58 protein-coding genes (2 of these 58 running past the window's edge) are annotated in these 56724 nt (G+C 46.1%); 42 read left to right on the top strand and 16 right to left on the bottom strand.

What is annotated here, in order from left to right; all coding sequences use genetic code 11:
• Positions 1-679: the 3' portion of an aspartate aminotransferase family protein gene (locus HRQ85_RS01595; protein WP_172378489.1), read on the top strand. The gene continues 638 nt to the left of window position 1, outside the view; the window shows 679 of its 1317 coding nt (coding positions 639-1317); its start codon lies beyond the left edge, outside the window; the stop codon is at positions 677-679.
• 168 nt (positions 680-847) lie between these two features.
• Here HRQ85_RS01595 and pdxR read toward each other — a convergent pair whose 3' ends face one another.
• A complete protein-coding gene (gene pdxR, locus HRQ85_RS01590) occupies positions 848-2362 on the bottom strand; it encodes a MocR-like pyridoxine biosynthesis transcription factor PdxR (protein ID WP_081229168.1) in 1515 nt (504 codons plus the stop codon).
• A gap of 263 nt (positions 2363-2625) precedes the next feature.
• Here pdxR and HRQ85_RS01585 point away from each other — a divergent pair, with 263 nt between their 5' ends.
• The 4 genes from HRQ85_RS01585 (at position 2626) to HRQ85_RS01570 (ending at position 5890) form a co-directional block, all read left to right on the top strand.
• The gene (locus HRQ85_RS01585; RefSeq protein WP_216655498.1) at positions 2626-3492 is read left to right on the top strand and encodes a transporter substrate-binding domain-containing protein; all 867 of its coding nucleotides are present in this window, start codon (positions 2626-2628) and stop codon (positions 3490-3492) included.
• A gap of 131 nt (positions 3493-3623) precedes the next feature.
• Positions 3624-4265: an amino acid ABC transporter permease gene (locus HRQ85_RS01580; protein WP_172378488.1), complete on the top strand. Its 642-nt coding sequence runs from the start codon at positions 3624-3626 to the stop codon at positions 4263-4265.
• Positions 4266-4377: 112 nt separating this feature from the next.
• Positions 4378-5043, top strand: coding sequence for an amino acid ABC transporter permease (locus tag HRQ85_RS01575; RefSeq protein ID WP_050653103.1), 666 nt, complete (start codon positions 4378-4380; stop codon positions 5041-5043).
• Positions 5036-5890 (top strand): amino acid ABC transporter ATP-binding protein, encoded by an 855-nt coding sequence (locus HRQ85_RS01570; RefSeq protein ID WP_301540140.1) that lies wholly within the window; start codon positions 5036-5038, stop codon positions 5888-5890. Before HRQ85_RS01575 ends, HRQ85_RS01570 begins: the two co-directional genes overlap by 8 nt.
• A gap of 108 nt (positions 5891-5998) precedes the next feature.
• On the opposite strand, the gene HRQ85_RS01565 is transcribed toward HRQ85_RS01570, so the two are convergent.
• A complete protein-coding gene (locus HRQ85_RS01565; RefSeq protein ID WP_172378487.1) occupies positions 5999-6727 on the bottom strand; it encodes a UTRA domain-containing protein in 729 nt (242 codons plus the stop codon).
• A 211-nt stretch (positions 6728-6938) separates the two neighbouring features.
• Here HRQ85_RS01565 and HRQ85_RS01560 point away from each other — a divergent pair, with 211 nt between their 5' ends.
• The 10 genes from HRQ85_RS01560 to maiA all read left to right on the top strand — a co-directional run bounded on the left by HRQ85_RS01560 (position 6939) and on the right by maiA (position 16683).
• Positions 6939-8042 (top strand): ABC transporter substrate-binding protein, encoded by a 1104-nt coding sequence (locus HRQ85_RS01560; RefSeq protein ID WP_050653106.1) that lies wholly within the window; start codon positions 6939-6941, stop codon positions 8040-8042.
• Positions 8043-8103: 61 nt separating this feature from the next.
• Positions 8104-8967, top strand: a complete 864-nt coding sequence (locus HRQ85_RS01555) for an alkaline phosphatase family protein (RefSeq protein WP_172378486.1) — start codon at positions 8104-8106, stop codon at positions 8965-8967.
• Positions 8964-9857 carry an ABC transporter permease gene (locus HRQ85_RS01550; RefSeq protein ID WP_017091956.1) on the top strand — a complete coding sequence of 298 codons (894 nt, stop codon included), beginning with the start codon at positions 8964-8966 and terminating at the stop codon, positions 9855-9857. Before HRQ85_RS01555 ends, HRQ85_RS01550 begins: the two co-directional genes overlap by 4 nt.
• On the top strand, positions 9857-10642 hold the full coding sequence (locus HRQ85_RS01545; RefSeq protein ID WP_004732591.1) for an ABC transporter permease: 786 nt from the start codon (positions 9857-9859) through the stop codon (positions 10640-10642). Before HRQ85_RS01550 ends, HRQ85_RS01545 begins: the two co-directional genes overlap by 1 nt.
• On the top strand, positions 10642-11661 hold the full coding sequence (locus HRQ85_RS01540) for an ABC transporter ATP-binding protein (protein WP_172378485.1): 1020 nt from the start codon (positions 10642-10644) through the stop codon (positions 11659-11661). The genes HRQ85_RS01545 and HRQ85_RS01540 overlap by 1 nt, the downstream gene beginning before the upstream one ends.
• Before the next feature lies 1 nt (position 11662).
• Positions 11663-12322, top strand: a complete 660-nt coding sequence (locus tag HRQ85_RS01535) for an HAD family hydrolase (RefSeq protein ID WP_017091954.1) — start codon at positions 11663-11665, stop codon at positions 12320-12322.
• Between the two features lie 359 nt (positions 12323-12681).
• Positions 12682-13755: a 4-hydroxyphenylpyruvate dioxygenase gene (gene hppD, locus HRQ85_RS01530; RefSeq protein ID WP_048610145.1), complete on the top strand. Its 1074-nt coding sequence runs from the start codon at positions 12682-12684 to the stop codon at positions 13753-13755.
• Positions 13748-14908: a homogentisate 1,2-dioxygenase gene (locus HRQ85_RS01525; protein ID WP_172378484.1), complete on the top strand. Its 1161-nt coding sequence runs from the start codon at positions 13748-13750 to the stop codon at positions 14906-14908. The genes hppD and HRQ85_RS01525 overlap by 8 nt, the downstream gene beginning before the upstream one ends.
• 9 nt (positions 14909-14917) lie before the next feature.
• The gene (locus HRQ85_RS01520; protein WP_172378483.1) at positions 14918-15955 is read left to right on the top strand and encodes a fumarylacetoacetate hydrolase family protein; all 1038 of its coding nucleotides are present in this window, start codon (positions 14918-14920) and stop codon (positions 15953-15955) included.
• 38 nt (positions 15956-15993) lie between these two features.
• Positions 15994-16683: a maleylacetoacetate isomerase gene (gene maiA / locus HRQ85_RS01515; protein ID WP_172378482.1), complete on the top strand. Its 690-nt coding sequence runs from the start codon at positions 15994-15996 to the stop codon at positions 16681-16683.
• A gap of 210 nt (positions 16684-16893) precedes the next feature.
• Here maiA and HRQ85_RS01510 read toward each other — a convergent pair whose 3' ends face one another.
• A complete protein-coding gene (locus HRQ85_RS01510; protein WP_050620231.1) occupies positions 16894-17823 on the bottom strand; it encodes a carbamate kinase in 930 nt (309 codons plus the stop codon).
• A 523-nt stretch (positions 17824-18346) separates the two neighbouring features.
• The gene (locus HRQ85_RS01505) at positions 18347-20368 is read right to left on the bottom strand and encodes an acetoacetate--CoA ligase (protein ID WP_172378481.1); all 2022 of its coding nucleotides are present in this window, start codon (positions 20366-20368) and stop codon (positions 18347-18349) included.
• A 199-nt stretch (positions 20369-20567) separates the two neighbouring features.
• Here HRQ85_RS01505 and phhA point away from each other — a divergent pair, with 199 nt between their 5' ends.
• Both phhA and HRQ85_RS01495 read left to right on the top strand, forming a co-directional pair.
• A complete protein-coding gene (phhA, locus tag HRQ85_RS01500; RefSeq protein ID WP_050632625.1) occupies positions 20568-21362 on the top strand; it encodes a phenylalanine 4-monooxygenase in 795 nt (264 codons plus the stop codon).
• Positions 21352-21690 carry a 4a-hydroxytetrahydrobiopterin dehydratase gene (locus tag HRQ85_RS01495; RefSeq protein ID WP_172378480.1) on the top strand — a complete coding sequence of 113 codons (339 nt, stop codon included), beginning with the start codon at positions 21352-21354 and terminating at the stop codon, positions 21688-21690. The genes phhA and HRQ85_RS01495 overlap by 11 nt, the downstream gene beginning before the upstream one ends.
• Positions 21691-21733: 43 nt before the next feature.
• Here HRQ85_RS01495 and HRQ85_RS01490 read toward each other — a convergent pair whose 3' ends face one another.
• Positions 21734-22444, bottom strand: coding sequence for a hypothetical protein (locus HRQ85_RS01490; RefSeq protein WP_172378479.1), 711 nt, complete (start codon positions 22442-22444; stop codon positions 21734-21736).
• A gap of 276 nt (positions 22445-22720) precedes the next feature.
• Between HRQ85_RS01490 and HRQ85_RS01485 the strand changes: the two genes are divergently transcribed.
• Together HRQ85_RS01485 and HRQ85_RS01480 are read left to right on the top strand one after the other, a co-directional pair.
• On the top strand, positions 22721-22930 hold the full coding sequence (locus tag HRQ85_RS01485) for a DUF3283 family protein (protein ID WP_004732615.1): 210 nt from the start codon (positions 22721-22723) through the stop codon (positions 22928-22930).
• 96 nt (positions 22931-23026) lie between these two features.
• Positions 23027-23743 carry a YebC/PmpR family DNA-binding transcriptional regulator gene (locus HRQ85_RS01480; RefSeq protein ID WP_017057670.1) on the top strand — a complete coding sequence of 239 codons (717 nt, stop codon included), beginning with the start codon at positions 23027-23029 and terminating at the stop codon, positions 23741-23743.
• Between the two features lie 152 nt (positions 23744-23895).
• Here HRQ85_RS01480 and HRQ85_RS01475 read toward each other — a convergent pair whose 3' ends face one another.
• The gene (locus tag HRQ85_RS01475; protein ID WP_172378478.1) at positions 23896-24147 is read right to left on the bottom strand and encodes a DUF2798 domain-containing protein; all 252 of its coding nucleotides are present in this window, start codon (positions 24145-24147) and stop codon (positions 23896-23898) included.
• Between the two features lie 85 nt (positions 24148-24232).
• On the opposite strand from HRQ85_RS01475, the gene HRQ85_RS01470 reads away from it, so the two are divergent.
• The 5 genes from HRQ85_RS01470 (at position 24233) to sodC (ending at position 28996) form a co-directional block, all read left to right on the top strand.
• A complete protein-coding gene (locus tag HRQ85_RS01470) occupies positions 24233-25135 on the top strand; it encodes a LysR family transcriptional regulator (RefSeq protein ID WP_050052651.1) in 903 nt (300 codons plus the stop codon).
• Between the two features lie 12 nt (positions 25136-25147).
• Entirely contained in the window at positions 25148-26023 is an 876-nt protein-coding gene (locus HRQ85_RS01465) for an NAD(P)-dependent oxidoreductase (RefSeq protein ID WP_172378477.1), read from the top strand.
• Positions 26024-26347: 324 nt separating this feature from the next.
• A complete protein-coding gene (locus HRQ85_RS01460; protein WP_172378476.1) occupies positions 26348-27868 on the top strand; it encodes a catalase in 1521 nt (506 codons plus the stop codon).
• Between the two features lie 113 nt (positions 27869-27981).
• Positions 27982-28446: an ankyrin repeat domain-containing protein gene (locus tag HRQ85_RS01455; protein WP_172378475.1), complete on the top strand. Its 465-nt coding sequence runs from the start codon at positions 27982-27984 to the stop codon at positions 28444-28446.
• A 37-nt stretch (positions 28447-28483) separates the two neighbouring features.
• The gene (sodC, locus tag HRQ85_RS01450; protein ID WP_172378474.1) at positions 28484-28996 is read left to right on the top strand and encodes a superoxide dismutase family protein; all 513 of its coding nucleotides are present in this window, start codon (positions 28484-28486) and stop codon (positions 28994-28996) included.
• A 176-nt stretch (positions 28997-29172) separates the two neighbouring features.
• Here sodC and HRQ85_RS01445 read toward each other — a convergent pair whose 3' ends face one another.
• Together HRQ85_RS01445 and HRQ85_RS01440 are read right to left on the bottom strand one after the other, a co-directional pair.
• Positions 29173-29529, bottom strand: coding sequence for a nuclear transport factor 2 family protein (locus HRQ85_RS01445; protein WP_172378473.1), 357 nt, complete (start codon positions 29527-29529; stop codon positions 29173-29175).
• A gap of 45 nt (positions 29530-29574) precedes the next feature.
• Entirely contained in the window at positions 29575-30486 is a 912-nt protein-coding gene (locus tag HRQ85_RS01440) for a DMT family transporter (RefSeq protein ID WP_172378472.1), read from the bottom strand.
• A gap of 104 nt (positions 30487-30590) precedes the next feature.
• Here HRQ85_RS01440 and HRQ85_RS01435 point away from each other — a divergent pair, with 104 nt between their 5' ends.
• The 13 genes from HRQ85_RS01435 to rlmJ all read left to right on the top strand — a co-directional run bounded on the left by HRQ85_RS01435 (position 30591) and on the right by rlmJ (position 46204).
• Positions 30591-31484, top strand: coding sequence for a LysR family transcriptional regulator (locus tag HRQ85_RS01435; protein WP_172378471.1), 894 nt, complete (start codon positions 30591-30593; stop codon positions 31482-31484).
• A gap of 203 nt (positions 31485-31687) precedes the next feature.
• Positions 31688-32362, top strand: a complete 675-nt coding sequence (locus HRQ85_RS01430; protein ID WP_172378470.1) for a hypothetical protein — start codon at positions 31688-31690, stop codon at positions 32360-32362.
• Positions 32363-32448: 86 nt separating this feature from the next.
• Positions 32449-33147, top strand: a complete 699-nt coding sequence (locus HRQ85_RS01425; RefSeq protein ID WP_172378469.1) for an ABC transporter ATP-binding protein — start codon at positions 32449-32451, stop codon at positions 33145-33147.
• Positions 33135-34433, top strand: coding sequence for an ABC transporter permease (locus HRQ85_RS01420; protein WP_172378468.1), 1299 nt, complete (start codon positions 33135-33137; stop codon positions 34431-34433). The genes HRQ85_RS01425 and HRQ85_RS01420 overlap by 13 nt, the downstream gene beginning before the upstream one ends.
• Positions 34426-35208, top strand: coding sequence for an outer membrane lipoprotein-sorting protein (locus tag HRQ85_RS01415; protein ID WP_172378467.1), 783 nt, complete (start codon positions 34426-34428; stop codon positions 35206-35208). Before HRQ85_RS01420 ends, HRQ85_RS01415 begins: the two co-directional genes overlap by 8 nt.
• Positions 35209-35217: 9 nt before the next feature.
• The gene (locus tag HRQ85_RS01410) at positions 35218-36510 is read left to right on the top strand and encodes a hypothetical protein (protein ID WP_172378466.1); all 1293 of its coding nucleotides are present in this window, start codon (positions 35218-35220) and stop codon (positions 36508-36510) included.
• Positions 36510-37544: a sensor histidine kinase gene (locus HRQ85_RS01405; protein WP_172378465.1), complete on the top strand. Its 1035-nt coding sequence runs from the start codon at positions 36510-36512 to the stop codon at positions 37542-37544. Before HRQ85_RS01410 ends, HRQ85_RS01405 begins: the two co-directional genes overlap by 1 nt.
• Before the next feature lie 72 nt (positions 37545-37616).
• Positions 37617-38447: a LytR/AlgR family response regulator transcription factor gene (locus HRQ85_RS01400; protein ID WP_122081423.1), complete on the top strand. Its 831-nt coding sequence runs from the start codon at positions 37617-37619 to the stop codon at positions 38445-38447.
• Positions 38448-38662: 215 nt separating this feature from the next.
• Positions 38663-41437, top strand: coding sequence for a M16 family metallopeptidase (locus tag HRQ85_RS01395; RefSeq protein ID WP_172378464.1), 2775 nt, complete (start codon positions 38663-38665; stop codon positions 41435-41437).
• A gap of 320 nt (positions 41438-41757) precedes the next feature.
• Positions 41758-42222: a hypothetical protein gene (locus HRQ85_RS01390; protein WP_172379330.1), complete on the top strand. Its 465-nt coding sequence runs from the start codon at positions 41758-41760 to the stop codon at positions 42220-42222.
• A gap of 173 nt (positions 42223-42395) precedes the next feature.
• Entirely contained in the window at positions 42396-44195 is a 1800-nt protein-coding gene (gene secD / locus HRQ85_RS01385) for a protein translocase subunit SecD (RefSeq protein WP_017065097.1), read from the top strand.
• 2 nt (positions 44196-44197) lie between these two features.
• The gene (gene secF / locus HRQ85_RS01380; protein ID WP_102558972.1) at positions 44198-45136 is read left to right on the top strand and encodes a protein translocase subunit SecF; all 939 of its coding nucleotides are present in this window, start codon (positions 44198-44200) and stop codon (positions 45134-45136) included.
• Between the two features lie 201 nt (positions 45137-45337).
• Positions 45338-46204: a 23S rRNA (adenine(2030)-N(6))-methyltransferase RlmJ gene (gene rlmJ, locus HRQ85_RS01375; RefSeq protein ID WP_172378463.1), complete on the top strand. Its 867-nt coding sequence runs from the start codon at positions 45338-45340 to the stop codon at positions 46202-46204.
• A gap of 258 nt (positions 46205-46462) precedes the next feature.
• Here the strand turns inward: rlmJ and HRQ85_RS01370 are convergent, their stop codons facing one another.
• The 4 genes from HRQ85_RS01370 to HRQ85_RS01355 form a co-directional block, all read right to left on the bottom strand.
• Positions 46463-47284, bottom strand: coding sequence for an HNH endonuclease (locus HRQ85_RS01370; protein WP_172378462.1), 822 nt, complete (start codon positions 47282-47284; stop codon positions 46463-46465).
• A gap of 208 nt (positions 47285-47492) precedes the next feature.
• Positions 47493-48581, bottom strand: coding sequence for an alkene reductase (locus HRQ85_RS01365; RefSeq protein WP_172378461.1), 1089 nt, complete (start codon positions 48579-48581; stop codon positions 47493-47495).
• Between the two features lie 84 nt (positions 48582-48665).
• Positions 48666-49889, bottom strand: a complete 1224-nt coding sequence (locus tag HRQ85_RS01360; RefSeq protein ID WP_172378460.1) for an MFS transporter — start codon at positions 49887-49889, stop codon at positions 48666-48668.
• Between the two features lie 98 nt (positions 49890-49987).
• Positions 49988-50671, bottom strand: a complete 684-nt coding sequence (locus tag HRQ85_RS01355) for an SDR family oxidoreductase (RefSeq protein ID WP_172378459.1) — start codon at positions 50669-50671, stop codon at positions 49988-49990.
• A 173-nt stretch (positions 50672-50844) separates the two neighbouring features.
• Here HRQ85_RS01355 and HRQ85_RS01350 point away from each other — a divergent pair, with 173 nt between their 5' ends.
• The 5 genes from HRQ85_RS01350 to HRQ85_RS01330 all read left to right on the top strand — a co-directional run bounded on the left by HRQ85_RS01350 (position 50845) and on the right by HRQ85_RS01330 (position 54653).
• Positions 50845-51774: a LysR family transcriptional regulator gene (locus HRQ85_RS01350; RefSeq protein ID WP_054541984.1), complete on the top strand. Its 930-nt coding sequence runs from the start codon at positions 50845-50847 to the stop codon at positions 51772-51774.
• A 113-nt stretch (positions 51775-51887) separates the two neighbouring features.
• Positions 51888-52280 carry a GFA family protein gene (locus HRQ85_RS01345; protein WP_172378458.1) on the top strand — a complete coding sequence of 131 codons (393 nt, stop codon included), beginning with the start codon at positions 51888-51890 and terminating at the stop codon, positions 52278-52280.
• Between the two features lie 29 nt (positions 52281-52309).
• Entirely contained in the window at positions 52310-52777 is a 468-nt protein-coding gene (locus tag HRQ85_RS01340) for an OsmC family protein (RefSeq protein ID WP_172378457.1), read from the top strand.
• A 122-nt stretch (positions 52778-52899) separates the two neighbouring features.
• Positions 52900-54132: a MalY/PatB family protein gene (locus tag HRQ85_RS01335; RefSeq protein WP_172378456.1), complete on the top strand. Its 1233-nt coding sequence runs from the start codon at positions 52900-52902 to the stop codon at positions 54130-54132.
• Between the two features lie 176 nt (positions 54133-54308).
• Positions 54309-54653 (top strand): ribosome recycling factor family protein, encoded by a 345-nt coding sequence (locus HRQ85_RS01330; protein WP_048614122.1) that lies wholly within the window; start codon positions 54309-54311, stop codon positions 54651-54653.
• 144 nt (positions 54654-54797) lie between these two features.
• Here HRQ85_RS01330 and HRQ85_RS01325 read toward each other — a convergent pair whose 3' ends face one another.
• The 4 genes from HRQ85_RS01325 to HRQ85_RS01310 form a co-directional block, all read right to left on the bottom strand.
• The gene (locus tag HRQ85_RS01325) at positions 54798-55037 is read right to left on the bottom strand and encodes an RNA recognition motif domain-containing protein (protein ID WP_017061273.1); all 240 of its coding nucleotides are present in this window, start codon (positions 55035-55037) and stop codon (positions 54798-54800) included.
• Positions 55038-55168: 131 nt separating this feature from the next.
• Complete coding sequence (locus HRQ85_RS01320; RefSeq protein ID WP_172378455.1) at positions 55169-55843, bottom strand: SDR family NAD(P)-dependent oxidoreductase; 675 nt, start codon at positions 55841-55843, stop codon at positions 55169-55171.
• A gap of 267 nt (positions 55844-56110) precedes the next feature.
• A complete protein-coding gene (locus HRQ85_RS01315) occupies positions 56111-56374 on the bottom strand; it encodes a hypothetical protein (protein ID WP_017061275.1) in 264 nt (87 codons plus the stop codon).
• A gap of 252 nt (positions 56375-56626) precedes the next feature.
• A protein-coding gene (locus tag HRQ85_RS01310) for a DUF3833 domain-containing protein (RefSeq protein WP_172378454.1) crosses the window boundary here: on the bottom strand, positions 56627-56724 show its 3' end. 445 nt of this gene lie beyond the right edge of the window; only the last 98 of its 543 coding nucleotides appear in the window; the start codon falls outside the window, past its right edge — the gene reads right to left on this strand; its stop codon occupies positions 56627-56629.

The following is a 56724-nucleotide window of genomic DNA, read 5'->3' as shown; positions in this document are numbered from 1 at the left end:
TATTCTAGAGACCATTCCGGGAACGGCTGGCTTTCTCATTCCGCCCAAAGACTACCTTGTTGGTGTGCGTGAGCTGGCAACCAAACATGGCATTCAACTGATCTTTGATGAGGTGATGGTCGGCTTTGGCCGCACGGGTAAGTGGTTTGCGTTTGAGCACTTTAATGTAGTGCCAGATCTGATTACTTTCGCGAAAGGGGTGAACTCGGGTTATGTGCCGGCTGGTGGTGTGGTGGTCAGCGAACCGATCGTTGAGCACTTTAAGTCAAACTTCTTTATGGGCGGCTTAACGTATTCTGGTCACCCTTTGGCGATGGCTTCTATCGTTGCAACACTCGATGTGATGGAGCAAGAGGGCATTGTCACACACGCTGATAACGTGGGTAACAGTGTTCTAGGGCCGCTTCTACTGAGCCTTCAAGAGTTACACCCTATGATTGGTGATGTGCGCGGTAAAGGGATGTTCTGGGCTGTAGAGCTGGTGGAAGATCGTGAAAGCAAGGCGCCTTTAAGCAATGAAAAAATGGGGCAATTGAAAGCGCAATTGACCAAGCGAGGCCTGTTGACCTTCATTGTGAATAACCGCATTCACGTTGCGCCACCTTTGGTTATTCAGCCAAGCGAGATTAAGAAAGGCGTTAAGATCATTGATGAAGTGTTGTTTGAACTCGCTTCTTAATTCTTTAATAAGATAGCTAACACAGCAACCAAGGCACTTTGGCAAAGGATTCCCCGTTCTTTCCAGCGTGCCAACCCTAACCTTCAGAAACGACAAAAGAGCATCGATTGAAGCTCTTTTTTACGTTCATTCACTTAATCACTCTGCTCAAACCGCTCTTAAGTGATGCTAGATCTTCATCGCCTCTGACAGCTCTTTGATGCCGGGTGCGATCAGATCTTTGTCGATGGCGTGAAAGCCCAATCGAAAATAGGAGTTGGGGTCATATTCTGACAATGCTTCACAGCCCGATTCCGTCTCGCTATTACTCATGAAGTGTGAATAGCCTGTCTCAATCAATATGCCCTTTTGGGCAGCTCGTGAAGCTAAACGCTGGCTATTGATGTGGCTAGGCGTTTGTAGCCACAGAGAGTTGGCCTGCTCGCTTTGAGCCAGTCGTTTACAATCCGGTAGGTATTTCAAGACGGCATCGTTGATCAGCTTCCAGCGCTGGCGCGTGTTTTCTCTAAAGCGTCTTACAAAGCTGTCGTAGTAGCCTTGTTCAATAAAGTGCGCCACTTCCATCTGAACACGGCTTGGCGCATGTCGGTACATCAAGCGACGCAGTATTCTAAGGTCGTAGATCAACTCTTCAGGTGCCACGATGTAGCCTAACCTCAAGCCGGGTGCTAATAGCTTAGAGAAGCTGCTGACGTAGATGACACGCCCTTCCTTGTCACTGGCTTTTAGCGCGGGTTTAGGGTTCCACTCCACGTTGCACTCGGCGTCATAGTCATCTTCGATAATCACCGCATCGTTGGCTTTGGCCATTTCCAGTAACTGAGTTCGACGTTCGTCACTCATGGTGACGCCCGTTGGAGCTTGATGGCTGGGCGTGACATAGAAGTGATCACACAGTGAAGAGTGCTCATTGAATCTCAATCCTTGTTCATCCACTTGATGCGGGTGTAACTGCGCGCCTGCGAGATTAAAGATGTGATTCGCTTCCTTGTAGCCGGGGTTCTCGACTCCGACTCGGCTCTGATGGTTCATGAGCAAGGTCGAAATCAAATACAGCGCATTTTGCGAGCCTAAGGTTATGAGGATCTCATCACTTTGGGCATGAATACCGCGCTGAGGAAGCACCCTTGTGCGTATCTGTTCGACCAGCATGTCGACGTCTTTATCGACCTTGTCACACAGCCAGCGATGGTCATTTGGATCTGAGGTGACCTTTCTTGTGGCTTCTCGCCATTGCGCTAATGGAAAGTCATTGATAGAGGGTTGGCCAAAAATAAAGGGGTACTGATAGCAGCTCCAGTGCGAGGGTTTGACAATGCGAGGGTATTGGCTCAATTGCAGTTTAACTCGCTTGCTCCAATCCGGTGCATTGTCGTTGTCTGTTGATTCAAAATGATCCAACTTCGCATCGATTTCTTCGCTTGGATTTTGATACTTTTCTGACAGGTAATAACCACTGCGAGGCTTGCTGATGAGATAACCATCATCGAGCAAACTGTCGTACACCAACGAGACCGTATTGCGTGAAACACCTAATTGGCTAGAGAGCTTGCGACAAGACGGGAGCGCTTGTTCCGCAGGAAAAATACCATTCAATATCGCCGTCACCAAATAGCTACGTACTTGTTCTTGTAGGCTTCTTTTGGAATCAAACTCGATGAAACAATTGTGATTTATCGCCATGAGATACAGTCCTTATTCTCAGTAAACCTCGGTCCTATTTGTATAAAAGAGCAAGAAATGAGCCAGAGTTCATATGGATGTTTTAAGGACTGGCTTTTGAACGGTATCTAATGTGAAAGATGCCCTGTCCCAAACCCGAAAGTTACTTTGTCCCAAACTAGAAAATTGCTCTGTCCCAACCTGAAAATTAAATTGGCTCTACGTCTTCGAGGCATTCCGTTCATAAAGTAAAGGCAGGCAAATAATCTCGATAAGGAAAGCGTATGAAACAGGGAATGACGATGAAGGCATGGGTTTCAACAGCGGCAGCAACAGTCGTACTGGGTTGTTTTGGTATCGCACAAGCATCCGAGCTTGCAGCCATCGAAAAGCAAGGTTTTATGAAAGTGGCGACAGAAGATAACTATTCGCCATTCAACTACATCGATCGTGGTAATCCGGCTGGGATTAATAAAGATCTGCTTGATGAACTGCGTGAATATTCGAAGTTCGATATTGAACAAGAGATCTTACCTTGGACAGGGTTACTCGCGTCAGTATCCGCAGGCCAATACGATGTGGCGTTAACCGGAGCAATCATTACCGACGCCCGTTTAAAGGCCTTCGACTTTACTCCACCGATTGCTTCAGCGCAGCACTACTTCTTAACCCGAGCAGGTGATGACGACATTAATACTGTCGCGGATCTAGACGGTAAAACTGTTGGCTTACAAGCGGGTAGTGCTTTGTTAGAGCGACTTCCTGAGCTGGAAGAGATGCTAGAAGCACAAGGCAAGTCTTTGGGCAAAGTCGTTCAGTATCAATCTTATCCAGAAGCGTATTCCGACTTGGCGATCGGCCGTATCGACTATGTGATCAACAGTGTCGTTTCTGTTAACGAGGTGGTGAAGTCGAAGTCAAAGGTATTCAAAAAGGGCGAAGCAGTCTCTGGCCCAGGTTTCGTGAGCTGGCCAGTTCCTAAAGAGAACCCTGAGCTGTTGGCTTACCTAACGGAGTTTTTCCTGCACCTAGAACAAACAGGAAAAATGGCGGAGTTGCAGAAGAAGTGGTTCGGTGAGTCGTTCGACCAACTGCCTTCAGAAGCCATTACTTCGGTTGAGCAGTATCACAAGCTAACAGCAGTTCAATAGATGGATAAGCATGCGCTGACACAAACAGTTAACGGCTGTTTGTGTCCATGCCAATGGGTTCAAAGCGGTTTAACCCATGAATCATTTGCGCAAAACCTATCGAAAGAAGTCGCTTATCAAAGAGGTCGTTTATGGATTATTACGCTTGGGAACAGTTGCTACAGGGCGCGTGGGCTACGGCATGGATATCGGCAGTCTCGATTGTATTAGGTGTGGTCATTGGGCTAGTCATTGCCTTGATTCGAATGATGAAAATCCCGTTTGTGGATCAAATGCTGGGTATCTATGTCAGTTGGGCACGAGCAACACCTTTGGTGACACTGGCTCTGTTTATCTTTCTTTCGTTCCCGTCATTTGGCATCAATTTAGACAAACACGTTTCTGCCATTTTAGCGCTCACACTCAACACATCGGCATTCAATGCGGAAATTTGGCGCAATGCTTTTCTTAACTTTTCAAAAGGGCAAATGGAAGCGGCCGAAGCGATTGGCATGCGACGCCTGACTTACTTCCGCCGAATCATGTTCCCGCAAATGGTGATCATGAGCTTACCTGCGCTCGTCAATGAGATGTCGTTTTTAATCAAAGGCAGCCCTGCGATTGCAGTGATCGGTATCGTTGATCTAACCCGTGTCACCAACCGAATTGCAGCGGTTACCTATGAGCCACTCGGGCCAATCTTATGTGCGGGTGCCATCTACATATTGATTATTGGCGTGTTGGTGAAGTTGCAAGCTGTGGCTGAAAACCGAGCCACTTATCTGCAGCAATAAGTGCATACAGCTGTTATCAGTAGCAACAGTTTGGCCGTCATAACTACTTGGTCAGCAACACCATTTACCTGCTTGTGAAGCGTCATTGAGTGGGTAAAATTAAGGAGTAAATATGGAAGAATGGAATATTATCTGGCAACAAAAAGAGCTGTTTGCTTCTGGTTTTGTGACCACGTTTTATCTTTTTGTTTCGTCTTCAATCTTGAGTTTCATCATTGGCATCAGTTTGTTGTATTGTCTCGAAAACTCAAAACTTGGTGTGAAGTACACCATCAATAGTTTGATAGGCATGATGCGCACCTTGCCGTTTCTTATCTTAGCGTACCTGCTCTATTACGGGTTGCCGCAGGTTGGTATTCGACTTGATGCCATTACAGCGGGAATCATCGCGCTAAGTCTCTATCACGGTACCTATTTTTGTGAGATTTTCCGAGGTGTTCGTAAAGGGTTAGAGCCAGGTTACATCGAAGCGGCGCACGCCTATGGCTTTTCTAAACTCAAAACCTTCACTCGAGTCATCACCCCCAACGTGTTATTTAAGTCGGTTCCTCTGATCACTAACCAACTTATCATCTGCTTAAAAGACACTGCGTTTCTCAGCATCATTACCGTCGCAGAAATTACCGCGGCAGCCAACAGTATTCAATCGACCTACTTCATCCCATTGAATGCGTTCATCATTGCGATTGCGCTCTACTGGGCGGTGAGTATTGCACTTGAAACCATTACCAAACGAATCCAAACCAAAGTTGAACTTAGAGGGCTTAGCCATGCTTAAACAATCAGAGATTATTGAAACAGAAGCACCGATTAACCCCTCTTTGGGAGTGAGTTTGGAAGTGATTGAGTGCGAGCCACTGTTGGACGAGCGTGAGACGATTATCAAGGTTGAAAACCTGTCGAAACAGTTTGATGGCATCGAAGTATTACGAGACATCAACCTCACTATCAACAAAGGCGATGTGGTCAGTATTCTCGGTTCGTCTGGGTCGGGTAAATCGACGTTATTGCGCTGCATGAACTGGTTAGAGCAACCAGAACGCGGCACGATCTTCATGGGTGAGGAGCGTATTGGTATCAACTCTGAAACGGGTAAGCCGCTCAAATACAAAGAGTTGGCGAAACTTCGAGAGCGCCTTGGTATGGTCTTTCAAAGCTTCAACTTATGGCCACATCTCACCGTGTTGCAGAACGTCATGGAAGCGCTGGTACACGTGAAAAAGATAACAAAATCTGACGCAGAGGAGATGGCTCGTAAGCAACTCGACAAGGTGGGCATGTCTCACAAGCTAGAGAGCTACCCAAGTATGTTATCGGGTGGACAAAAGCAACGCGTCGCGATTGCCAGAGCACTCGCGATGGAGCCGGATGTATTGTTGTTTGATGAGCCAACTTCGGCGCTCGACCCTGAGTTGGTCGAAGAGGTGTTACTGGTGATGAAGAAGCTATCTCAAGAGGGTTACACCATGGTGGTAGTGACTCATGAGATGGAGTTCGCGCGTCAAGTATCGGATCAGGTGGTATTCCTTGAGAAGGGGATATTGATTGAGAAATCCAACCCAGAGAAGTTCTTCACTAACCCAGAGTCACCAAGGGTAAGGCAGTTCCTTAAGCTTGATTCATGAGCTAGATGATTCACATCACCTTAATGTTTGATTGCTAAATCCAAAACTCCGACCTAATCAGTCGGAGTTTTTGTATGTGTGTGGTTCTTCTCTCAAGCAGACACAGCATTACCCAATGCTATCAATGTGGATCACTACAGAATCGGGTCGCCAGTATTCCAACTCGCAGTCCATTAGCTCACCGTCTTGTTTGTAGTTCACTCGGCAGATCTTCAAAACAGGCTGGCCTTCTGCCAAATTCAACGCCTTGGCGACATGGGCAGGTGCAGAAGTGGGAATCACATCAAAGCGCGAGCGTTGGGTCTCGTAGCCGTATTTTTCTCGGTAGATGTCTGTTAGTGACATGGTGAGGTTTTCCGATAAGACACCATCAAACAAGGGCGCTTTCAGTACATTTTCAACAAACAGCACTGCTCTGCCATCAATAAAACGCAGGCGCTCAATCACGTGTATTGGCGTTATCTGCTCTATCTCTAATGCTTTGGCGTAATCGCCAGCCGCCATCTCTGTGCGGGTGCTGAGCAGTCTGGTTTCTGCTATGCGGTGTTGTTCACGAATCATTTGATGAAAGTGAGAACGTGACAATGGGTTATAGCGAACACGTTCGGGTGACACATACCAACCTCGACGCTCTTCTCGATATATCAAACCTTCGGTTTCTAATGATACCAACGCATCTTTGAGCGTAATTCGTGTGGTTGAAAACAGCTCGCTGAGCTCTCTTTCGGATGGCAGTTTTTGCCCCTCGGTGAAGATGCCAGATTGAAGCTGTTCTCTAATGCTCGCCTTAATTCTACCTAGCTGTGTCCCTGATTGCCTTGTGGCCAATGTTCTCATTGCTGATCTAGTCCATAAGTTCGTGTGCCCAATAAGGTAAACCACGGAGTTAACAGGAATGTGACAGTAAACAAAGGCTTGTTGTCATATGAGTGAAATATAACTGCCACAGAAATGCATCCTAACTGTCAAATAACTTGCGCGAAAGCGTCACACTCCGGCGATAGCATACAAAATGAACTTACTGACCTAGTCCAGAGGGATAGAGACAATGAAAACTTTGCTTAGCCGTTCAACTGTATCGCCAGCCAAACTTATGGGTTCATCCACAAAGCTAATCGGCGCAACGTTAATAACGGCAACACTTTCAATGCCAGCGATGGCGAAGGATGCTGATCTTGAGTCATTGATTGAAGCCGCTCAAAAAGAGGGTGCGGTTTACAGTGTGGGTATGCCAGACAGTTGGGCAAACTGGAAAGGCACATGGGCTGACCTGAAAGCAAACTACGGTTTGAAGCATCAGGATACAGACATGAGCTCGGCTCAAGAGATCTCGAAATTTGAAGCAGAGAAAAGAAACGCAACTGCAGATATCGGTGATGTTGGTTTCGCCTTTGCACGTGTCGCTGTGCAGAAAGACGTAACGCAGCCATACAAGCCAACGACTTGGGATGACATTCCAGATTGGGCGAAAGACAAAGATGGTCACTGGGCTCTGGCTTACACAGGTACTATCTCGTTCATTTCAAACAATAACCTTGTTGAAGATGCCCCAAAATCTTGGAGCGACCTACTAGAAGGCGACTACAAAGTCACAGTCGGTGATGTAGGCGTAGCAGCACAAGCAAACAACGCAATTCTAGCGGCAGCATTTGCTAACGGTGGTGACGAGTCGAACCTAAAGCCAGCGATTAAATTCTTTGGTGAGCTAGCGAAGCAAGGCCGCCTGTCTTACACAGATCCAAGTATCGCTAACCTTGAAAAAGGCGAAGTGGAAGTGGCAATCATGTGGGATTTCAACGCACTGAACTACCGCGACAAGATCGACCGTGAGCGCTTTACAGTAAGCATTCCACAAGATGGTTCAGTGATATCTGGTTACACCACCATCATCAACAAATACGCGAAAAACCCGAACGCGGCGAAGTTGGCTCGTGAATACATCTTCAGCGACCAAGGCCAAATCAACCTAGCAGAAGGTTACGCGCGCCCAATCCGTAGCAGCGTTACGCTACCTCAATCAGTACAAGACAAGCTGATCTCGAACGATGAATACAGCAACGTGCACCCAGTATCTGACTTCTCAGCATGGGAAAAATCAGCACGTCGTCTGCCACGTCAATGGCAAGAAAGCGTATTGATTCACCAGCAATAACCCCGCTTAACACGCCACCTATAACGGGTGGCTTATAGAAACAAGCAATAGAGAATAGACCATGAGCAATAAGGTTATCCTTGTTGTTCTAGATGGACTGAACTATCAGGTAGCCCGTGATTGCATGGGCTACCTGAACGGCCTTCTAGAACTAAGCAATTTGCAGACAAAACAGGGCACTTCGCAAATCATGAGCGCGCAAAAAAACAAGCTGCGCGCCACGCTTTACCCTGTGCAATGTGAGCTGCCATCTATGTCACGCCCACTGTATGAGTGCATTTTAACGGGAGTTCGCCCTGTCGAGAGTGGTATCGTTAACAATCAAATCGTGCGTTTATCGAATCACGAGTCGATCTTTAGCTTGGCTAAATCGCAGGGCAAAGTGACGGCTGCAGCGGCATATCATTGGGTGAGTGAGCTGTATAACCGAGCGCCATTTGATGCTGTACGCGACCGTTTCACTAACGATGAGACCATGAACATTCAACATGGTTGTTTCTATCACTGGGACCACTATCCAGATGAAGCCTTGTTCTTGGATGCCGAGCACCTGCGCGTGACTCATCAGCCTGATTTTTTGCTGATTCATCCAATGAACATTGACGATATTGGACACAAGCATGGGTTGGATTCTCGCCAGTACCGCAATAGTGCACGTGGCGCGGATATTTACCTGTCGAACTACCTTGAGAAGTGGATAGATGATGGTTATCAAGTGATCATCACCAGTGACCATGGCATGAACAATGACTTGTCTCATGGTGGCATTCTGCCTGAAGAGCGTGAAGTGCCTTTCTTTGTGATTGGCGATAAGTTTACACACCAAGAATGTTCAGTGAAACAGACCGACATCTGTGGCAGTGTGTGTCAGCTACTGAACCTTGAACACGATAAATCTTACACTCAGGAATTGTTGGCCCTATGAGCAGTTCTGTAATCACGCAGACCGATGGCTCTGCGCTTAAACCCAAAACCAAATCTTTGTTTCAACGTTTCAAGCCCGCTTTGTGGCTTGCGCCTTTCGCGCTGTTTTTCTACTTGTTCCAACTGGCACCTATGGTTTGGGTGCTGATCAACAGCTTCTTCTACGACGATGAGCTCTCTCTCGAAAACTATTCTGAAATATTCGATTCTGCCTTCATGATGCAGGCCTTCGGTAACAGTTTATGGTTGTCGATTTGGTCGAGCATTGTTGGCTTAGCGATCGCGACTCTGCTCGTTTCTTCATTGCGCCGCGTTGATTCTAAAATCCGCGATGCGGTGATTGCCTTCACCAACATGAGCAGCAACTTCTCAGGTGTGCCTCTGTCGTTCGCATTCATCATCATCTTGGGCACCAACGGTGCTATCACCTTATTGCTCAAGCAGTATGGATTGCTGGGTGATTTTGACTTGTACGGCAAGTGGGGTTTGCTAGCGATTTACATCTACTTCCAGATCCCATTAGCGGTGTTGTTGCTGTATCCAGCGTTCGATGCCCTTAGCGACGACTGGCAAGCAGCTTCGGCATTGCTTGGCGCAAAAACCTGGCAGTACTGGACCAAAATCGCGCTGCCTGTGTTATCTCCTGCCTTGTTCGGCACCTTCATCATCTTGATTGCCAACGCGATAGGCGCCTATGCGAGTGTGTATGCGTTGACCTCGGGCAACTACAACGTGATTACGATTCGTATCGCGAGCTTGGTATCGGGCGACTTGTTCTTAGAGCCAAACCTAGCCGCTGCAATTTCTGTGATTCTGATGGCGATGCTGGCCTTCATCACCGTGATTAACCAATGGCTGATCAGCAAAAGCTACGCAGGGAAGAGAAAGTAATGAACACCGTCAATACTCGCTTTCATAAAACGGTTGTCTATTCGATTGTCGGCATCATGATGATCCCGATCTTAGCGACCTTTATCTACTCGATCTCTTCTCGATGGGGCGCAACGATCCTGCCGGATGGCTTCACGTTGGATTGGTACATCAACCTGCTGACCGATCCTCGCTTCTTACAAGCCTTTGGTCGTTCACTGTTTATCTGTGTGGCGGCGCTGTCATTGAGTGTGGTGTTGGTTCTGCCTGCGATTTTCGTGGTGTTTTACTATTTCCCGAAACTCGACAAGGTGATGAATATCCTGATCTTATTGCCGTTCGCTGTTCCACCTGTGGTGTCGTCGGTGGGCTTGCTTCAGCTGTATGCCGATAGCGAAATCTCACTGATTGGTACACCGTGGATCTTGATTGGTACTTACTTCACCATCGCGTTGCCATTCATGTATCGCGCGATTGCCAACAGCTTTGAAGCGATCAACCTGCACGACTTGATGGACGCTGCTCACCTGCTTGGCGCAAGCACCACCAAGGCGTTCTTATTGATTATTCTGCCAAACCTTAAGAAAGGCTTAATGGCGTCGCTGTTCTTGTCGTTCTCGTTCCTATTAGGCGAGTTCGTGTTCGCCAACATCTTGGTGGGTACACGTTACGAGACACTGCAAATCTACCTATACAACATGCGTCAAACCAGCGGCCACTTCACGTCAGCCCTAGTGATGACGTACTTCCTGTTTATTTTCTTACTGACTTGGTTGGCAAGTCGTTTCAGCCAGGGAACAAAATAATGAGCTATGTAAATGCAAAAAACCTCACCAAGCGCTTTGGTGACAACACGGTGTTTGAAGATATTGAATTTTCCATCGAGAAGGGCGAGTTCATTACTCTGCTTGGCCCAAGTGGCTGTGGTAAATCGACTCTACTGCGCAGCTTGGCAGGCCTGAATCCTGTTGATGGTGGCGAGATCTGGGTCAACGGTGAAGAGATTACTCACCAAGTGCCACAACAGCGTGGCATCGGCATGGTGTTTCAATCTTATGCGCTGTTCCCGAACATGACGGTTGAAGGCAACATTGCGTTTGGCCTCAAGATGAAAAAGCTTGCTGCTGATGAGATTAAACGTGAAGTCGCTAAAGTCATTGGGCTGGTGGACTTAACGGGCAAAGAGAAATTCTACCCGCATCAGTTATCGGGCGGACAGCGTCAGCGTGTCGCTTTGGCAAGAGCCTTGGTGGTCAAGCCGCGTATTCTATTGCTCGATGAACCACTTTCAGCGCTGGATGCCAAGATCCGTAAACATCTACGCCAACAGATCCGAGATATTCAAAAAGAGATGAACCTGACCACGATCTTCGTGACCCACGATCAGGAAGAAGCGATGATCATGTCTGACCGCATCTTCTTGATGAACAAAGGCGAGATCGTCCAAGCGGGGACACCCGAAGAGATCTACACTCAACCTGCCAATGAGTTTGTTGCTGGCTTCATGGGCCACTACAATCTGGTTCAAGCGAACAAAGCCAAGCAACTTTTCAACATTGAAACCGAGTGGAAAGTGGCGATTCGCCCTGAATCTATCTACGTTAAAGAGCATGGCCGACAATATGGCGAACATATCTCTGCGCCGAAAACGGGCACTATTCGTAACCACCAGCTGCTGGGCAATGTGATTCGCTACCAAGTGGACGTTGATGAATGTGAATTAACTGTCGATTTACTTAACCGTTCCTCTGAACGACTGTTGGCAAACGGCAGCCAACTTGAACTCCTGTTTAACCTTAACGAAATTCAACCTGTGAGAGCCTAAGATGTTCAAACCTTTGTATGTATTTGATATGGACGAAACGCTGATCAATGCCGATGCAGCGATGCTCTGGAATGAGTTCTTGGTTGAAAAGGGCATTGCCACTGCGCCCAACTTTATTGAAGAAGATAAACGCTTAATGGGCCTGTATTCGGAAGGAAAACTGAACATGGAAGATTACCTCACGTTTTCCATGCAGCCATTAGCCGATATGCCAACAGAGCAAGTGACTGCGTTGGTGGAAGAGTGTGTTGAACAGCATATTCTGCCTAAACAGTTCAAGCAGTCAAAACCTTTGATTGAGCAGCTTGAGAATGATGATATTGATATGCTGATCATCTCTGCCAGCGTGACTTTCTTAGTGGAAGCGGTCGGCCGTAAGATTGGTATTGAGAACGCACTCGGTATTGATTTGATTGAAAACCAAGGCCGTTTTACTTCTCAAATATCAGGTGTGCCAAGCTACCGTGAAGGCAAAGTGACGCGTTTAAAAGAGTGGTTAGACAATCAAGAAACCAACTACTCAGACATTCACTTTTATACGGATTCAATCAACGACTTACCTTTGTGTGAGCACGCTGATTTTGCTTACCTAGTAAACCCATGCCCGCGTTTGAAAGCGTTAGCCGATCAACCGAATTGGTCGATTCTCAACTGGGATTAACGCTTAACCCATATCTGAATCATGTTCGTCTTAGAACTCATCAAGCCGCTGACTACAGCGGCTTTTTTACATCATCAGTCTAATATTCGATTTATCGCCTTAGCTGATAAAATTACGCATGTAACAATTCAATAACATCTCTTGCTCTGCTGTAAATCAAACCACCATCTTTCAATCCCTTGATAGCACTCACTTTGTTGTTGTGAGGGTTTGCGTGTAACAAATATTTTACAACTTGACGGGTTTTTAGCGTTATTGCCCATTTCCTTCTATCCATTCCAATCTTTCCGCTTGTGGGCCAAATTTAATTAGGGACAAAAACACGTAATACAAAACCAATAGGTACAAGGAGAAAGTTCATGGTGGATACATACAACCCGCTTGGCACGGATGGATTCGAGTTTGTTGAATACACGGCCGTTGACCACAAGGGAATTGAGCAACTTAAAGCGCTGTTTGTGTCACTTGGTTTTGCTGAGATCGCCAAGCACCGTTCAAAAGAGGCTTGGCTGTATCGACAAGGTGACATCAACTTTATCGTTAATGAACAACCACACAGCCAAGCGGAAGCGTTTGCCAAGGTGCATGGGCCATCGGTCTGTGGCATGGCTTTTCGTGTCAATGAAGCAACCGCTGCAATGGAACAAGCGTTTAAAGGCGGTGGTGAAGAGTACAAAACAGAAATAGGGCCGATGGAGCTGAGCATTCCTGCCATTTACGGCATCGGTGAAAGCCTGCTCTATTTTGTGGATCGCTATGGCAAACAGAGCATCTATGACGTCGATTTCCGATTCTATGATGATGCGGAACAGCGCATGGCCGAAGCTAATGTTGGCTTGTATGAAATCGACCATCTCACGCACAACGTGAAGCAAGGCAACATGGACGTGTGGTCTGGGTTTTATGAGCGCATCGGTAACTTCCGCGAGATTCGCTACTTCGATATTGAAGGTAAGCTGACAGGCCTTGTGAGCCGCGCTATGACCTCACCATGTGGCAAGATCCGCATCCCTATCAATGAGTCTTCAGACGACAAATCACAAATCGAAGAGTTCATTCGCGAATACAACGGTGAAGGTATCCAACACATCGCGCTCGCAACGGATGACATCTACAAAACGGTGAAAACCCTGCGTGATCGCGGTATGGACTTTATGCCAACTCCTGACACCTACTACGAGAAAGTTGACGATCGTGTGAAAGGCCACGGTGAAGACACTGATCTGCTGCGTGACCTACGCGTTCTGATTGATGGCGCGCCGACCAAAGACGGCATCTTGCTGCAAATTTTCACACAGACGGTAATCGGGCCTGTGTTCTTTGAAATCATTCAGCGTAAAGGCAACGAAGGCTTTGGTGAAGGTAACTTCAAGGCGCTATTTGAATCGATTGAAGAGGACCAGATTCGTCGAGGAGTATTAGACGATGCATAAATGGATCTCGTTTCCTCATCGGGAGGGGGTGTGCTCGAAACAAGCGCATGCCGACTTCCCCGAAGAGGCCATCTATGAGCGAGAAGCGGGTCGGAGTGGTTTCTTCGGCCCTGCCGCTCACTTTCATCACCAACATGCCCCAACAGGTTGGTCGGAGTGGGAGGGCGATTTACGTCCTCGCGCTTTTGATTTTACGCTGGTGGAAAAAGCCAGCCAGATAACGCCTTGGGCGGTGCCACATCTTTTGCACAATGCGGACTGCAAAATCCGCGTGTGGCGCATGGATGAGAAGATGGATTTCTTGGTGCGTAACTCCGATGGCGATGAGCTGCTGTTCATTCACCAAGGCAGTGCTGAACTCTATTGTGACTATGGTCATTTAGAAGTCAGTGAAGGGGATTACGTAATGATCCCGCGCTCGACCAATTGGCGCTTAGAGCCAAGTGAGCCGATGTTCATCTTGATGATTGAGAACACCGACGCGGCTTACTCCCTGCCAGAGAAAGGTATGGTTGGCAATCACGCGGTGTTTGATCCGGCAGTTCTCGACATCCCTTCAATCAATGATCAATTTCGCGCTCAGTATTCAGAAAACCAGACTCAGGTTCAGGTGAAGCGCCACGACAAAGTCAGCGTGATCACCTATCCGTTCAACCCATTGGATGCAATTGGCTGGCATGGCGACTTAGCGGTGGTGAAAGTGAATTGGCGCGATATCAGACCGCTGATGTCACATCGCTACCACTTACCACCTTCTGCGCATACGACGTTTGTTGGCGCAGGCTTTGTGGTGTGCACCTTTGTACCACGCCCGATTGAGAGCGATCCAGGTGCATTGAAAGTGCCGTTTTACCACAACAACGATGATTACGACGAAGTACTCTTCTATCACGCTGGTGACTTTTTCAGTCGCGATAATATTGAAGCGGGTATGGTGACTTTCCACCCTGCGGGCTTCACTCATGGGCCTCATCCTAAAGCCTTTAAGGCTGGGCAAGCGCATAAGAAGAAGTTTACCGACGAAGTGGCGGTGATGATTGATACTCGCCATGCACTGCAGTTCTCTGACGAACTCGATAGCGTTGAGAACAAAGAATATGTCTACAGTTGGCAAGACTCTGGTTTGAAAGAAATGGCTGACGATAAGAAATAAGGGACAAGGATGAAATTAGCAACCAAGAAAAATGGTACTCGCGATGGCCTGTTGATGGTCGTGAGTAAAGATCTCAAACAGTGTGTACCTGCCACCGAAATCTTCCATGCGATGCATCTGGCGCCAACCATGCAGGTGGCTTTGGATAACTGGGACAGCGTGGCTTCTCAGTTAGAAGAGTTATACACCTCGTTAAACAACGGGCATGTGACAGGCAGTGAAGTGTTTGTTACTCAGTATTGTGAATCACCATTGCCACGAGCTTATCAATGGGCGGATGGCAGCGCCTATGTAAACCACGTTGAACTGGTGCGTAAGGCGCGTGGTGCTGAAATGCCAGAAAGCTTCTGGGTCGATCCACTCATGTATCAAGGTGGCTCAGATGCCTTTATTGGCCCTCGTGACAACATCGAATTTGCCAGTGACGAGTGGGGCATCGATTTCGAAGGAGAGGTTGCGATTGTCACCGGTGACGTACCTATGGGTGTAAGTTCTAAGCAAGCGCACGATTCGATTCGTCTACTGATGTTGGTGAACGATGTGTCTTTGCGTGGCTTGATTCCGGCAGAGCTAGCGAAAGGCTTTGGCTTCTTCCAATCTAAACCGTCTTCGGCGTTCTCTCCGGTCGCCGTTACACCTGACGAGCTTGGTGAACAGTGGAAAGGCAGCAAGGTGCATTTACCGTTGATATCGACCTACAACGACCAGCCTTTTGGTTGTCCAAATGCAGGTGTCGATATGACCTTCAATTTTGCCGAGCTAGTGGTGCATGCTGCGAAGACTCGTCCACTGTCGGCTGGCGCAATCATAGGCTCTGGCACGGTATCGAATAAGCAAGGTATTGACCACGGCACCTCAATTGTGGAAGGTGGTGTCGGCTATTCATGCATTGCTGAAGTGCGCATGATCGAGACGATTCGCGATGGCAAACCTTCGACTCAATTCATGTCGTTTGGTGACTCGATCAAGCTTGAGATGTTTGATGCGGCGGGTGGCTCCATTTTTGGTGCGATTGACCAAAAAGTTAGCCAATATCGAGCGTTATAGCCCATATTATAAAGATTCAGCTCGAGCGAGATCATTGTATGAATCAGAACATGACACTTTACGGTTACTGGCGCTCTTCGGCGGCCTATCGGGTGCGTATTGGATTGAACCTAAAGCAACTCAACTATGAGTCTAAATCGGTGCATTTGGTGCGTAATGGTGGCGAGCAGCATGATCCACAATATCGCGAGATCAACGCCAGTGAGTTAGTGCCTGTGCTAGTGGATGGTGAAGTTCAACTCAATCAGTCGCTGACTATTTTGCAATACTTGGACGAAAGCTATTTGTGTGAGAGCAGCCCAGACTCCTTGTTGATTCCAGAGCAAACACAACTGCGCTATCAAGCGTTGGCAATGGCTCAGGATATTGCGATAGAAATTCACCCTCTGAATAACCTGCGTGTGTTGCAGTATTTGGAGCGAGAATTGTCGTGCGAGCAAGAGGCAAAAATGGATTGGCTTCATCATTGGATGAGCCAAGGTTTCTCGGCGTTAGAAGAGAAGCTTTCTAAGCATCGTCAAACACACGGTGATTCGGTGTATAGCCTTACCGGTTCGCCCTGTATCGTCGATATCTGCTTAGTGCCACAAGTCTATAACGCGCTGCGTTTTGGCGTTGATATGTCACCTTATCCGCTGATTAACGCAATTGTTGAAGCGTGTAATCGGTTACCTGCTTTTATCGAGGCGATGCCAGAGAATCAAGAGGATGCGAATGAGTCCATGTAGATTCACTGATGTAAACGCAAATATTCTTCCCTTACGCTACCAAAACCGTTTCTTGAAAGAAGCGGTTTCCAAAATTAAATATATTAAATTCAGTAAGTGTATGAATATTTATCCCGTTTAGCACTAATATTTACCTTATAAAAAAGCCTCGTTATTAAATAAGAGGCTTTAATCCAGGTTTATATTAATGGTGATTATCATTCGATAATGTTAATAATAAACAATACCTTCGCCTTTCGTAATCAGAGTACCAGCTTCATTGGTAATTATTTTATCTAAATCAAATAATGAACCAATCGCCGCATTACCCAATCCAGCTTCAACGAATTTACAAACAGCATCAATTTTTGGCCCCATAGAACCAGCAGGAAATGAAAATTCTGCTAAACCAGCAGGCGTTGCTTGCTTCATTTCTGCTTGGTCTTCTTTACCATAGTTACGGAAAATCGAACCATCGGTTAAGATAATAAATAAGTCGGCATGGATTTTTTCAGCCAGTAATTCAGCCGTAAGATCTTTGTCAATTACGCACTCTACGCCAGTACTCTTACCCTGCTCAATACTCACGGGAACACCCCCGCCGCCACAAGCGATAACAAGATTTTCTGTATCTAGAAGAGTTTCAATTTGCTGAATTTCAACAATGTTTTTTGGCATAGGAGAAGGCACAACGCGACGGTAGTACTCGCCATCAGCTTTAAACTGCATTGTGCTTTGAGCCATTAACTCTTTAGCTCGTTGCTCTGTATATACAGGGCCAACAAATTTAGTCGGGTTAGCAAACGCAGGGTCTTTTTTGCATACTTCAGTTTGCGTGACTAGCGTCGCTACGTCTAATTCAGGGTCAATGTTTCTTAGTTCTTGCTGTAACATGTAGCCCACCATGCCACAGGTTTGAGAGCCTAGTACATCCATTGGATACGGGGTCGTCTCTGGTGAATATTCGTTATAAGCCGCGTTTTGTTCCATCAACAAACCTACTTGTGGGCCATTACCATGAACGATAACAATCTCATGCTCGCGAGCGATCGCGGCAATACTCGCCGCTGATTTGATTATATTTTCACGTTGGTTCTCAGCCGTTAATGCTTGGCCTCTTGCTAAAAGAGCGTTACCGCCTAAAGCTAATACTATGCGCATGATAATGTCTCCGAACATTTAATAATGATTTTATTTTACGTAGGGGTTAAACGCTTGTTTCTAATTAAATCCAAGCTTATTAATAACAATGACTAGGTTTTTAATTACTCTTAAGTAATTAACATGCCGAGATAGTATGGGAAAATAACCGTCCTAAATGTGATAGCTATCAAATTATTATTTCACTAGAAATAGAGCTGTGGAAACGGGAGTTATTGCAATTCGATTAAATATCCATAAGCTTGGATACAATCTAGCGGTGGAGTCTTTTTTGGTATAAATGATTCGTGTTTAGTGAATATTATCTCTGGCTATAAAATGATTAATTTTTTATTTTTGTTTTAAATATGATGAGCAGATCGCATTAAGAGCTTTAGAAAAAGTACCGGGCTATACTGAGGCGAGGGTTCACAAGCTTAAATAGAAGTTTAGATTCGGTTTTCAATCGGCTGCCTTTACTCTAGGTGTTATCTGACAGCCAAGTGAAATTTGGAAATAGTTAGCCACTTTCTATGGCTCAACGCTAAAGCGAAACAACACTCTTTATCTCTTCCAAAACCTCGGCGTTAGCGATAGCCCCGAGGTTTTCTACACTCTTGCCATTGATCACCTGTTTCACAGCCAACTCCACCAGTTTGCCAGAGCGTGTTTTTGGCACGTCGCTGATCGCAAATATCTGGCTTGGCACGTGCCTTGGCGAGCAGGATGATTTGAGTTTGCTTTTGATGGTTGTCAGTAACTCATCATCCAGAACCACACCTTGTTGTAACTGAACAAACAGCCATATCTGCTCGTTGCGGTCGATGTCTTTACCGACTGCTATCGAATCGATGATGCCGTCAATGGTGTTCACTTGCTGATAGATCTCGGCTGTACCAATTCGCACGCCACCGGGGTTGAGTGTGGTGTCGCCTCGCCCGTAGAACAGATAACCGCCATGTTCGCTCTGTGCGACTTCATCACCGTGATGCCACACATTATCGAACTTATCCCAATAGGTGTTGTGATAGCGCTCTCCTGTGTCATTCCAAAAGCCTGCGGGGAAGTTGGGTAGGGAGTTGGTGCATACTAGCTCGCCTCGTTCTTGATTGACCTTTTGACCAGACGAATTGAACACCTTGATGTCGACGCCGAGCCCTGCCTGTTGGCACTCACCGCGATACACTGGCGAGATAGGGTTGCCTAAAACAAAGCAGCCACAAATATCCGTGCCGCCAGAAATGGACGCTAAATGCAGGTCTTGCTTGATGTGCTTGTAAACGTAATCGAACTGCTCTGGGTAGAGCACAGAACCCGTCGAGCACAGTGTTCTTAATTGAGGCAGAGAGTGGCTGTCGATCGGTGAGAGTTCTGCTTTCTCAATCGCCTCTAGATACTTGGCTGAGGTGCCAAACGTCGATATGTCTGCACGCTGTGCTAAATCCCATAGTACGTTAGGTTGCGGGTAAACCGGGCTACCATCAAAGATAACCAAACAAGCACCGCTCGCGAGCGCAGAGACGTGCCAGTTCCACATCATCCAACCACAAGTGGTGTAGTAGAACACGCGATCTCTCGGTTTAATATCGCAATGAAGTTGATGCTCTTTTAGGTGGTTGATGGTAGTGCCACCAACAGAATGAACAATACACTTTGGCTTGCCTGTTGTGCCGGAAGAGTAGAGCACAAACAATGGTTCATTGAAGCCGACACGCACAAATCGTACAGGTTGTGGCTGATAGTGATGAATGATGCTGTTCCAACTTTGGGGTGACACATCATGTTTAACGTTGTTCTTCTCTAAATCACGAGTCGGTTTCAAATAACCGATCTGACACACCTGTTTTAATTCGTTTAAGTGTTCGATGATTTCACGGTTCTTGTCCGTCATATCGAACGTTTTGCCATTGAAGGTGTAGCCATCACAGGTAAACAGCACCTTGGGTTTCACTTGGCCAAATCGCTCAATCACACTCTCGACGCCAAAATCAGGCGAGGTTGACGTCCAAATCGCCCCTAAGCTGGTGGTTGCCAACATCGCGACCACGGTTTGCGGCAGATAAGGGGTATAAGCGGCGACCACATCGCCTTGTTGCACGCCACACTCCACGAGCCATTGTTGAACGCTAGAGACTTCCTCACACAAGGTTTGCCATGTGTAACTTTGCTGTTCGCCATGTTCGTTCTCAAACCAAATCGCTAGTTCGTTTGGCAACGCTTTTGCTGAATGGAGCAAGTTTTCGGCGTAGTTAACTTGAGCATTAGGAAACCACACCGCATCGCGATTCGATTTCGGCTGCTGCCAGCGGCTTTCACCTTGAGTTTTGATGTGCTCGCTTTCTGCCTTGTTAATACAGTCTTGTGAACCCACCATTCCACAAAACTGCCACACGTTATGCCAAAACGACTCCGGCTGCTCCACAGACCATTGATGAAGCTCCGTGTAGTTTTTCAATTTCCGCTCGAATACGCCCTGCTGATCGAGGTTATTCATAAATTGGGTTACGTTGGCGTGTGCGATACGTTGGTCACTGGGTTGCCAAATTGGCTTATTGCTCTCGTGCATTCCTTTACCTTTAACAAAAAGTTAACGATTTCAGTCTGGTATTTAGGTTTTACAAAGTCAAAAGATCAGCAAAATAAGGGGCTGTCGGAATTGTGTAAAAAAAATGTTACACGATCGCCTGTTTCGAAAAATCGTGCAAATTGGCGGATATAAGGAGTGGAGATAGGCTTAAAGTGAGACATTCGAAAGGAGGTGTGTAATGACTCAATATCATTCTAAGCCCGTGAGCCAAGAGGGATGGGTTGAGTGGAGCCTCGAAGAAGACGCCATTTGGCACGACTTAGTGAAAAGGCAACTGGACGTGATTAATGACCGCGCATGCGATGCTTATTTGCACGGTTTGACCCTGCTGGAGCTGCCATTAGACAGAGTTCCCCAGCTGCCAGAGATAAACAAAGTGCTAATGGAAACAACAGGTTGGCAAGTTCAGCCTGTGCCTGCATTGATCGATTTCGACCGATTCTTTGATTTGCTCGCCAATAAGAAATTCCCAGTTGCGACATTTCTGAGAACGCGAGACGAGTTCGATTACTTACAAGAACCTGATTTCTTTCATGAAATTTTCGGTCATTGTGCCATGCTCACTAATGCCGATTTCGCAGCGTTCACTGAGCATTATGGAAAATTAGGCCAAGCCGCTACATCCAAACAGCGCGCTTATCTTGCCCGTTTGTATTGGTTTACGGTCGAGTTCGGTTTAGTAAAAGAAGGCCAACAACTGAAAATCTATGGCGGTGGCATTCTCTCGTCTCCGGCGGAAACCATGTACGCATTAGGCGGTGATTTGGCGGTTCGTGAGCGGTTCGATCTGCAAACGGTGTTAAGAACTCCTTATCGTATCGACATCATGCAGCCGAAATATTACGTGATCGACGAGCTATCTGAGCTCTTCAAAATCAGTCAGGAAAACCTATTACAGCAAGCTGATCTCGCCATCGACGCGGGGTTACTACCACCACTTTTTGAACCCAAGGAACCAACACATGTTGAATGAACAAAAATGCGAAGCCTGCAGTATCGACGCGATTGCCCTCAATAAAGATGAGCAACAATCTTTACTGTTGGAGTTGTCAGACTGGCAGGTCATCGAAAGAGACGGCATCCCGCAGCTTGAGAAGGTGTTTAAGTTTAAGAACTACAAACAAGCATGGGCATTCAGCAACAAAGTGTCAGAATTGGCAGAAGAAGAGTTCCACCACCCTTCGATCTTATTGGAGTGGGGCAAAGTCACCGTCACTTGGTGGAGCCACTCAATCAAAGGCCTCCACAAGAATGACTTCATTTGCGCCTCACGCTGCGATGTGTTCGCGGTGAGTGAGTAGTTTTTTAGCTGGAGAAGTATTTCTCCAGCCTTTGTGATTCACGTTAAGATGGTTTGTTAGACCGAAGAGCTTGGTGAATAAAATGGTCTTTGCTTTCCGGATCTAACACAAATAGTCTCATAAAATGTTTTTTACTCTGGATATATTCCGGCTCACAGAGTTTTTGTAAATCTTTGGCGAGAGGGTTGTATCTTAAAAACCAAATAAAATATTCAGTTGTAACTTGTGCTTCTTTTTGATTCTCGGTTTCTAAAATCTTCTGGTTCATCATTGAAGTGTATGTAAATGCACATTGAGCTAGCGTATCAAGGTAGCCCACGATACTATTTGCCAGCTTAATAACTTCACCTTGTTCTTCTTTTGAAGGCTTCGTCTTGCTGTATTCTCTAATAATCTTTCCGATATAATCTCCTTGCATAGAAGATCTTAATTTATCATTGAATACTTCAGTCTTAAGTGACTCATCAAATGTATCTTTAAATCTCAGAACCTTGTCTTTGTAAGAATCCAATTCATTGATGTTGACGTTTTGCTGATGACTTTTAGCAACGAAATATGCGGCGGTAATTGAAGCAAAAAGGGTTACAGGTGTCAGCACAACTCCTCCGAAGAATGTTGCAAAATGTGCCCATTGTTCAGGGTTATCACTTATTGGTAATTTGCTTAAGTACGCAATGTAGACTGAAATCCAAATGATCGACCATATCATCGCCCCCGCAGTACCTATCAGGATAGGTTTGACCCTCATTTTCATATAACCCACTAACTTAATGCTGAACTAAAGCCAAACAATATACAGTTCGGAATTAATTGTGCAATTTGATTTATATAATGAATAACGTAACTAAAGAGTCTACTTTCGTTTACGCTAGTATTTGCAAAACCACTTTTCCCAAACTAGCTTGACCTGCATCAGCGACTTGCTTGGTTTCTTGTCTCATAAACCCTTTCTGTTACTCATAGTATTGGTTTTATGAGGCTGCTCTATGATATATTTCTCGGCCAAGTGTATTACAGACGAAGGCTAATAATGTCTATCAACCTTTCACTCCTTCCACCCAGCGAGAAAAATAAAATCGAACTGGATAAGCAAGCATCGTTTCTTGTATGGAAACTGAAGCAAGCGAAATGTGGCCCTGAAGCCATTGTTGAAGAAGCAATGAAGCTAGGTGACCCAGAAGAAAAGGCTTGGTTTGATCAGTCTGTAGAAAAATACAAACGGGTAATGGGTGTCGCATAAACGCAGACAAACCTTGCCCAGCAGTGCTGTAGAATTGAAATGACACAGTAATTTGCTAGAATTTGCACCGTTAATTGAATCAGAGAGAAGATCCCGATGGGAAGAAGTTTTGAAGTGCGCAAGGCCTCAATGGCGAAAACTGCAGGCGCAAAAATTAAAGTTTATTCTAAATACGGTAAAGAGATTTACGTACTGGCTAAGAACGGCAGCTCTGACCCAGACATGAACCTACCTCTTAAGCACCTGATTGCTAAAGCGAAGAAAGACCAAGTACCAGCTCACGTTATCGACAAAGCGATCGATAAAGCGAACGGCGGCGGCGGTGAAGACTTCCAACCAGCTCGTTACGAAGGTTTTGGCCCAGGTGGCACAAGCGTAATCGTTGACTGTCTAACTGACAACGGCAACCGTACTTTCCAAGACGTTCGCCAATGTTTCGTTAAGACTGGTGCGAAAATCGGTGTTGAAGGTACTGTTTCTCACATGTTCGCTCACCAAGCTGTATTCCAGTTTAAAGGCGAAGACGACGAGATCATCCTAGAAACGCTAATGATGGAAGACGTAGACGTGACTGACGTTGAGCTAGAAGACGGTGTTATCACTGTATTCGCTCCAACGACTGAGTTCTTCAAAACGAAGACTGCACTAAACACTGCGTTCCCAGAGCTAACGCTAGACGTTGAGGAAATCACTTTCGTTCCTCAAACAACTACGCCAGTAGCTGAAGAAGATTCTGAGAAGTTCCAGAAGTTCTTAGACATGCTTGACGACTGTGATGACGTTCAGCAGGTTTACCACAACGCTGAGCTGTAATCTTTACAGTAACAACAGTTATTAAAAAACCGAGCCTAGTGCTCGGTTTTTTTATTTCTGTAATTCAGTAGTTTATCCATGAACATAGCTTTTTGAACGCAGCTATTTGGTGGCAGAACCTAGGTTATAGCTCATTGGTCATAAGCCCTTGATCATCGTTCCGTGATCTCAGGTTCGCAAAGCGTTCTTGGGCGACAAATCCATGCTGAGAATTTTCTGATCAAAGGAAGTACGGTGAGGTTGAGTGCGATGGCACACGGCCAAGCGATGAAAAAGCTTTGCATCCAGATTGGCGGCCATTCGGGACTAAATCCCATTTTGTAGCCAGAAATTAACCCAGACATGATGGTCGCCATGGTCAGTGAAGATAAAATCGCGGTTACCCAAAATTGTTTGTTGCTCATACTGTGTTTCTCCCGTGATTTTCTGATGTTGATGAGATAAGGTTACATTTATCCATTAATGAGAAAAATAGGCACATGTAGAAGTATGAATTCCATATTTGGAAACATTGATGATCTGTTCTTATTCTGTGCAGTGGTTGAAGAGGGCTCTTTGCTATCGGCTTCGAAACGGCTGCAACTGCCAGTATCGACCATGTCGCGTCGGTTAACTGCATTGGAAGATCGCCTCAATATCCGACTTTTAGAAAAGAAAGGTCGTGAGCTGGTGGCCACCAAAGACGGCGAGGCGGCCTTTTCTGCACTGAGCAGCGGTATGGAGTCGATTCATCACGGTTTTAATAGCTTGCTTGAAGAGCGTGACGCTATCCAAGGCAAGATAAAGCTCGCCGTGCCTCATAACTTCTACAGTGGCTTTCTACGGTCGACGGTAGAGCAATTCCTCACTCAATACCCAAACGTTCAGCTCGACCTTACCTTGAGCCAACAACAGCTCATTCCACAGACCGATCGTGACTTACTGATCACGTTTAAGATCTCGGACATGGAAGGCATGATTGCTCGACCGCTGTTTAAAGCTAAACACGGGTTTTATGCAAGCCCAGAATACTTAGATTCGCGTGCAGCAATAGAAAAGCCGGACGACCTGGAGCTGCAAGATTGGATTAACGTCGATGATGTATTCGATATGCCGCTCTACAAATCCGACCGCTTAGAGCAAATGATCACGATTAAACCTAAGTTCATCGTTAACGATATTCATGCGGTGGCGGCCGCAGCGCAAAAAGGTTTGGGGCTCGCGTCATTGCCTTTTCGTCACGTATCCCCAGAGATGAATCTGATTCAAGTGCTCCCTGAGTATCATCGGGGTGATCGCCAAGCGTATTTAGTGTACAAAGAAAGAAAATATCAGCCAAAGGCTTTGACCCTGCTTATTGATGCATTGATTGAGAGTGTTCGATCTTTTCATAGCGATGGTTTGGTCAAATAAAAGGAGAAAGAAATGAAAGTAAGTTTTATCGGGCTAGGCGTTATGGGCTTCCCAATGGCAGGCCACCTAGTCAAAGCCGGTTTTGAAGTGACGGTATTTAACCGCACTCACAGTAAAGCGCTAGACTGGGCTGATAAACACCAAGGTAAAGCGGCAGAATCTGTGGCTGAGTGTGTCGCAGAAGCCGATGTTGTTCTCGTTTGCGTGGGTAACGATGACGACGTGCGCAGCATGACAACCAGCGAAACAGGCGCATTGGCAGCTATGAAGTCAAACGCGATTCTTGTCGATCACACTACAACATCTGCAGTTCTGTCTGAAGAGCTTGAAGTGGCAGCGAAGCAAGCCGGTATTCGCTTTATGGATGCACCTGTGTCTGGTGGTCAAGCGGGCGCAGAAAACGGCGTGCTAACCATCATGTGTGGTGGTGAACAAGCGCTATTCAATGACCTTCAACCTGTGTTCGAAGCTTACGGTAAGTCGTCGGTTCTTATGGGTAAAGTCGGCCAAGGCCAACGCGCGAAAATGGTTAATCAGATCTGCATCGCAGGTGTATTGAATGGCCTTTCTGAAGGCTTGGTACTTGCTGAAAAGTCAGGTTTGGATATTCAAACACTGGTTGATTGCCTTAAAAACGGCGCAGCAGGTTCATGGCAGATGGAAAACCGCGCTACCACAATGGCGCAAGACAAGTTCGATTTCGGTTTCGCCATTGATTGGATGATCAAAGACTTAGGCTTCTGCCTAGATGAAGCTGAGCGCCAAGGCATCCAACTTCCACTAACTGAAAAGACGAACAACGCTTACAAGGCACTGTCTGCCGAAGGGCAAGGCCGCATGGATACATCAGTATTGATGAAAGCCGTGGTTGAAGAGACTAAAAAGTAGAAGAGACGAAGAAGTAGAAAGATCGAAGTAATAGAAGCTTCGTTTAGATAACTAAAAATAGCCGCTGATTAGCGGCTATTTTTTGTTTGGTCGTATAGAAATACAAATGAAGCGTTGGTTTTGATACTCACAATTGAACGTCTGTGTTCTCTCATTCTAATCAAAACTTAATCACTCCATCGTTTTCACCTATTGAATCTATCGTTATTTCCCATTAAACAAATGTAAACATTGAAGTTATATTCTTGGTGGGCAGAAAAGAGCTTTTGAATATCCATTAACCACTCGATTGGTTTGATGGTTAGCACGCATTGGAGAGCAACCATGCAGATGTCAAAAAGCTTTTTATTAATTACAGTTGGTTTAGCCAGCATATCTCTTCAGGCTCAACCCCTGACAAGAGACAACGGTGCACCAGTAGGTGACAACCAAAACTCCATAACAGCAGGTGAGAATGGCAGTGTATTACTGCAAGACGTCCATCTGATCCAAAAATTGCAGCGTTTTGCCAGAGAACGTATTCCTGAGCGTGTTGTTCATGCTCGTGGGACGGGCGCACATGGTGAATTCGTTGCTTCTGGTAATTTTAGTGATTTAACGGTTTCCGACCCTTTTACTAATAAAGGTAAGGTGACTCCTGTTTTCGTTCGTTTTTCGACCGTTATTCACTCTAAAGGATCGCCAGAAACACTTCGCGACCCACGTGGTTTCGCCACTAAATTTTATACTGAACAGGGTAACTGGGATCTGGTAGGGAATAATCTGCCTGTGTTCTTTATTCGTGATTCGATTAAGTTTCCGGATATGGTGCACTCCCTTAAACCGTCTCCAGTAACTAATGTTCAGGATCCAAACCGATTTTTCGACTTCTTTAGCAGTGAGCCGGGTGCGACCAACATGTTGACTTGGGTGTACAGCAATTTAGGTACACCAGCGAGTTACCGCACTATGGATGGATTTGGGGTTCATGCCTATAAGTGGATCAATAAGCAAGGCGATGTGAACTATGTGAAGTTCCAATGGAAGAGCCAGCAAGGCATTAAAAGCCTTCGCCCTGATCAAGTCACTGAGATGCAAGGTAAAGATTTTAACCATCTTACTAATGACCTTTATGCTGAAATTGGCCGAGGTAATTACCCTAAGTGGGATCTTTACGTGAAGGTATTGTCTCCGGAGGCGTTGAGCAAGCTTGATTACAACGGACTCGATGCAACCAAAGTGTGGCTGAATGTGCCAGATCAAAAAGTCGGCACTATGACGCTGAATCGTTTACCAGAAAATTTCTTTTTAGACACCGAACAGTCGGCATTTGCGCCTTCGAATCTGATCCCTGGTATCGAGCCGTCGGAAGACCGTTTGCTACAAGGTCGTTTGTTTGCTTACTCAGATACGCAGCTTTACCGTTTGGGAGCGAACCTGTTCCAACTGCCAGTAAACCGTCCGCTAGCGCCAGTGAGCAACCATAATCAAAATGGCTTGAGCAATAATGCATCGTTAACTAATGGTGATGTTAATTATGAGCCAAGCCGAAAACTAGAGTTAGCAGAAGATACTCAATTCAAAGCCGTAGAAACCAAGCTAGTTGGTACTATTCAACAGAAATCGATCAGCAATCCTCGAAACTTCTATCAAGCGGGCGTGCAGTATCGCAGCATGAGTGAACAAGATAAAAGTGACTTAATTGCAAACTTAGCGGGTGACCTAAATAAGGTTATGGATAAAGACGTTAAGGAAATCATGGTGAGCTACTTCTATCGTGCAGACAAAGAGTATGGAACGCGTTTGGCTAAAGCAACTGATACAAGCCTCTCACAAGTTAAAAAGCTCTCTCAGGCGAACGATTAAGCAACAATGTAAGGCGTAAAGTTTTGGCCTACGGGAGATTTATCTGCTCTTTTCTGCCCGAAAATCAGGACTCCTGTAGGCCATTCTCTAATTATGTTAATGAGGGGGAATAAATGAAAATCGTATTTTTGCTTAGTTCCATTGTTTTTGCTTTGAGTTTCTCGTTCAGTTTATTGGCTGCAGATAACCAACTGGAAGAGGAGTACCAATCTTTGGTTGGGCTGTTCTTTGATGCCGCTCGTATCGGCAATAATGAAGTGGTCGATGCATTTGTTTCGCAAGGTTTCCCAATTGATCAACGTAATAACCAAAGTTACACAGCACTCATGGTTGCGGCTTATCAAGGAAATAGAGAAACCGTTCGCTTGCTACTCAATTCTGGGGCGAATGCGTGTTTGCAAGATAAGCGCGGTAACACTGCTTTGATGGGAGCACTTATAAAACGTGAAATTGGTATAGCGAAAGATTTGTACCAAGCGGAGTGTGCCTCAGAACTGCGTAATAAAGCAGGGCTTAATCTGAAAGAATTTGCTGAAATCTATGGTCAATCTAATGTACTAAAATCCCTTAAGTACTAAATGAAGAGTACTAATAATAATAAAAGGACGTAATGATATGAACAAAACAACATGGCTTGCTGCACTCACCCTTATTTCTTCTTCTGTTTTCGCTGAAGCGGTGAGTGTTGAAATGATCGATCTTGGCTCTGGTCAGTCAGCCGGAACAGTGATGATAAGCTTAAGTGATTACGGAGCTGTCTTTACACCAGAATTGAAAGGCTTACCAGCTGGTACACATGGCTTCCATGTGCACGCGAATGGTTCATGCGATAGCATCACCAAAGATGGCAAAACCATACTCGGTGGAGCCGCAGGAGGACATTATGATCCAGAGGAAACGGGTAAACATGGTTTCCCTTGGACGGATGATAATCACCTTGGCGATTTACCACCGCTTTACGTTAATGCTAATGGAGTAGCCGACCAGCCAGTGATGGCGCCAAGAGTTACATTGGATGACGTAAAAGGCAGAGCCTTGATGATCCACGCAGGCGGTGACAACCACTCTGACCATCCAGCTAAGCTTGGCGGTGGTGGTGCACGCATTGTATGTGGCGTGATTAAGTAATCCACGTCTTAAAATTGCAAAAAGCGCTCCTACTTATTTGGGGCGCTTTTTTATAGGTAGGGATGACACTTGTTCTCCAATGCAGAACGGTCATAAATCGATTCGTATTGATTTAGATGAATCGGATCGCTGAGGTTCTCAATTGGGTAAGTATGCTTACTTAAGGCTTGTAGGCATTACAATTCAGACACATCCGCAAAGATTTTATATTGATGTATCAACCCCTGCTTGAAAGATAAGAAAGTCGCGAACTTAGCGGCATGCGCGCTGCCATTTAGGCGCACGTAATCCACCTGCCCCTCACACGCAACCGTATCATCGTTTACGTAGATCCCAGAAAACGTATGTGTCATTGACTCAATTGATCCAAAGAACGCTGCGTTGACCGCTTTGACAGCTGGTTTTCCTACTACTGGTGCGGCGTTCGAAAAATGAAACGACACGTCATCATGCAGTAGTGCCATTAGGGCGTGGATATCCTTTTGGTCGACGATTTGATATAGATGTTTTGTCTGTTCGATTAATGGTGACATAGCAATTGCTCCTTTGAATTTGAACTAATTTGGATTTGAACGAGATTAAGATTTAGCGTGATTAAATAAGTACAGGCTTATCAACAACAGTATTACGGCTGCGATCAATTGCAGCGTTAATGGCTCGCCATACCACGTGATCCCAATGGAAACGCCGACGACGGTCACCACATTTCCCACTTGGCTAAAGCCCAGCCCATCGGTGATTCGCTGAAAACGAAACGTCAGTAAATAACTGAGTGCTGATAAGCTTGCCATGAGCGCGAGTACGCCAGATCCGTTTGGAATGAATTCACCATCGACCGCATGAGTAAACGGAATCCATATCATGCTCTGTAGCGTCAGCATGCCAGCAGCTAGAACAATTGGATTGGCAAGAGGGGGGAACGCGCGACTGCGATAGACATTGCCAGCGGCCAAAAATATGGGTACGAGTAGCGCAATAGCCAGTGCTGACCAAGGGGATGACGTATTCATTTGTGGTGACAAAGTCACAGAGAGTGCGGCAACGACCCCAACCATGATCCCGAGTACTTTTCGCCAGGTTAACGAGGATCCTTGAAAAGGTAAGGTGAATAACAAGGTAAAAATGGGCGACAAAGTAACGAGTACACTGAACGTACTGGTATTAAGAGATTGTAGGGCATAGGTTGACGCCAGATTAGGAATTGCGACGCTCAGTAAACCAGCCCAAAGATAATAACGGTAATGCACCAATGCCGTTCGATTGAGCTGACCTCGCATAACCAATAACGTCATCAACAATATAGCTGCACCTGCCATCGGTATAATCGCGACATCAATTGGTGGAATGCCAATGGTCACAGCATATTTGGCTAACGCAAAGTTTACGGCGACAAGACTGCCAATGCTGACCACGTATAACGGAGACTGGAATTGCCGACCGATGCCATTAATATGGCTTTTTGCCGCTGTCGGTTTTATCAGTGATTTCATGTCTTACTCTATTGATTGAAGTCGATGAAATCAGCATAAAAGACCTAGATTGATTAGAGAATAGGCTCTACACTCTCCACACTGTATCCAAATTAGCGACAATCATGCAGCACTTAGACGCTATTCCCTATTTCCTTGCGGTGGTAAAACAATCGAGCTTTGCGGGCGCAGCGCGTGAACTGGGCGTGTCACGTTCGGCGGTTAACAAACGGGTGATCCAACTGGAGTCGAGCCTTGGAGTGCGTTTGCTGCATCGTACTACGCGCCAAGTATCGCTTACTGAATCTGGTGAGCAGTTTTACGATCACCTCACCAAAGCCAATTATTGGCTGCAAAAAGCTGAAGATGCAGCAACCAGTCAGCAACATCAGGCAATTGGCACATTGCGGGTTAGTGCACCAATGTCTTTTGGTCGTCTGATATTAGCCCCTCTCATCCCACAGTTTCTCAAACGTTATCCTCATATTCACATCGACATGACGATGGATGATGGTTACGTCGATATTGTCGAAGGAGGATTTGACGTCGCGATTCGAGCTGGGGATTTAAATGACTCGAGTTTAGTGGCGAAGCGGTTAACCAGCGTTCGTAGCGTTATCTGCGCCTCGCCTACGTATTTTGATGAGAATGGTTTGTCCATGCCAACCGAGGTCTGCGAACTCAGTGCACACAACGCTTTGCTCTATCGTCATACATCTGAGAGTACCGAGTGGTTTTTTGGTCACCAAGATCAGGTGACCAGTGTTGTAGTGAAAGGCAATTACCGAGTCAACAACAGCGAAGCATTACTGTGTGCGACCATGGCAGGGCTTGGGATCGCTAGGCTTCCTGACTTTATTGCCAATGCGCCCATTCAGTCTGGGAAATTGCTGCCCTTGCTACCTAACTATCTGATGCCAGAGAAGAATGTCTATGCATTGTTTCCTGAGCGAGATCCAATGCCACTCAAACTACGACTGTTCATCGATTTCCTTGCAGCTTCGCTCAATGATCGTTGAAAGTTTACGAAGTTGATAAGAGGCTTTAGGCGTACCTAGCCTTTTTATCTTTTCACTACTCTTGCTTTTTGCTTACCATTCCCACCGCTCACGCCCCGACTCAACCATTCACTCCTTGTCATGACCATTCGTCGCATTGATAAAACGGCGTGACAGTTTGTGGTTAACCTTTCAACGTCAACATTTGAAAGGGATTACACATCATGACTGCTTCAAACACTTCAAACTCATTTACTGCTCTGTTTCGTCGTTCACTTTTAATTGGGTTAGCTTCAATCGCTCCTACGCTGGCGCTAGCTAATCCAAGTTCAGACGTGCTCGATATCTACAACCAAGCGGCGCAAGGTAATGAAGACTTGGTTGAGGTGGCGTATGAACGCCTTAACGAAACGCTACAACAAGACGGTGCGACACCACTGACCTTGGTTTACCTCGGAAGCACAGAAACCCTGATGGGGCGTGATGCGTTCTTGCCTTGGAACAAGATGAAGTATGTGGAGAAAGGCTTATCAACCATTGATAAATCACTGGTGCTGCTTAAAGATGAAGACCAACCAATTCATGAGCAACCTCGTGTTCAAGGGTTGCCGGATTCTTACCTAACTCGCGCAATGGCCGCCGTTACTTACACTTCTCTGCCAGACATGTTTAACCATTTCGATCGTGGTTATGACCTGTTCCTCTCGTTACTTGCGGAAGATGATTTCCAACAACAGCATTTCGCTGCGACCTCGTGGATTTACCGTTATGCCATTACCGCATCAATCCGTGCTGAAGACTTCGAGCAAGCACAGGTGTGGCTTGAAAAAATGGAAAGTGCCGATGCTGGCAACATCGAAACAATGACGGCGAAAGCCCTAATAGCGAAAGCCAAATAACAGCTGCGAATGCTAAATAGCGGTTTACTAAAGCTCATTAACAACCGCGAACGCTTAAGAATGATGGGTCCGCGGAGGACAAAGGAATGATTGAATTTAAAGATATCGGCAAAGCGTATGTGACTGGCGGTCAAAGCGTAGATGCACTCAAGGGCGTTGATGATCAGATCCAGCGCGGTGAAATGGTGGCGTTATGTGGCCCGTCGGGTTCAGGGAAAAGCACACTTTTGAATATCCTTGGATTGTTGGATATGGATTACCGAGGCGAGATCAATATTGATGGCCAACCGTATCCGACAGAGCAAATCGCCGCTGCACGCTTTCGCCGTCAATCGTTGGGTTTTGTATTTCAGCGCTTCAATCTGGTTCCTGTGATGACCGCGCTTGAGAACGTCGCTTATCCATTGATGTTGAACCAATGCTCAAAACAAGAACAACAGGCCAGAGCACAAGATATGTTGGAACGTGTCGGGCTAGGCGAATACCTACACCATCGCCCAGACAATCTTTCAGGTGGCCAGCAGCAACGTGTCGCAATAGCCAGAGCGCTAATCCACAACCCAAGTTTGGTGATTGCCGATGAGCCGACTGCGAGCCTAGACAGCCACACCGCCAACCTTGTGATCGACATTATGAAAGAGCTCGGCCACGAAATGGGCACGACCTTTATTGTCGCAACGCATGACCCAAGAATGGCGCAGCGTTGTGACCGAGTGATTGAGCTTATCGATGGCCAACTGGCGCCACAAGCTGCAACCACGGAGGCTATCTCATGGGCAAGTTAACACAAAGAATGAGCGCTTTTTTGCTTCCTACCTCGGTGCGTTTGGCGTGGCTTAATTTATTGAGAAACGGTCGCCGCAGTCTGCTTTCGGTATTGATCATCGCAATTGCCGTATTTGCGCTGACCTCGGCTGGAGGTTATGGGCTTTACACCTATGGATCTTTGCGTGAATCGACCGCGCGCGATACTGGTCATCTCACCTTGAGCACACCGGGTTATTTTGAGCAAGATGAAGACATGCCGCTGAGCAATGGTCTCGATAACGTTCAAGCGCTCACCAAGAGCATTATTGGCGACAGCGACGTGCGTGGTGTGCAGCCGCGAGTCTACTTTAGTGGCTTGGTGTCTAATGGCAGTAAGTCGACCATTTTTATGGGAACGGGCGTTAATGAGCGTGAGTTCGACATGAAAGGACCTTTCCTTGATGTGCGCAGTGGTCAAACCCTATCGGATGTGAAATCACCAAGATACGACAGCCAAGAACCACAAGTGATGCTGGGAACCGACCTTGCTTGTAACCTCAAAGTTGCCGTTGGCGATTGGGTAACATTGCTCGCGACCACCAGTGACGGTGCTTTGAACGCCTTTGATTTTAAGGTGCAGGGTATCTATTCGACGGGTGTACCTGAGCTGGATAAGCGTCAGCTGTATGTTCATATCACCACTGCACAAGAGCTTTTGGCGTCAGACAAAGTCAGTACCTTGTCGGTGTTCCTATTTGAAACCAGCAAGACCTCGACCGTTCAAGAGCGTATCCAAACTGCTTTAGATCGAAATAGCGCTAGTCAAAGTGATCAAGGCACAGAGATCGAGATCACCCCATGGCAAGATCGCGCGTTTTTCTACACCAAGGTTAAAGATCTTTACGACCGGATCTTCGGCATTATGGGCGCGGTGATGGCATTAGTGGTGTTCGTGTCGCTGTTTAATACTATGACCATGTCGGTGACGGAACGCACTAGAGAAATTGGCACCTTGTCAGCACTCGGCAGTTACCCTTCTGAAATCGTGGCAGGCTTCTTAAAAGAGGCGGGATTGTTGGCTGTGATTGGCAGCGCGATTGGCGCTTTAGTGAGTGGCTTAGCGTCGGTGTTATTGCTAGTGGTTGATATCCAAATGCCACCACCTCCCGGCAGAACCGAAGGTTACCCACTCAACATTTACTTCTCATTGGAATTAGTTGGCTACGCCACTTTAGGTGTGCTGACGATATGTTTGCTAGCTGCTTATTTTTCTGCTCGCAAAGGCGTGAATAAGCCAATCACGGAGGCGCTGGTTTATGTATAAATTTACTCGTTCACTCACTGTTTTAGGTTCTGTATTGGTTTTGGTTCTAGCATCGACACCAAGCTGGGCATTCGATTCACAACAAGTCACAGAGATGATCGCTAAGGCGGATAGTTACCGATTGAACAGTGCACAAGCCTCTAAGGTAGTGTCTCTGGTGGCGCTGTATCAAGACGACCAACTCGACAAAACCCGTGAATACAACGTCTACATAAGACCAAATCGGGAGTCGTTAGTGGTCTTTAAGTCAGCCGTCGAGGCTGGTCAAAAGATGCTGATGATTGAAGACAACTATTGGTTATTGATGCCGAAATCTCGTCGCCCAATTCGTATCACACCGATGCAAAAACTGCTTGGTGAAGCTTCGGTCGGGGACATCTCAACGCTCACTTGGAGCGAAGATTACCAAGGTGAGTGGGTTGCCGAGCAACAGGTTGAGATGCCGACTGGCGAGATACTCGATACCCATCACCTAAAGCTCGCGGCGAAAACCAAGGGTGCCAGCTATCAATCGATTGGTCTATGGCTAACGGCAGATCGAGCGTTTCCAGTTAAAGCGGATCTGTATCTGCGCTCAGGGAAACTGGCGAAACAAGCTTGGTTTACCGAAGGCGTGCGTGATGGATTACCAACAGTGGTGTCGATGACCTTGCTCGATAAGATTCAACCAAGTAAGAAAACCGTGATTGAGTACCGCGAGGTGAGTGAACAAGCCTTGGCTGACAAATATTATAACCCTGCTTACTTATCGCGTAACAGCGTATCTGCTCTGTAGGTGAGCGTTATGAAAGCTTCCAATTGCCGATTCCACATAAAGCTTTCAATCGCTACTTTGCTTGCTTTGTCTTGTGTGAGTAACACGATTCAAGCGGACGACCTGAGCTTGGCGTGGGATTGGCAACTCAGTGCAGAAGCGATTGAATCGCGAGAGTCACCATTTAGCCCATTACCCTCTGAGAATCGTCAGTCTTTAAATGGCTTGCTGGATCTAGAGGTTGGATATGGCAATTGGCTTGGTCTGTTCGCAGTGAAAGCCAACGATATTCTGAGCAACAACCCTCAAGGGCAAGAGGCGAACTTTGAATCGGAATTTATTGTGCGTGAGTTGTTCTGGCAAGGTGGTGTCGAGCTGTCGAATTCAGCGTTCGGTGACCACTATCTTGATATCACGCTTGGCAAGGTTCGCCTAGATTGGGGTGTCGGTTATGGCTACCGACCTTTAGACATCATCAAGCCGTATCGACAAAACCCGGTGGGCATTGTCGCAGAAGAGGGCGCAGGTGTTGCCTCGGCGTCACTATTCGATATGACGGGCGAGTGGACACTGCTTTACAGCGATTCGTCATGGACTTCCCAAGACGTAAATGAATTCGAAAAGCAGAATCAGCAGCAAGGCTTTGGGGTACGTCGTTACAATTTAGTGGGCGATCACGAATATCAATGGATCGCCTATTACGACGATGTGCGCCACGGCTTACTTGGGGCGAGTTTAGTCTCGGTATTAAACCTCGCGTGGGAGTTCCATGGTTCGATGGTTTATCAGCGACAAAGCCTTGGCTACAGTCAACCAGACTCAATGCTTAAACCGGTTTATCTTGAAGAGCAGGGCGAGGCCTATCAAGCGTTAGCCGGATTAACATGGGCCAATGACACGGGCCACAATGTCGTTCTGGAATACTGGTTTGATAGCCGAGCGTGGAGCAACTCTGAATGGCAAAGCGCAATAGAAAGTGCAGAGTCTTTGTCGGTTAATCCAATGACAGCATCACTGGCTGGTTCTTATGCTCAAGGTTATCAGCACGCCAATTTGGTTCAACACAACATCATGTTTCATTGGTCTCTGGATTCGACACATGGCTGGCTTGAAGATATCACGCCAACATTCGATGTCATGTTGTCTCCTCAAGATGGCGGTTTTATTGCGACTCAGTGGCTTAACTATCAGGCTTTAGATAATGGCGATTCATCGTTGGATTTGGAACTTGCTGCACGCTTTCTAGGCGGTAAAAGTGATTCTGCTTACGCCAACTTACCCGATAGTCATATGATTCTCTTAAATATCAAAGGACGATTTTAATGGACACTTCTTCAAACAGTCGGTTTTCATGGATTAAAAGCTTCGCGTTCACCACGTTATTTTGTGTTCTTATTGCGATTACAACCCATACGATTTGGGGCGGCGGATTAACGGTTAACCTGGCAATCAGTTTTGGCTTTGGTTACAGCGCCGTGGGTTCTTCTTTCATCTTGGTGAAGTTGTTTAAGAGGACATCTCGAACGCTTGAAGTGGGTATCTCAATGGTGATCGCGATGACCTTTGGTACCTTGAACGCGCACTATTGGTTGAACGGGTATTTCGGGGCCAATATCTCGGATCTTAAATCTGTGGTGTTGCTCGGTGTGATCTTCTGTTCGGTTTGCTATTACTATTTCTATACCCGAGAGCAGCAGTTACGTGCCGACAATGAATTAGAAGTGGCCAAGCGTCGCCAAGCTGATCAAGAAAAGGTGGTGGTGCTGAGTCAGCTTAAGCAACTGCAGAGCCAAATTGAGCCGCACTTCCTGTTCAACACGCTTGCGACCATCAATGTATTGATTGAGAGTGACAGCGCGAAAGCCAAGTTGATGCTCGAAAAACTGACCGACTTGTTGCGTGTGACTTTGAAAAACAGCCGCACCGAGCAATCGACCATCGCACAAGAGGTCGACTTGTTAGACGCTTATCTTAATATCCAAAAGATACGCTTGGGTGAGCGCTTAACGTTCTCGATTGAAACACACGAGATTAGCGATTTGCAGGTGATTCCCCCGTTCTTGATTCAACCCTTGGTCGAGAATGCACTCACACACGGTATTGAACCCAAAGCCGCTGGTGGCCAAGTGAATATCCGCATAGTTCAACAAGCACAGCAGCTAAAAATTGAAGTGTCCGATAATGGTGCGGGGTTGAAAACGCCTTCTGCGAATACGGGTCACGGTGTTGGGTTAAGCAATATTCGTCAAAGAATCGAAACCCTGTATGGTGATAAGGCGAGCCTAACGATTACTGAACCAGCTAAAGGCGGTGTAGTCTCGACGATCTTGTTACCGTTGACTGATGCAGCCACCTAGAATTACAGATCAGAAAACACCGAACAGTGACGCAAAATAGACGATTTACAGTGTGAATTTAAAGGACTAACCATGAACAACCCAGCAGTACAGCCGAGCGTAACAGCGATAATCGCAGACGATGAAGCACTGTTAAGGCACCACTTAGACAAGAGCCTTGCTGAGGTTTGGCCGGAGTTAGAAATAGTCAGTAAAGCACAAAACGGTTTGGAGGCGATGCAGAGTATTCAGCAGCTTAAGCCCGACGTGGCTTTTCTCGATATTCGTATGCCGGAACTGGATGGTATCTCTCTGGCGAAACAACTCAACAAGTTAGATTCACCGCCATTGATTGTGTTTATCACGGCTTATGACGAATACGCGGTCAAAGCTTTTGAGCACAATGCGATGGACTACCTGCTGAAACCCATCAACGAAGAGCGCTTACTGGCCACATGTCAGAAGGTTCAAGCGCGTTTGTCGAGCAATCAAACACAAACAGGTAGCATTCCGGAACAACCCGATATCACGGCGTTAATGGCTCAGCTTCAACAGCTATCACAATCGACTTCCCAGCAAAATAAGCAACAGTATCTCACGTGGCTTAAAGCCAGTGTCGGAGAAGACATTCATCTTATCGCTGTCGATGATGTGGCTTACTTCAAAGCAGAAGACAAGTACGTGTCTATATTTAAGAAGGGCCAAGGCGGTTCGCTAGAGGAGTATATCCTTCGCGTATCATTAAAAGAGCTGATTGCGCAGCTTAACCCGGATGAGTTTTGGCAGATCCACCGCTCAGTGGTGGTGAAAGTGTCGGCCATTGATAAGGTGAAGAAAGGACTCTCCGGTCAGATGTCGGCTTATGTGTCAGGGGAAAAATTACCGATCAGCCGTGCCTCGCAAGCGTTGTTTAAGGGTATGTAGAGATCTAGCTTAAATGTATGTAGTTAGCGAGCCTAAAATCGATGTAATAGGCTGTTATCAAAACACCACTTTAAATGAGCACAGCGATCTTACATAACGATTGATGATTTATAAAATAAAGATCTAGATCACAAAGATACTCATCCGGTTCAATATTAAATAATAATCGTTAGCTCAATCTGTATATTGTCGATGAATGACATTAAGAGGTTGTTATGAAAACATATTATTTAGCGACGGCTCTATGCCTCACCTTAGTTGGCTGTAGCTCAACATCAAAAACTACCGAAACGCCAATCCAGCCGGATCCGGCATGGACTTCAGGCCAACTAGAAAATGGCCTTACTTATCATGTTTATCCAGATCATGAAGAATCTGTCTCTGTGCGTTTAGTCGTGCACGCCGGTTCAATTCAAGAGACTTCTCAACAAGAAGGCTACGCGCACTTCTTGGAACACATGGCATTTAATGGCAGTAAAAACTTCTCTCAGAACGATGTGATTCGCTTATTCGAAGACGCAGGCGCTAGCTTTGGAGCTGATATTAATGCCTACACCTCTTATGAAGAGACGGTCTACCAGTTAGATCTGCCAGATAACATCCAATTGCAATCTGCTTTGACGTGGATGCGTGACATTGGTGATGGCCTGGATCTATCAAGTTCAGAAGTCGAAAAAGAAAAAGGCGTGGTTCTTGGTGAGTTCCGTATGGCTCGCCTCGATGATAAGTCATTCGGAGATATATATTATGATTACTTCATTGAAGGCGGCCCGTACGAATCGCAAGATGCATTAGGGACGAAATCGTCGATCGTGAATGCCACTCCTCAAGGCATCACCAACTTTTATCAGACTTGGTATCAACCTCAAATAGTTGAGCTAATCGTTTCTGGTGATGTTGACATCAAAACCGTGATTCCACTAATTGAAGAAAAGTTTTCTAGCTGGGAGCGTGGCGATACGCCGAGACCAGAGAAACAGAAAACGACCTCATTCAATGAAGATGATTATGTTGAGTACGCAGGAAGAGAAGCGCCAAGCATCACTCTGACGTTTAACCGCGGTTCAAATATAGTTGAAAATCATGCTCAGCAGAATCAACGCAGGTTAGATGAAACCGCTCAGCAATTGATTCAACGACGATTAGAAGCGGTGTTCAATGATGCCGCGTTACCGACTCAATGGATTGCATCTGATAGTTATCGAATGGGCGCTTTTTACTATTCGTCAATAAGTGTTGGGTTTCCGGCTGGAGATCGTGAAGTTATCCAACAAGATCTGCTTTCTACATTGGCATCATTGCGTGATTTTGGTGTTTCGGAAACGGATATTGCTGGCGAGCTGTACTACTACCAAGACTTGCTGGATAACATCGAGCATAACTGGGATAAAATGGACAGTGTTGAACACGCGAATTACAAAGTGAGTGCGTTAGTCAATGATCGAATCGTCCAATCACAGAAAGATTATCAAGCCAGCTTGGAAGCTTTCATCGCTAACTTGAGCCTTGAAGTGATTAACGACAACATCAAGAATCTACTTTCTGATGATTACTTTATTGTTATTGGGATGGATGACTCCGAAGACAGAACTGCGGTCATCAACTCTCTCGATAGTTTAAAAGCCATATATAGCGAGGCGGGAGTTCCGCCGCTTGCGATTGGAACAGCCAGTGCTTTTGCTGTACCTAGCTCGCAAGGCGAGGTTGTACTTGCTGAACAAATGTCTGTCGAACCATACATCCAAAAGTGGACATTAAGCAATGGTATCGACATGTGGTACCTGCGTGATTATGAGGCAGGTGACGATGTTGGGGTGATGTACATGAGCCTCGGCGGAAAAGCCGCTTTGGATCCGAGCTTGTACCCAGCTGTTGAGGTTGCGTTACCTACCTTCGCTCGAAGTGGTGTCGGTGAGTTTACGGGCTCTGAGCTTTTAGCGTACTTTGATCGTGAAGATATTAGAGCTGATTCCTTTATTGGCAACACTCGCCATGGTGTTGAATTTAGTATTAACAAAGATGGACTCAAAGATACGTTTGCTGCGCTCTATACCTTCATAACTGCGGCTAAAATTGTTCCCGAGCAGTTAGAGGCAGTGAAACAGGAGTTTGTACAAGGTCAAGAATCTTTCTTGAGCAGCCCTGTTGGTCAGTTTGAGCGCGTAAGAAACCAGAATATCTATTGTCAAGACAGTCGTCACCTCTTTGTTGATAAAGAACGTGTTGAAGCGGTTTCTGTGGAAGACGTCGCTAATCTTCATCAGCAATTGTTTGGTCAAATGAGGCATAACCAATTGGTGATCGTGGGTGACATCGACCCAAGTGAATTAAAGCCTTTGGTTGAGCAATACTTGGCTTCGATTCCATTAGAAAAAGCTGAGGTTCCTGAATTTAAGGTGGCTTACAAGCAGCCATCTGAATCACGCATTGATTTGGCGATCAACAATGTGAATAGCGCAGAGTACGTCCTAAGAGTTATCTCTGAACCTGAAGCCGAAACCAACCAAGGCGTAACGGCAAAAGATATCTTCACGGAAAACTTGCTAGAACGACTGCTGGCGGCGCGTTTAGATGCTTATATTCGTGAAGAGTTGAGCTTAGATTACTCGCCATATACGTATTCAGCATCCGCAGATAGTGAGCTGAGTGGTGAGTGGGTTATCGGGGCGATGGTAGCGCCGGAGAACGTTGACCAAGTTGAAGTGGCGATCGATAAAGTGATTGCAGACCTTTTACAAGGCGTCTCAGAAAAGGAAATGCACGCAGTCGTGAAACAGTTTGAAGCGGACTTCACGCCTCTCGAGATGAGCTCTATTGACCAAGCATGGTACCTGTCTCGTTATTTACTTCATGGTTATGATATCGAAGCTTTGTCTCAAGTTGAGCGAGTGGCGAGGTCGATCACTGCGGAAGACATGAATCAACTTGTCCAACGCATCTTTGGTGAAAATAGCCGTAAGGTTAAGAACATCATGCGTCCTAAAGCCTAAAGCCTAAAGCCTAAAGCCTAAAGCCTAAAGCCTAAAGCCTAAAGCCTAAAGCCAACAGAAAGAGACAGCTGAAAGCCAAGCGAGCACCGCTTGGCTTTCTTGTTTTTTTACTATTCATAACATCTATCCATCACCAGTTGTTAAGCCGTTTTAGATCTATGTAAATCTAAATTGCGAGGGTGCTTAATCGGTTGCATCGAATCATTTTCTAAAAAAATGTTTTAAATCAAGACAGCGTTTCATTTGTATTGTAGATTGACGATCTACGAGAATGTTGTTTGGATATTAGATTGCTTAAACTGGGTACCCGATTAGTCTTAATGTTGTTTTTACTGAGCTTTGGCTTAGTGAATTCTAACGGCTATTCGTTTCCTTCTAAGCCATTTCAAATTCATTCGGCTCAAGAGCAATCTTCACAAAATGATCTTTGTAAACAAGCCGCTACGGATAATCCGTCGAGCTACTTAGAGTGCGATAAGGCTCAGTTTGGCACCGTGCCTTCTGGTGACAGTTCCAACTATCACGACACCGAATCTAGCCTTCAAGCAGCAAACTTCAGACGTATGCTCAGTAACGAGCAAGAAAGCGTGGCCGATCTTGAGCCTGCTTATCATCTACTGATCGACTTCTCTCCCCCTTCATTACTGGCTTCTCTGCTTTTCAACACACCATTGTTGGATTCCAAGCAGCACTGGACCAGCATTGTGAGTTCTCCGTCCTCCCGGCTTGCTGGGTGGAAAGAGGGCAGTATCCAATACTCGCATTTCCGAGAACTTCTTAGCTAATCGTTTGGCCCTAAATTGGTCGTATCGATGGTCACTTGTGCCCGTTGAACTCGCCAGTTAATCAAAACAAACATAGCGACATCAGCTTTAGCATCACTATCTTTCAATCAGCTTGTTCTGGTTGTGGTTAGCCATTGCTCGTGTTCGCAAAACATTAGTTCAAAGAAGAGATCTTGACTGTGAAAAAACGCATTCAAAGAAAACAAATAAACCACTACTCAAAGTGGAAATACGTGGTGCTTATCGCCACTATCATCATCATGGTTCTGAGTGCTTTACCTTCTTGGTATGGCGAGAATGCATCGGTTCAAATTAACAATCGTTCCGAACAGACCATCGATGCGAGTCAAATTACCCAATACCTTGCGAGCGAAGGCATCCAAGCCAAATCGGCATTTCAAAAAGACCAACGTTTAGTCGTGATCTTGGAAGATGCAGAGCAACAAGCGAAGGCTAAAGAGGTGCTGAATGAGCGCCTTTTGGACAACGCGACGGTTGCGCTAGCGATGGAGCCAGCAGCACCAAAATGGTTGACTGACATGGGCTTCGCGCCGATTCAGCTAGGTCTTGATTTACGTGGTGGTGTGCAGTTCTTGCTAGAAGTGGACATGGAACCGGTTTACCACGCACAAGCGCAATCTGTGGTCGATGAGATCACCAGCCAAGTGCGTTATGCACGCGGTAAAGTGGTGAATAACCAAGTTGAATTTAACTTCCGTACTGATGCAGATTTCGAGAAAGCACAGAAACTGATTCGTGAAGAGTTCCCACAATGGCAACGTGACCGTTCAGATAAATCGCTAACGTTAACTCAGTCTGAAGAAGAACAAAGAACGCTACGTAACCTAACGGTTCAACAAAACCTGCAAATCATGCGCAGCCGTATTGAAGAGCTAGGCATCACTGAGGCATCGATTCAACGCCAAGGTGAAAGCCGTATCCGTATCGAATTACCGGGTGTACAAGACCCTGCAGCTGCGAAAGACGTGATTGGTGCTACGGCTTCATTAGCGTTCTACTCTGTGTACGACAACGCAACGCGCAATACTCAAACTCTGAAAGATTCAGATGGCAATCGTGTCGTGGTTGCTCGCAAAGCCGTGCTGAGCGGTGAACACATTATCGATGCACGCAGTGGCATTGGTGAAATGGGCAGTGCAGAAGTAAACATCACGCTTGATTCTTCTGGTGGTAAGAAAATGTCTGAGTTTTCTCGCCATAACATCGGCAAGCCAATGGCGACCGTTTACAGCGAATACAGCCGTGACAGAGCCGGTAACAGCGAAAAAACCAGTGAAGTGATCAGTGTGGCGAACATCCAATCTCAACTGGGTAGCCGCTTCAGAATCACTGGTGCAGGCAGCATGGCAGAAGCACAAGAGCTTGCTCTACTGCTACGTGCCGGTTCACTAACAGCGCCTGTTACCATCATTGAAGAGCGTACTATTGGCCCATCTCTGGGTGCTGAAAATGTAACGAATGGTTTTGCTGCTTTGGCTCTTGGCCTAGGTCTTACTCTAACGTTTATGGCGCTATGGTACCGCCGTCTTGGTTGGGTCGCGAACTGTGCATTGGTGGTTAACATGACCACGTTGTTTGGTTTGATTGCTTTGCTACCGGGCGCGGTATTAACTCTGCCAGGTATTGCGGGTTTGGTACTGACCGTTGGTATGGCGGTAGACACTAACGTGCTTATCTTCGAGCGTATTCGAGACAAGATGAAAGAAGGGCGCAGCTTTGCTAGCTCTATCGATCGTGGTTTCGATAGCGCATTCTCGTCAATTTTCGATGCTAACGTCACCACCATGATCGTTGCTGTGGCTCTATACACAATCGGTAATGGACCGATTCAGGGCTTCGCTCTGACACTGGGCTTAGGTCTTCTAACCAGTATGTTTACGGGCATTTTTGCTTCACGAGCGATCATCAATTTGGTTTGGGGGCGTGACCAACGCCACGATGTAAGGATTTAAGCATGAGTATTTCAAAAATGACTATTTCAGACCGCTATTTTTCAAATAGTAATATGACTCGCCTTCGTAAGGTGATGTCTGCGATATCTATTGTGCTGTTCATGAGCTCTGTGATGCTGGTGGCGGTGAAAGGTTTTAACTGGGGCTTGGACTTCACAGGCGGTGTGGTTGCCGAGGTTCAGCTCTCTGATCAAGTAACCAAAGATGCGTTAAAAACAAAACTTGATACGGCTTTCCAACAAGACGTGCAAGTGGTTGGTATGGCAGAGCAGGATCGCTGGACGATTCGTTACAGCCAACTGACAGACGCTCCACAGCCAAACTTAGTGGATGCTTTGTCTTCTGTGAGTGACCAAGTAAAAGTGCTTAACAGCAGCGTGGTTGGCCCTCAAGTTGGTCAAGACATGGTTGACCAAGGTGGTTTGGCGGTATTGGTGTGTTTCCTAATGATCATGCTGTACCTGAGTGTACGTTTTGAATGGCGTTTAGCACTCGGCGCCCTTGCCGCGATCATTTATGACGTGACGCTTATCTTGGGTCTGTTCGCTTTTACTCAGTTCGAGTTCAACCTGACTGTGTTAGCGGCTGTGTTGGCGATTTTGGGTTACTCATTGAATGACTCGATCATCATTGCCGACCGTGTTCGTGAAATGCTGCGTGGCAATCCAAACGGTGACACTGATAACCTGCTTAACGAATCGGTTAAAGCGACCTTCTCACGCACCATGGTGACTTCAGGTACAACGCTAATCACCGTATCTGCGCTTTGGCTACTTGGTGGCGCGGCACTACAAGGTTTCGCTATTGCACTGGTTGTAGGTATTGTCAGCGGTACGTGGTCTTCAGTTTCAGTAGGTATCACACTGCCTAAGCTACTTGGTCTACAGCCTTGTCACTACCAAGTGAAAGCGCCAGTAGAAGTTGAGGGCGAGTACCCTTAGGCTCTCTATTGGTTAACAGTACAACTTAGTCAGTAACGTCAACAAAGCCCTTCGTTTATAACAAAACGAGGGGCTTTATTTTTTATAAGAGTCAAACAGTTACAGAAAAGAGAGCCTATTTCAAAAAACGATGGATTGAGCAGGCAAGCCCTCATGATATGAAGTATGTTTAGATGACGTTCGTAGAAATGAGGCAAGGGAATGGAATATCGACATCAATGTCATGTAGGCGACCATGGTGATGCGCTAAAGCATCCAGTATTGAGTGCACTTGTTCAGTCATTAATACAGCAACATTCACGCCTCAATGTTATCGACACCCACTCTGGTACAGGGTGTTATGACCTCACCACTGCACCAAGTAATCATGCTGGTGAGTTTGCTGAAGGGGTCGGGTACTTGTGGCGAAACAAGGCTTACCTTCCGCCGGCATTCAGCTCTTTTATGTCGGTACTGGAATACTACAATCCGAATCAACTTATCTCTCTTTATCCGGGTTCTGCAGCCATCACCTACCAACAAGGCCGCAGCCAAGATAGCTTCTATTTTTCAGACATTCAGCAAGATGAAGCCGACCTATTACAAACCAACATTGAGAAGCTGCAACGCGATATTGATATCTCAAGTAAGCTCACCATTACCGCGGGCGATGGCTTGAAAGCACTGCCTGACGACATAGCAAAACACGATAATCATCACCTGATTGTTATCGACCCACCTTATGAAACCGATTCTGAATATCTCGCGGTGATCGATGCCTTGGTTAAGGCGTATCAGCAGTCTGAGAAGGTATCAGCATTAATTTGGTATCCGCTTTACACGGATGATAAGAGCTCACTGATTCTGAACCACTGTGTGACAGCGGTGAAAGATGGCTTGCTGCCAAGTCCGATTAAGTCGGAGCTTCGCCTTCGAGATCCCAAGGGTGATGATCGCCTGATCGGCAGTGGCTTGCTGTTGTTCAATCCACCACAAGGCATTGCGGGAACGGTCGCAGATACGCTCGATTATTTACACAGCCAACTCGCGACTAATGGTGAAGGTTACTGGCAAATGAGAAGCTTATAGATCTGATTTTTATGGGTTTTATGATGGTTTTCTAGACATCACTCACTAAATCACTGTTATCTATGTGGTTTAAATTGACCAAACGCTAACTTTTATCGATTGATTAATTGCAGTGAATCATTTAAAAATAGAATATCAATGCGCACAAGTGCATAATGGCTCATAAGTTAAATAATTAAACTAGATTGTGGTTTACCCCCTAAACTGCATTAGGCTCGCACTAGTCATGCGAGCCTTTCTTTTGCCTGAAGGAAATACTTACAGCAGGTTGTTTTCAATCTTTAGCGCTTTCTTGATGAGTTTTGCATTGAAATCTGCGGCGTCCAGCGAGTAGTGTGCTTCTCGATGACAGGTTGGACAAAGTGCGATCACATTTTCAGGGCAATCAGCGCCGCCATCCGCTAACCGTGTCAGGTGATGTACTTCTAGGTAAGGACCTGACTTGGTCTCAAAAGGTGAGGGCACTCCACAACCTTCACAGATACCATTTGCCCTCTTTTTTGCGTAAAGCTTAATGGCTTCACTACGATACTTCACATGCGTGAGTTGTTCTTTGGGGTCAGCTTTAAGTGGCGTTGAAGCTAAGGCTATATCTCGTAATTGCTTCAATGATTTACTTTTAGTTGGCTTCGTTAAGTATGAAGTTTTTGGTGTTTGAATGGTATTGCCGACACTTTGTGGGACGATATCTAGATGGAAAACTATTGCATCACGAAGTTGGTCGTTCTTGTCGGGGCGTTGCTCAATGTGATGACAGATGTAGTTGCAGACTCCGACGAATCTAACAAAACCAGTTGAGACAGATTCAAATAAGAGAATCTCTTTAAGGTTGTTTTGGTGTTCAAAGATGGCCAAGTTTCCTTTAACCATCTGCATATCACCTTCTTGCCCTTCTCCTGTATATCGGAAAGTGCCGTCTGCACTAAAACCATCAGAGTAGCCAAATTCTTCACCAGCATCGCTAGTGAAGATAAATACATATGGGTGGGCTGCAGGTGTAGCGATACCACCATATTGCTGACCTTTGTAACGACCGTGTATATCTGTGCGTCGATTGTAAACCTGTCCTACGTTGAACAATGGAGAGTCCTCGTTTATTCGTCTAAATTCTAATTATTATTGATATTTCTATAATTTAAATTTCATATAAAGTTCAAATATAACAGTGGTTTAAATGAAAATATGCAAGTGGATTCTTGGGTGTGAAAAGGTATCGGATTGGTCACGTTTCTAAAGAGGCAAGCCCGCAGGACTCATGCAGGCTTGGTGCGTGTTTAATGCTATACAACTACAAAGCCGGATAATCGATATAGCCTTTTTCGTTGCCACCGAACAGGGTGGCGCCGTCGAGTTCTGATAGTTCGCTGCCGTTTTGTAGGCGTGAAACGAGATCTGGGTTAGCAACGAATGGGCGACCAAATGCGACGAGATCGGCGTAGCCCTTACTCAATACTTCTTCGGCGCGTTCTGGTGTGTAGCTGCCAGCGACGATGATGGTGTTAGAGAACAACTCTCTTAGTTCGACACGGAAGCTTTCAGGTATCACAGGCGCGTCATCCCAATCGGCTTCTGATAGGTGCAGATAAGCGATATTACGAGCTTGCAGTTTCTTTGACGCTTCTAAAATCGTTGACACGATGTCTGGACAGTTCATGTCTTTGAAGGTGATGAATGGGGCCAAACGTACGCCCACTTTGTCAGTACCAATCGCTTCAATTACCGCATCCACGACTTCAATTAGAAAGCGAAGTCGGTTCTCGCGGCTGCCACCATAGTTGTCGGTGCGCTTATTTGAATTGGTTCTTAGGAATTGATCGATGAGGTAGCCATTACCACCGTGGATTTCCACTCCGTTGAACCCTGCCTCGACGGCTTTTTTCGCTGAGTTAGCAAAATCTTGAACAACACGATCGATGTCTGCTTGGGTCATCTCTCTTGGTTGGATGCAATCCACCATGTTGCCGTTACCATTCTCATCAGAGATCCAAACCTGCGTTTCGATTGGTGCCAGTGCTGAAGGTGCAATCGGCAACTCGCCTTTTTGAAAGGTAGGGTGTGATACTCGGCCTACGTGCCATAGTTGGCAGAATATCGCGGCACCTTGCTCTTTTGCTGCTGTTGTTACTGATTTCCAACCTTCGATTTGAGCATCGGTATAAACGCCGGGTGTGAATGAGTAACCTTGGGAGTCATCTGAAATTTGTGTGGCTTCAGTGATGATTAGCCCTACACTTGCTCGTTGTTGGTAATAAGTCGCCATCATGTCGTTTGGCACGTTTCCAGGTTGGCTAGTGCGAGCGCGTGTCATGGGTGCCATAACGACACGGTTTTGCAGCTCTAGGCCTTTCAGTTCTGATGTTTCGAATAACTTGTTCATGATCTCTACCTTTATGAATTTTTAGTGCTGTGCCAATTCCAGTTTGATAATGAATTGGCACTTTGAAGTTACGGAGTTCTTAAATTATTTAGCTTCTGTGGGTGCAAATATTGAGTTGCTTTGTGGTTTCTCTTTTCGGTTAGCTTTAGCGATTAAGAACAAGCCGACGATAGGAACCACAACGGCTGCGAACGGAATCATTCCTGCGCCTAGTTGGCTGTCGAGTACCATGCCGCCAAGGAATCCACCAAAGGCATTGGCTAAGTTAAACGCTGAGATATTCGCAGTTGCTGCTAGCTCTTGCCCTTCGCCACCGTGGTTCATTACTCGAAGTTGCATGGCAGGGACGTTCGCAAATGATGCAATACCAAAGACAAATGCGGCTACAACGAAGAGGATTTTGTTGTCTACCACAAGGCCAACTACCACCAATGACACGATCATTGCGATAGCCCAAAACATTGAAGCTTTGCCTAGGTTTTTATCTGAAGAGCGTCCGCCCAAGGTGTTACCGATGATTAAGCCAACACCCACAATCACTAAGATCCAAGTCACTGATTCTTGACTGTAACCTGTGATGTGCATGGCGATTGGCGCAAGGTAGCCGTAAAGCGTCATGAAGCCAGACCAAGCAAAAGCGGTGATTGCTAAGCTGATCAGTAACATTGGATTTTTGAACGCTAGAAGCTGAGTTTTGATGTCTTTCGCTTCACTGTGACCGGTCGATTTAATCGAAGTCAGAATGGCAAGCATCGCGATAGTGCCAAGTGCTGCCACGGTAAAGAAAGTAGTGTGCCAGCCGAATTGCAAGCTGACCCATGTACCCGCTGGAACGCCAAGAACGTTAGCGAGTGTTAAGCCTGCGAACATTTGGCCAACGGCACGACCTGCCATTTTTTCAGACACTAAGTTGGTTGCAACAACCGCACCGATACCATAAAAAGGGCCTTGCACTAAGCCTGCGATAACACGGCTGGCAAGTAGAAGTGGGTAGCTAGGAGCAAGGGCTGATAAGACATTACCGATGATGAACAGTGCCATTAAGCCAATCAGCACCATCTTCTTGTTAAAACGTGCAAGGTAGATGGTTAAGATCGGGCCGCCGATAACGATAGCCAACGCGTAAGCACTGATAAGGTAGCCAGCTTGGCCTTCTGTGATTGAAAGTGATGTGGCGATCTGTGGAAGAATGCCTGCGATAACAAACTCAGCCGTGCCGATTGCAAATGCAGCGAGTGTCAGTATCCAAACTTGGAATGGAATCTTTTCTTTATGGATAGTTTCTTGGTTGACGGTTTCTTGTTTCATGATGATTTACCTATGTAAATTCTTGTTTGTTAGGACGTGAGATACACGCCCTAACGATTGTTCTTTATGTCTTTGCTTCTTTGCTTCTTTGCGGAGTGTTAGCCGAGTAGAGCGCCGCCATCGATGTCGATGATTGACCCTGTGACGTATGGGTTATTAATTGCGAACAGGTAACCCATGGCTATCTCTGAAGGCTCGCCAACCTTACCTGCGGGTAGGTTGTTTTTGGCGTTGTCGTACATGTTTGCACGAGCGGAATCGTCCATGTTTTTGTAGGCTTCCGTCATGGTTAAACCCGGGCTAACGGCATTGACTCGAATGGGTGATAGCTCTTTCGCCAGTATTTTGGTTACGCTTTCTAGTGCGGCGTTGATGGCGGTTTTTACGTAAGTGCCTGCCACAACCTTGCGTGACAACATGCCAGTTGTGAACGTGATAGACCCGTTTGGTGTCATGTAACGAGCGGCATGTTTGGCTACGTTTAAGCTGCCCCAAAACTTAGTGTCAAAAGCTGTCTTGGCGTCTGCGGTTGCTACGTCTGTTACTTTTCCTGCGGGAGCGGATGAGCCAGCCGTTACGATTAAGTGGTCAAACACGCCAATCGATTCGAAGTATTCACAAATCGACTTTTCATCGGTGATATCAACGCCTGTGTGTCGGCTGGCAATATGTACCGTGTTGTTCTCGTTTCTCAATTTCATCGCGAGTGCTTTACCGATGCCTGATGTGCCACCAATGATGACGAAAGTGCGTTGCTCTTGTTTAGTCGATTCGTTAGTCATGCTCTGAATTCCTACGTTGTTCTGTTGATGTTTGCCATTATATTTATTCGACTAAATTTGATAATTGGTTAAAATATAAATTCATTATTCGGTTAATCTGAATAGTGTCGCTGAGTATTCAGGTCGAGCATTAAGATCGAGAAGTAAGACGAAGAGGTGGAAGCGAGAATCGTATGGATAAGTTTTCAGATATGGCGATGTTCGTGAGCATTGTTAAGCATCACGGGTTAGCTGCGGCTGGGCGAGAGTTAGGGCTTTCTCCTGCGACCATGACAGCAAGGCTTCAGGCGTTGGAAGAGCGTTATGGTGTGAAGTTGTTGAATCGAAGCACGCGTCATGTGTCTTTGACCGACTCTGGGGAGCTGTATCACAAGGCATGTTTGGAGATTTTAGACAACGTCAGTGAGGCCGAAAACCTGATTCAAAATGGCGTAAAAGAAGTCAAAGGCTCGCTAAAAATTGCCGCGCCAAAAGACATCGGAAAGCAGTACATTCTTCCTATTCTTTCGGAGTTTTGCCAGCAGTATCCGGACGTTATTCCTTACCTGTATCTGAACGATAACCTCTCGAACATTGCTGAATCTGGCATGGATATCGTGGTCCGTTATGGTGAATTGGTCGACAGCAGTTTGATATCCAGACGCTTATCACCAAGCCGCCGTGTGCTGTGTGCTTCCCCTGAATATCTTGCTAAACATGGAACACCGTTAACACCACAAGACTTGGTTGAGCACGACTGCTTGGCGATGCTGCGCAGTAATGAAGAGCTCAAGACATGGCACTTCCAAGATAATGATATGAAGAAATCGGTGACGGTTGTACCGAAACGATTTTCAGACGATGGCGAAGTGATTCGGTACTGGGCATTAAAAGGTGAGGGCATTGCCCTTAAATCGGTGCTGGATGTGCAAGACGACATCAATAACCAGCGCCTTGTGACGCTGCTTAATGGCTACATGAAGAACTTCAACACCGCGATGTCGGTGTCGAGTGCCGATTTGAATGTGGTGTATATCAGCAAGAAATATCAGCCTAAGCGTATCCGGTTGTTTCTTGATTTCTTGTTTGAGCGGTTTGGCGATTTGGTCGAAAAGTCTAGTTAGATTAGCCGAGAAGCAGCGCATGACAGATCTCTCGAACTCAACATCCGGCTACGGACAGAGAGTATTGAACTGGTTATGATACGACCAACATAAGGATGTGATTGGAGAGAAAAATGAAAGTCGTCGGAGATACGGTTATCCAACCTTTTCACAAGGCAACCTGCCATTACGGTGCGGTTGAACTAGAGCTCAGCTTACCTAACGGGATAGAAAAACCACGCCGCTGTGATTGTTCTATCTGTCGTCGCAGGGGAGCGATTGTGGGCTCTGTTGCACTGGATGGCATCAAGATCCTCAAAGGTGCGGAGCATCTTAAGCTTTATCAATTCAATACCAACACCGCAAAGCATTACTTCTGTTCAAACTGCGGCATCTATACCCATCATCAACGCCGTTCTAGCCCAAATGAATACGGTTTTAACATCGGCTGTTTGGAAGGGGTAAACCCTTTTGATATTGGTGATGTGGTGACCAATGATGGTGTCAATCATCCAGCTGATCGTTAATTTATTGAGCATTAAAAAGGGAAGAAATTATGTCTGAATATGGAGCGCTCATTCGCTGGCAAAAAGCGCAGGATGAAGCCTTTAGCGACAATCAATACAGTCGCGGTCATACGTGGGAGTTCGATGGTGGTATCACTGTGCCTGCTTCGTCCTCTCCACATGTTGTGCCACTGCCGTTGTCGGTGGAAGCGAATGTCGACCCAGAAGAAGCGTTTATCGCGGCACTTTCTAGTTGCCATATGCTGACGTTTTTGGGCATCGCGGCTAAACAGAAGTACGTGATCGACTCTTATGTCGATGATGCCGTCGGTGTGCTAGAAGAAGATAAAGCGGGGCGAGCTTGGGTTAGCCATGTGACACTTAGACCCCAAATTCAATTTGTTGGTGATAAACGCCCAACGGATAAACAGCTCGAAAAGTTGCACCATCTGGCGCACAGTAACTGTTTCATTGCCAACTCTGTAAAAACCGAGATTGTGGTTGAGATGAGAGATTAATTTAAAACAATCACAAGATTTCTTTAAAAGCTTCGTCCTTTTTATCTCGCTATCGTCTTAAGGGTATTCATGCAATTTCGTTGATTGCAAAAAGACCGAACACACTATTTGAGGACACCTCCATGACAGCGTTTAACAGTGCATCGAATTACGGTGAAAATGCGTTTATCAAAAGCAAACCAGAGATGCTTGAGAGCATTTACAACACCACCGATGTATTTCCTTACTGGGTTGCCGATATGGATTTTCAGGTGGCGGAACCGATCACTCAAGAGCTGAATCGCTTAGTTGAGCGCGGAGTGTACTCGTATGAGTTCAATGAACAGGCGGTGTTTGAGGCGCTATCTCAATGGTATTCAAAGCGTCATGGTTTAAGCCTGTCTTCTGACAAGTTCGTTCAGGTTCCGGGAGTCTTACCGGGCATCGCGTTGTTACTGCGCCAATTTACCAATGAGGGTGATGGTGTGCTTATTCATACGCCGGCTTACCATCAGTTTGCTAATTTGGTGAATAAAGCAGGTCGTCAGGTCGTGAATAGCCCGTTGATTAATGACGGACAGCGTTATCAGATTGATTTCGATGGTATGGAGCAACAGATCATCGACCAACAAGTGAAGACGATGATTTTCTGCAATCCGCACAACCCGACTGGGCGCGTGTGGACACCTCAAGAGATTGAACAAGTCATCGAAATTGCTAAACGTCACGATGTGCTGATCATCAGCGACGAAGTCCATTCCGACATTATCTTTGAAGGCCACGCTTTTACGAGCTTAACCAGCTTTGATTACGACAAGGTTATTGCTTTGATAGGTTCTCCGGCGAAAACCTTCGGCATGCACAGCATCTCAAACGGCTATGTGTACATCAATAATAATGAATTATTTGAAGCGTTTAAAACCAATGTGGTGGCGATGTATCTTGACCATGGTAATGCGTTCAGTACGTTTGCAACCATGGCGGCCTTTGAGAAAGGTGGTGAGTGGCTAGATGGCATGTTGGTGTATCTGCAAGACACGGTGAAATGGATCACTGAGTTTTCGGAGGAGCGCATTCCTCAGTTAAAAGTCTTCCAGCCGCAAGGCACTTACCAAGTGTGGTTTGATTTCTCAGGCTTGGATTTTTCGGAAGAAGAGCTAAAAAATGTGGTGTTTGAGCAGGCTAAGATGGGCTTAACTCCAGGTGGTTGGTTTGGTGCGCAAAGCCCTAACTTCATGCGAATGAACATTGCCACGTCACGCGACAATATTGAGCAATCATTTACGGCTTTAGCAGACGCGATTGATGGCTTTGAGCGAGGAAGTCAGACTTCTTCAACTTGTTGTGATAGCGGCGCTTCAAAAGGCTGCTGCTGATATCGATCGTTAGGCTCTAAAGAACGAATAACCGCGAGGCTGCTTAGTGCATCACTGGCGGTTTTTTTGTGTCTGTGTAATCCTACGTACGGTTTTAATTGAGTGACAGTTAGAGAGTTCTGAGAGATAGGTAGGGAGCTCTTGAATGGTAGGAATAGATTGGTTAGCAGAGAGTTATGTTTAGTGTCCCATTGAATAGTTTTGTACATCGTGTGAGTGATAAAAGCCAAGTGATGGCGAATGCTGCGGAATGTGGATGTCAGTTGAAACGAGTTCGTCGTTCGCGTAATTGGCTGTTGGTCGCTCAAGAGCATCAACTCGTTGAATTTAAAACGATGTTAACCCATGAAAAAGACGGTTGGATAGCAATTGCAATTGACAAAGTGCTGCCTAAACCCGTGGTGTGTTTGGCATCTCTGTTGGCCGCTACACCTTCAATGACTGTGGCTCAGCTGGTGATGGAATCTGGATGTTCAATGGCCGAAGCAAGACGTGCTATTGATGAACATGAAGGTCTGTAGGCGTATTCAAATCGTGTGAAAAGAGAATTGCGAGCAGCAAAAAGCCCGTAACGATATTGCGCTGGAAAACGTCATATCGTTACGGGCTTTATCATCTGTGCTGCTGTTAAGCTAAGCCATGCGGCTTATGAAGCATTGACTCGATTAAGAGTTCGCTACTTTTACACGAATCGTGTTTTTGCCAAGCTTTGACAAGTTCAACTTGTTTAGTGCCGCTTTAGCTTCTTCTTGCTCTGGCATTTCAACAAAAGCAAAGCCTTTTGAGTCGCCAGTTTCTTGGTCTAAAACTAGGCTGCACTCTTTTACTGAGCCAAACTCAGAAAATAGCACACGGATGTCTTGCTCAGATGTAGAGCGCGATAGGTTACGAACTAGAAGTTTCATAATAAACCTTGAATATGAATTTACGCCGAGCATTGTCGCACACTTTCATGCTCACCCTCACAAATAATTACTCTAATCATTTCTTTGGTAACGCGTCGCTCTATTTACCGATTAAGCGAGCTGTTTACCTGCTAGCCGCGGTTTATCGTAATATCTGATACGAATCCATGCTCTGTGCTGGTTAACGCCTGCTGCAACATCTGAGCGGCTTCTTGCGCGGTCATAAAGCTCGAGGTGTCCATGTCTTTACCGCTTGTATTCCAAAACTCCGTCGCCATTCCTCCAGGATAAACCGCCACGATTTTCATCGGGTGACCTTTTAGCTCCAACCTTACCGATTCGATAAAGCCTTTCACGGCCCATTTTGCCGCGCAGTAGGTGGACTCTTCCGCTTTAGCACCTTGTGCCGCCGTCGACATCACCACAGCAATGGTGACCGATTGATCTTTGTAGCGCTGCACAAGCTCGCGAATCAAAAAGATCGAAGACTCGATATTGTTCTTCAGCATGTCGCTGATGGTGGCTGGGTCTTGCTGTTCTATCTTACCGAAGTAGCCACTGCCAGCACTGTGGATCACCAGTTTAGGCATTTCAGGTAACGCATCCAATAACTCGCTCACTGAGTGCGGGTCACAGAGATCACACGCTTGGATAATGGTATTCGCTGGCAGGCCTTGCGCCACTTCTGCTAAACGTTGTGCGTTGCGACCTGTGATGGCTACGCGCTGAGCGTCGGTTGCGGCGTTAGCATATTGTTTCGCGAGAGCTGCGCCTAAACCGCTGCTTGATCCGGTAATTAAAATCATACTGTCTTAGATTTGTAGAGTTGATTCGAGATAGTAAGGGGCTAGGCTAAGATTTTCTGAGATCTATGGCTAAAGTTGATCGATAGCCTGGTTGATAGGTTGATAGGTTGATAGGTTGATAGGTCGAGCGGTAAGGCTGAGATAAGATTGTGTGGAAAGTCGTTAAGAATCGACTGGTTTGGTAAGAAATAACAGCGTTAAAAAATAACGAACTAACAAGTAAAAGCGCCGGCATAAGAGCCAGCGCTTTTGAGTAATCATAAGTGATTATTCGTCGTCGAACTGTTTGATCGTGAACGCGTCTTCGATTCGGTTAAGCTCTTCTTGTTCTTTCACTCGCTTCTCTTCTTGCAGAGTCGCTCTCGTTTCGTTGAAACGTTTTTTCTCTGACTTAGTCAGGAATTTTACAGCTTTTTTGTTGGTCAGTGCGTAAGCAACTACGTCTTCACCTTTTTCTCTGCGGTCGTTTACGCGTTGTGAGAAACGTTCATTGTCGCGAGCTTTACGCTCCGCTGAGGTCAACTTGCTCATGCTTTAAAGCCTTTTCAATTATTCATGGTAGGGAATCTACGCTTAGCGAAACAAATGGGGACTGCTTAGTGTCAGTCTAGTCCATTTGTATGCTGGTGGCGCATCTTAGCACAGTGGCTTGAGCATGCAGGTATGCTATTCGAGGGATTAAACAAAACAGCCCACAATTTTCGTTGTGGGCTGTTTTGTTACGTACTGTAGTTATCGATGAAGTTAACGATTGGAACCTGACAATTAGAAACGGCAGTTACATCAAATCTTCTCGATGTATAAGATGACCTCTCCGACTTTAAAGCCAAACTTAGACATCTCAGTCTTGTTGAACAAGCGCTTGTCGTCCATCAAGAACA

It is taken from the genome of Vibrio sp. Vb339 (genome assembly GCF_902751245.1).
GTDB lineage: Bacteria > Pseudomonadota > Gammaproteobacteria > Enterobacterales > Vibrionaceae > Vibrio > Vibrio coralliirubri.
The sequence above is the reverse complement of the archived record's forward strand: the minus strand, read 5'-3'. Positions and strand labels throughout refer to the sequence as shown.

Excerpts from the sequence above, each read along its gene's own strand:
- pdxR (WP_081229168.1), bottom strand. The coding sequence starts at position 2,362 with ATGGCGATAAATCACAATTGTTTCATCGAGTTTGATTCCAAAAGAAGC.
- HRQ85_RS01585 (WP_216655498.1), top strand. The coding sequence starts at position 2,626 with ATGAAACAGGGAATGACGATGAAGGCATGGGTTTCAACAGCGGCAGCA.
- HRQ85_RS01580 (WP_172378488.1), top strand. The coding sequence starts at position 3,624 with ATGGATTATTACGCTTGGGAACAGTTGCTACAGGGCGCGTGGGCTACG.
- HRQ85_RS01575 (WP_050653103.1), top strand. The coding sequence starts at position 4,378 with ATGGAAGAATGGAATATTATCTGGCAACAAAAAGAGCTGTTTGCTTCT.
- HRQ85_RS01570 (WP_301540140.1), top strand. The coding sequence starts at position 5,036 with ATGCTTAAACAATCAGAGATTATTGAAACAGAAGCACCGATTAACCCC.
- HRQ85_RS01565 (WP_172378487.1), bottom strand. The coding sequence starts at position 6,727 with ATGAGAACATTGGCCACAAGGCAATCAGGGACACAGCTAGGTAGAATT.
- HRQ85_RS01560 (WP_050653106.1), top strand. The coding sequence starts at position 6,939 with ATGAAAACTTTGCTTAGCCGTTCAACTGTATCGCCAGCCAAACTTATG.
- HRQ85_RS01555 (WP_172378486.1), top strand. The coding sequence starts at position 8,104 with ATGAGCAATAAGGTTATCCTTGTTGTTCTAGATGGACTGAACTATCAG.
- HRQ85_RS01550 (WP_017091956.1), top strand. The coding sequence starts at position 8,964 with ATGAGCAGTTCTGTAATCACGCAGACCGATGGCTCTGCGCTTAAACCC.
- HRQ85_RS01545 (WP_004732591.1), top strand. The coding sequence starts at position 9,857 with ATGAACACCGTCAATACTCGCTTTCATAAAACGGTTGTCTATTCGATT.
- HRQ85_RS01540 (WP_172378485.1), top strand. The coding sequence starts at position 10,642 with ATGAGCTATGTAAATGCAAAAAACCTCACCAAGCGCTTTGGTGACAAC.
- HRQ85_RS01535 (WP_017091954.1), top strand. The coding sequence starts at position 11,663 with ATGTTCAAACCTTTGTATGTATTTGATATGGACGAAACGCTGATCAAT.
- hppD (WP_048610145.1), top strand. The coding sequence starts at position 12,682 with ATGGTGGATACATACAACCCGCTTGGCACGGATGGATTCGAGTTTGTT.
- HRQ85_RS01525 (WP_172378484.1), top strand. The coding sequence starts at position 13,748 with ATGCATAAATGGATCTCGTTTCCTCATCGGGAGGGGGTGTGCTCGAAA.
- HRQ85_RS01520 (WP_172378483.1), top strand. The coding sequence starts at position 14,918 with ATGAAATTAGCAACCAAGAAAAATGGTACTCGCGATGGCCTGTTGATG.
- maiA (WP_172378482.1), top strand. The coding sequence starts at position 15,994 with ATGAATCAGAACATGACACTTTACGGTTACTGGCGCTCTTCGGCGGCC.
- HRQ85_RS01510 (WP_050620231.1), bottom strand. The coding sequence starts at position 17,823 with ATGCGCATAGTATTAGCTTTAGGCGGTAACGCTCTTTTAGCAAGAGGC.
- HRQ85_RS01505 (WP_172378481.1), bottom strand. The coding sequence starts at position 20,368 with ATGCACGAGAGCAATAAGCCAATTTGGCAACCCAGTGACCAACGTATC.
- phhA (WP_050632625.1), top strand. The coding sequence starts at position 20,568 with ATGACTCAATATCATTCTAAGCCCGTGAGCCAAGAGGGATGGGTTGAG.
- HRQ85_RS01495 (WP_172378480.1), top strand. The coding sequence starts at position 21,352 with ATGTTGAATGAACAAAAATGCGAAGCCTGCAGTATCGACGCGATTGCC.
- HRQ85_RS01490 (WP_172378479.1), bottom strand. The coding sequence starts at position 22,444 with ATGAAAATGAGGGTCAAACCTATCCTGATAGGTACTGCGGGGGCGATG.
- HRQ85_RS01485 (WP_004732615.1), top strand. The coding sequence starts at position 22,721 with ATGTCTATCAACCTTTCACTCCTTCCACCCAGCGAGAAAAATAAAATC.
- HRQ85_RS01480 (WP_017057670.1), top strand. The coding sequence starts at position 23,027 with ATGGGAAGAAGTTTTGAAGTGCGCAAGGCCTCAATGGCGAAAACTGCA.
- HRQ85_RS01475 (WP_172378478.1), bottom strand. The coding sequence starts at position 24,147 with ATGAGCAACAAACAATTTTGGGTAACCGCGATTTTATCTTCACTGACC.
- HRQ85_RS01470 (WP_050052651.1), top strand. The coding sequence starts at position 24,233 with ATGAATTCCATATTTGGAAACATTGATGATCTGTTCTTATTCTGTGCA.
- HRQ85_RS01465 (WP_172378477.1), top strand. The coding sequence starts at position 25,148 with ATGAAAGTAAGTTTTATCGGGCTAGGCGTTATGGGCTTCCCAATGGCA.
- HRQ85_RS01460 (WP_172378476.1), top strand. The coding sequence starts at position 26,348 with ATGCAGATGTCAAAAAGCTTTTTATTAATTACAGTTGGTTTAGCCAGC.
- HRQ85_RS01455 (WP_172378475.1), top strand. The coding sequence starts at position 27,982 with ATGAAAATCGTATTTTTGCTTAGTTCCATTGTTTTTGCTTTGAGTTTC.
- sodC (WP_172378474.1), top strand. The coding sequence starts at position 28,484 with ATGAACAAAACAACATGGCTTGCTGCACTCACCCTTATTTCTTCTTCT.
- HRQ85_RS01445 (WP_172378473.1), bottom strand. The coding sequence starts at position 29,529 with ATGTCACCATTAATCGAACAGACAAAACATCTATATCAAATCGTCGAC.
- HRQ85_RS01440 (WP_172378472.1), bottom strand. The coding sequence starts at position 30,486 with ATGAAATCACTGATAAAACCGACAGCGGCAAAAAGCCATATTAATGGC.
- HRQ85_RS01435 (WP_172378471.1), top strand. The coding sequence starts at position 30,591 with ATGCAGCACTTAGACGCTATTCCCTATTTCCTTGCGGTGGTAAAACAA.
- HRQ85_RS01430 (WP_172378470.1), top strand. The coding sequence starts at position 31,688 with ATGACTGCTTCAAACACTTCAAACTCATTTACTGCTCTGTTTCGTCGT.
- HRQ85_RS01425 (WP_172378469.1), top strand. The coding sequence starts at position 32,449 with ATGATTGAATTTAAAGATATCGGCAAAGCGTATGTGACTGGCGGTCAA.
- HRQ85_RS01420 (WP_172378468.1), top strand. The coding sequence starts at position 33,135 with ATGGGCAAGTTAACACAAAGAATGAGCGCTTTTTTGCTTCCTACCTCG.
- HRQ85_RS01415 (WP_172378467.1), top strand. The coding sequence starts at position 34,426 with ATGTATAAATTTACTCGTTCACTCACTGTTTTAGGTTCTGTATTGGTT.
- HRQ85_RS01410 (WP_172378466.1), top strand. The coding sequence starts at position 35,218 with ATGAAAGCTTCCAATTGCCGATTCCACATAAAGCTTTCAATCGCTACT.
- HRQ85_RS01405 (WP_172378465.1), top strand. The coding sequence starts at position 36,510 with ATGGACACTTCTTCAAACAGTCGGTTTTCATGGATTAAAAGCTTCGCG.
- HRQ85_RS01400 (WP_122081423.1), top strand. The coding sequence starts at position 37,617 with ATGAACAACCCAGCAGTACAGCCGAGCGTAACAGCGATAATCGCAGAC.
- HRQ85_RS01395 (WP_172378464.1), top strand. The coding sequence starts at position 38,663 with ATGAAAACATATTATTTAGCGACGGCTCTATGCCTCACCTTAGTTGGC.
- HRQ85_RS01390 (WP_172379330.1), top strand. The coding sequence starts at position 41,758 with ATGTTGTTTTTACTGAGCTTTGGCTTAGTGAATTCTAACGGCTATTCG.
- secF (WP_102558972.1), top strand. The coding sequence starts at position 44,198 with ATGAGTATTTCAAAAATGACTATTTCAGACCGCTATTTTTCAAATAGT.
- rlmJ (WP_172378463.1), top strand. The coding sequence starts at position 45,338 with ATGGAATATCGACATCAATGTCATGTAGGCGACCATGGTGATGCGCTA.
- HRQ85_RS01365 (WP_172378461.1), bottom strand. The coding sequence starts at position 48,581 with ATGAACAAGTTATTCGAAACATCAGAACTGAAAGGCCTAGAGCTGCAA.
- HRQ85_RS01360 (WP_172378460.1), bottom strand. The coding sequence starts at position 49,889 with ATGAAACAAGAAACCGTCAACCAAGAAACTATCCATAAAGAAAAGATT.
- HRQ85_RS01355 (WP_172378459.1), bottom strand. The coding sequence starts at position 50,671 with ATGACTAACGAATCGACTAAACAAGAGCAACGCACTTTCGTCATCATT.
- HRQ85_RS01350 (WP_054541984.1), top strand. The coding sequence starts at position 50,845 with ATGGATAAGTTTTCAGATATGGCGATGTTCGTGAGCATTGTTAAGCAT.
- HRQ85_RS01345 (WP_172378458.1), top strand. The coding sequence starts at position 51,888 with ATGAAAGTCGTCGGAGATACGGTTATCCAACCTTTTCACAAGGCAACC.
- HRQ85_RS01340 (WP_172378457.1), top strand. The coding sequence starts at position 52,310 with ATGTCTGAATATGGAGCGCTCATTCGCTGGCAAAAAGCGCAGGATGAA.
- HRQ85_RS01335 (WP_172378456.1), top strand. The coding sequence starts at position 52,900 with ATGACAGCGTTTAACAGTGCATCGAATTACGGTGAAAATGCGTTTATC.
- HRQ85_RS01330 (WP_048614122.1), top strand. The coding sequence starts at position 54,309 with ATGTTTAGTGTCCCATTGAATAGTTTTGTACATCGTGTGAGTGATAAA.
- HRQ85_RS01325 (WP_017061273.1), bottom strand. The coding sequence starts at position 55,037 with ATGAAACTTCTAGTTCGTAACCTATCGCGCTCTACATCTGAGCAAGAC.
- HRQ85_RS01320 (WP_172378455.1), bottom strand. The coding sequence starts at position 55,843 with ATGATTTTAATTACCGGATCAAGCAGCGGTTTAGGCGCAGCTCTCGCG.
- HRQ85_RS01315 (WP_017061275.1), bottom strand. The coding sequence starts at position 56,374 with ATGAGCAAGTTGACCTCAGCGGAGCGTAAAGCTCGCGACAATGAACGT.